Source organism: Terrabacter sp. NPDC080008 (genome assembly GCF_040702505.1).
GTDB lineage: Bacteria > Actinomycetota > Actinomycetes > Actinomycetales > Dermatophilaceae > Terrabacter.
The window spans coordinates 57,672-115,342 of sequence record NZ_JBFBLC010000005.1 but is presented as its reverse complement, the minus strand read 5'-3'; the positions used below and the strand labels follow the sequence as shown (position 1 = coordinate 115,342).

General features: G+C 71.9%; 41 protein-coding genes and 1 tRNA gene (2 of these 42 cut by a window edge). 10 read left to right on the top strand and 32 right to left on the bottom strand.

Going from position 1 to position 57,671, the window contains the following annotated elements; all coding sequences use genetic code 11:
• A protein-coding gene (locus tag AB0316_RS15105) for a sugar transferase (RefSeq protein ID WP_366273857.1) crosses the window boundary here: on the top strand, positions 1-1,081 show its 3' portion. Its footprint begins 401 nt before the window's first position; 1,081 of the gene's 1,482 nt are visible here — the last part of the coding sequence; its start codon lies off the left edge, out of view; the stop codon is at positions 1,079-1,081.
• A 43-nt stretch (positions 1,082-1,124) separates the two neighbouring features.
• On the opposite strand, the gene AB0316_RS15100 is transcribed toward AB0316_RS15105, so the two are convergent.
• From AB0316_RS15100 to mfd, 3 genes are read right to left on the bottom strand one after another with little or no spacing between them, the layout of a single operon-like run.
• Positions 1,125-2,114, bottom strand: coding sequence for a MazG family protein (locus AB0316_RS15100; RefSeq protein WP_366273856.1), 990 nt, complete (start codon positions 2,112-2,114; stop codon positions 1,125-1,127).
• A gap of 13 nt (positions 2,115-2,127) precedes the next feature.
• Positions 2,128-2,679, bottom strand: coding sequence for a hypothetical protein (locus AB0316_RS15095; RefSeq protein WP_366273855.1), 552 nt, complete (start codon positions 2,677-2,679; stop codon positions 2,128-2,130).
• A gap of 32 nt (positions 2,680-2,711) precedes the next feature.
• On the bottom strand, positions 2,712-6,398 hold the full coding sequence (mfd, locus tag AB0316_RS15090) for a transcription-repair coupling factor (protein WP_366273854.1): 3,687 nt from the start codon (positions 6,396-6,398) through the stop codon (positions 2,712-2,714).
• A 118-nt stretch (positions 6,399-6,516) separates the two neighbouring features.
• On the opposite strand from mfd, the gene AB0316_RS15085 reads away from it, so the two are divergent.
• A complete protein-coding gene (locus tag AB0316_RS15085; RefSeq protein WP_366273853.1) occupies positions 6,517-7,284 on the top strand; it encodes a phosphatase PAP2 family protein in 768 nt (255 codons plus the stop codon).
• Here the strand turns inward: AB0316_RS15085 and AB0316_RS15080 are convergent.
• The 19 genes from AB0316_RS15080 to AB0316_RS14990 all read right to left on the bottom strand — a co-directional run bounded on the left by AB0316_RS15080 (position 7,166) and on the right by AB0316_RS14990 (position 32,554).
• Positions 7,166-8,320 (bottom strand): glycosyltransferase family 4 protein, encoded by a 1,155-nt coding sequence (locus AB0316_RS15080; RefSeq protein ID WP_366273852.1) that lies wholly within the window; start codon positions 8,318-8,320, stop codon positions 7,166-7,168. The genes AB0316_RS15085 and AB0316_RS15080 overlap by 119 nt on opposite strands.
• 155 nt (positions 8,321-8,475) lie before the next feature.
• On the bottom strand, positions 8,476-9,708 hold the full coding sequence (locus AB0316_RS15075; RefSeq protein WP_366273851.1) for a hypothetical protein: 1,233 nt from the start codon (positions 9,706-9,708) through the stop codon (positions 8,476-8,478).
• A 2-nt stretch (positions 9,709-9,710) separates the two neighbouring features.
• Complete coding sequence (locus tag AB0316_RS15070; RefSeq protein ID WP_366273849.1) at positions 9,711-11,417, bottom strand: hypothetical protein; 1,707 nt, start codon at positions 11,415-11,417, stop codon at positions 9,711-9,713.
• Positions 11,414-13,048 (bottom strand): hypothetical protein, encoded by a 1,635-nt coding sequence (locus tag AB0316_RS15065; protein WP_366273848.1) that lies wholly within the window; start codon positions 13,046-13,048, stop codon positions 11,414-11,416. Before AB0316_RS15065 ends, AB0316_RS15070 begins: the two co-directional genes overlap by 4 nt.
• Positions 13,045-15,162: an alginate lyase family protein gene (locus AB0316_RS15060; protein WP_366273847.1), complete on the bottom strand. Its 2,118-nt coding sequence runs from the start codon at positions 15,160-15,162 to the stop codon at positions 13,045-13,047. The genes AB0316_RS15065 and AB0316_RS15060 overlap by 4 nt, the downstream gene beginning before the upstream one ends.
• Positions 15,159-17,363: a bi-domain-containing oxidoreductase gene (locus tag AB0316_RS15055; RefSeq protein WP_366273846.1), complete on the bottom strand. Its 2,205-nt coding sequence runs from the start codon at positions 17,361-17,363 to the stop codon at positions 15,159-15,161. The genes AB0316_RS15060 and AB0316_RS15055 overlap by 4 nt, the downstream gene beginning before the upstream one ends.
• Positions 17,364-17,402: 39 nt before the next feature.
• Complete coding sequence (asnB, locus tag AB0316_RS15050; protein ID WP_366273845.1) at positions 17,403-19,316, bottom strand: asparagine synthase (glutamine-hydrolyzing); 1,914 nt, start codon at positions 19,314-19,316, stop codon at positions 17,403-17,405.
• Positions 19,317-19,320: 4 nt separating this feature from the next.
• The gene (locus tag AB0316_RS15045; protein WP_366273844.1) at positions 19,321-20,640 is read right to left on the bottom strand and encodes a glycosyltransferase family 4 protein; all 1,320 of its coding nucleotides are present in this window, start codon (positions 20,638-20,640) and stop codon (positions 19,321-19,323) included.
• Positions 20,637-21,959 carry a nucleotide sugar dehydrogenase gene (locus tag AB0316_RS15040; protein ID WP_366273843.1) on the bottom strand — a complete coding sequence of 441 codons (1,323 nt, stop codon included), beginning with the start codon at positions 21,957-21,959 and terminating at the stop codon, positions 20,637-20,639. The genes AB0316_RS15045 and AB0316_RS15040 overlap by 4 nt, the downstream gene beginning before the upstream one ends.
• 221 nt (positions 21,960-22,180) lie before the next feature.
• Positions 22,181-23,776, bottom strand: coding sequence for a lipopolysaccharide biosynthesis protein (locus tag AB0316_RS15035; protein WP_366273842.1), 1,596 nt, complete (start codon positions 23,774-23,776; stop codon positions 22,181-22,183).
• A complete protein-coding gene (locus tag AB0316_RS15030; protein WP_366273841.1) occupies positions 23,748-24,863 on the bottom strand; it encodes a DegT/DnrJ/EryC1/StrS family aminotransferase in 1,116 nt (371 codons plus the stop codon). Before AB0316_RS15030 ends, AB0316_RS15035 begins: the two co-directional genes overlap by 29 nt.
• Positions 24,860-25,822, bottom strand: a complete 963-nt coding sequence (locus AB0316_RS15025; protein WP_366273840.1) for an NAD-dependent epimerase/dehydratase family protein — start codon at positions 25,820-25,822, stop codon at positions 24,860-24,862. Before AB0316_RS15025 ends, AB0316_RS15030 begins: the two co-directional genes overlap by 4 nt.
• Entirely contained in the window at positions 25,819-26,859 is a 1,041-nt protein-coding gene (locus tag AB0316_RS15020) for a Gfo/Idh/MocA family oxidoreductase (RefSeq protein WP_366274070.1), read from the bottom strand. Before AB0316_RS15020 ends, AB0316_RS15025 begins: the two co-directional genes overlap by 4 nt.
• Before the next feature lie 169 nt (positions 26,860-27,028).
• Positions 27,029-27,706 carry a NeuD/PglB/VioB family sugar acetyltransferase gene (locus tag AB0316_RS15015; RefSeq protein WP_366273839.1) on the bottom strand — a complete coding sequence of 226 codons (678 nt, stop codon included), beginning with the start codon at positions 27,704-27,706 and terminating at the stop codon, positions 27,029-27,031.
• Complete coding sequence (locus AB0316_RS15010; RefSeq protein ID WP_366273838.1) at positions 27,703-28,443, bottom strand: acyl-ACP--UDP-N- acetylglucosamine O-acyltransferase; 741 nt, start codon at positions 28,441-28,443, stop codon at positions 27,703-27,705. Before AB0316_RS15010 ends, AB0316_RS15015 begins: the two co-directional genes overlap by 4 nt.
• Positions 28,440-29,630 (bottom strand): DegT/DnrJ/EryC1/StrS family aminotransferase, encoded by a 1,191-nt coding sequence (locus AB0316_RS15005; protein ID WP_366273837.1) that lies wholly within the window; start codon positions 29,628-29,630, stop codon positions 28,440-28,442. Before AB0316_RS15005 ends, AB0316_RS15010 begins: the two co-directional genes overlap by 4 nt.
• 184 nt (positions 29,631-29,814) lie before the next feature.
• Positions 29,815-30,408, bottom strand: coding sequence for an aminoacyl-tRNA hydrolase (gene pth, locus AB0316_RS15000; RefSeq protein ID WP_366273836.1), 594 nt, complete (start codon positions 30,406-30,408; stop codon positions 29,815-29,817).
• Positions 30,409-30,541: 133 nt separating this feature from the next.
• The gene (locus AB0316_RS14995; RefSeq protein ID WP_366273835.1) at positions 30,542-31,210 is read right to left on the bottom strand and encodes a 50S ribosomal protein L25/general stress protein Ctc; all 669 of its coding nucleotides are present in this window, start codon (positions 31,208-31,210) and stop codon (positions 30,542-30,544) included.
• Between the two features lie 309 nt (positions 31,211-31,519).
• Positions 31,520-32,554, bottom strand: a complete 1,035-nt coding sequence (locus tag AB0316_RS14990) for a DMT family transporter (protein ID WP_366273834.1) — start codon at positions 32,552-32,554, stop codon at positions 31,520-31,522.
• A 32-nt stretch (positions 32,555-32,586) separates the two neighbouring features.
• On the opposite strand from AB0316_RS14990, the gene AB0316_RS14985 reads away from it, so the two are divergent.
• Both AB0316_RS14985 and AB0316_RS14980 read left to right on the top strand, forming a co-directional pair.
• On the top strand, positions 32,587-33,159 hold the full coding sequence (locus tag AB0316_RS14985; RefSeq protein ID WP_366273833.1) for a CGNR zinc finger domain-containing protein: 573 nt from the start codon (positions 32,587-32,589) through the stop codon (positions 33,157-33,159).
• A gap of 63 nt (positions 33,160-33,222) precedes the next feature.
• Positions 33,223-34,434: a glycosyltransferase family 4 protein gene (locus tag AB0316_RS14980; protein WP_366273832.1), complete on the top strand. Its 1,212-nt coding sequence runs from the start codon at positions 33,223-33,225 to the stop codon at positions 34,432-34,434.
• Between the two features lie 6 nt (positions 34,435-34,440).
• On the opposite strand, the gene AB0316_RS14975 is transcribed toward AB0316_RS14980, so the two are convergent.
• From AB0316_RS14975 to glmU, 3 genes are all read right to left on the bottom strand, one after another.
• Positions 34,441-35,547: a glycosyltransferase gene (locus AB0316_RS14975; protein WP_366273831.1), complete on the bottom strand. Its 1,107-nt coding sequence runs from the start codon at positions 35,545-35,547 to the stop codon at positions 34,441-34,443.
• A 161-nt stretch (positions 35,548-35,708) separates the two neighbouring features.
• A complete protein-coding gene (locus AB0316_RS14970; protein WP_142220449.1) occupies positions 35,709-36,689 on the bottom strand; it encodes a ribose-phosphate diphosphokinase in 981 nt (326 codons plus the stop codon).
• A complete protein-coding gene (gene glmU / locus AB0316_RS14965) occupies positions 36,686-38,182 on the bottom strand; it encodes a bifunctional UDP-N-acetylglucosamine diphosphorylase/glucosamine-1-phosphate N-acetyltransferase GlmU (protein ID WP_366273830.1) in 1,497 nt (498 codons plus the stop codon). Before glmU ends, AB0316_RS14970 begins: the two co-directional genes overlap by 4 nt.
• 329 nt (positions 38,183-38,511) lie before the next feature.
• Between glmU and AB0316_RS14960 the strand changes: the two genes are divergently transcribed.
• The 4 genes from AB0316_RS14960 (at position 38,512) to AB0316_RS14945 (ending at position 46,909) form a co-directional block, all read left to right on the top strand.
• Positions 38,512-44,220 carry a DUF4082 domain-containing protein gene (locus tag AB0316_RS14960; RefSeq protein WP_366273829.1) on the top strand — a complete coding sequence of 1,903 codons (5,709 nt, stop codon included), beginning with the start codon at positions 38,512-38,514 and terminating at the stop codon, positions 44,218-44,220.
• A 101-nt stretch (positions 44,221-44,321) separates the two neighbouring features.
• Positions 44,322-44,400, top strand: a tRNA-Gln gene (locus tag AB0316_RS14955).
• A gap of 58 nt (positions 44,401-44,458) precedes the next feature.
• Complete coding sequence (locus AB0316_RS14950) at positions 44,459-45,064, top strand: TetR/AcrR family transcriptional regulator (protein WP_366273828.1); 606 nt, start codon at positions 44,459-44,461, stop codon at positions 45,062-45,064.
• 363 nt (positions 45,065-45,427) lie between these two features.
• Positions 45,428-46,909 (top strand): cryptochrome/photolyase family protein, encoded by a 1,482-nt coding sequence (locus AB0316_RS14945; protein WP_366273827.1) that lies wholly within the window; start codon positions 45,428-45,430, stop codon positions 46,907-46,909.
• A gap of 21 nt (positions 46,910-46,930) precedes the next feature.
• Here the strand turns inward: AB0316_RS14945 and AB0316_RS14940 are convergent, their stop codons facing one another.
• Positions 46,931-47,737, bottom strand: coding sequence for a methyltransferase domain-containing protein (locus AB0316_RS14940; RefSeq protein WP_366273826.1), 807 nt, complete (start codon positions 47,735-47,737; stop codon positions 46,931-46,933).
• A 56-nt stretch (positions 47,738-47,793) separates the two neighbouring features.
• On the opposite strand from AB0316_RS14940, the gene AB0316_RS14935 reads away from it, so the two are divergent.
• The gene (locus AB0316_RS14935) at positions 47,794-48,324 is read left to right on the top strand and encodes a MarR family transcriptional regulator (protein ID WP_366273825.1); all 531 of its coding nucleotides are present in this window, start codon (positions 47,794-47,796) and stop codon (positions 48,322-48,324) included.
• Positions 48,325-48,329: 5 nt separating this feature from the next.
• Here the strand turns inward: AB0316_RS14935 and AB0316_RS14930 are convergent, their stop codons facing one another.
• Positions 48,330-48,719 (bottom strand): VOC family protein, encoded by a 390-nt coding sequence (locus tag AB0316_RS14930; RefSeq protein WP_366273824.1) that lies wholly within the window; start codon positions 48,717-48,719, stop codon positions 48,330-48,332.
• 129 nt (positions 48,720-48,848) lie between these two features.
• Here AB0316_RS14930 and AB0316_RS14925 point away from each other — a divergent pair, with 129 nt between their 5' ends.
• Positions 48,849-52,088, top strand: coding sequence for a M36 family metallopeptidase (locus AB0316_RS14925; RefSeq protein WP_366273823.1), 3,240 nt, complete (start codon positions 48,849-48,851; stop codon positions 52,086-52,088).
• 61 nt (positions 52,089-52,149) lie between these two features.
• On the opposite strand, the gene AB0316_RS14920 is transcribed toward AB0316_RS14925, so the two are convergent.
• The 5 genes from AB0316_RS14920 to AB0316_RS14900 all read right to left on the bottom strand — a co-directional run.
• Positions 52,150-54,045 carry an ABC-F family ATP-binding cassette domain-containing protein gene (locus AB0316_RS14920; RefSeq protein WP_366273822.1) on the bottom strand — a complete coding sequence of 632 codons (1,896 nt, stop codon included), beginning with the start codon at positions 54,043-54,045 and terminating at the stop codon, positions 52,150-52,152.
• A gap of 44 nt (positions 54,046-54,089) precedes the next feature.
• Complete coding sequence (locus tag AB0316_RS14915) at positions 54,090-55,034, bottom strand: 4-(cytidine 5'-diphospho)-2-C-methyl-D-erythritol kinase (protein WP_366273821.1); 945 nt, start codon at positions 55,032-55,034, stop codon at positions 54,090-54,092.
• Positions 55,035-55,062: 28 nt separating this feature from the next.
• Complete coding sequence (gene rsmA / locus AB0316_RS14910; RefSeq protein WP_366273820.1) at positions 55,063-56,001, bottom strand: 16S rRNA (adenine(1518)-N(6)/adenine(1519)-N(6))-dimethyltransferase RsmA; 939 nt, start codon at positions 55,999-56,001, stop codon at positions 55,063-55,065.
• 129 nt (positions 56,002-56,130) lie between these two features.
• Positions 56,131-57,279: a transglycosylase family protein gene (locus AB0316_RS14905; RefSeq protein WP_366273819.1), complete on the bottom strand. Its 1,149-nt coding sequence runs from the start codon at positions 57,277-57,279 to the stop codon at positions 56,131-56,133.
• A gap of 195 nt (positions 57,280-57,474) precedes the next feature.
• Positions 57,475-57,671, bottom strand: partial view of a TatD family hydrolase gene (locus AB0316_RS14900; protein ID WP_366273818.1) — the 3' portion only. The gene runs 685 nt beyond the window's last position; the window shows 197 of its 882 coding nt (coding positions 686-882); the start codon falls outside the window, past its right edge — the gene reads right to left on this strand; the stop codon is at positions 57,475-57,477.

Genomic DNA, 57,671 nt, shown 5'->3' with positions numbered 1-57,671 from the left:
CGTCTTCGGCCTGGGCCTGCCCGGCCTGCTGCTCTGGCGGTGGGCGTGCCGCCGCTACGTGCACCACCTGCACCTGCAGGGCCACCTGCTGACCCGCGTCGTCATCGCCGGTGAGAGCTCGCACGTGGACGACGTCGCCTCGGTGCTCAACAGGGAAGCGTGGCTCGGCTACCGCATCGTCGGCGCACTGCTGCCACCGTCGCAGCGCCTGACCGCCACGTCGTCGGGCGTCCCCGTCATCGGCACCACCGACGAGGCCGTCGGGTCGGTGTTCGAGTCGCGGGCGGACCTCATGGTGCTCACCGAGGGGGCGCTGCCCTCGTCGGCGGACTTCCGGCGGATCGCCTGGGACCTCGAGGGCCACCACGTGCAGATGGCTGTGGTGCCGAGCCTCTCGGACATCTCCTCCGGCCGGGTCACGATGCAGCCGGTCGGGGGCCTGCCGCTGGTGCACGTCGGCCAGCCGCAGAGCCTCGGCGCCTCACGCATCCCCAAGCGCCTCTTCGACCTCGTCGGCGCCACGGTGCTGCTGCTGCTCGGCCTGCCGCTCATGATCGTCACGGCGATCGCCATCACGCTCGAGGACCGGGGCCCCGTGCTCTTCCGGCAGACCCGGGTCGGGCGCGACGGCGTGCTCTTCGAGTGCCTCAAGTTCCGGAGCATGGTGACCGACGCGGAGGCACAGCTCTCCGGCGTCAGCCACCTCAACGCGAACGCCGACGGCGTGCTCTTCAAGGCCCAGCACGACCCGCGAATCACCCGCGTCGGCAGGCTGATCCGCCGGTTCTCCCTCGACGAGCTGCCGCAGCTGGTCAATGTCATCAACGGCGACATGAGCCTCGTCGGCCCCCGCCCGGCGCTGCCGTCCGAGGTGAGCCGCTACGCGCCCGAGGTGGAGCGCCGGCTGCACGTGCGCCCGGGCCTGACCGGCCTCTGGCAGGTCTCCGGCCGCAGCGACCTCTCGTGGGACGACACCGTGCGCCTCGACCTCTACTACGTCGACAACTGGTCGATCGTGCAGGACCTGTCGATTCTGGCCAAGACCTTCCACGCCGTCGTGCGACCGCGCGGCGCCTACTGACCTGCCCGCTCCGGCAGGCGCCCGAGGGCGTATGCCGTCCGGCTCAGTCCTGCTGCTGCGCGAGGCCGGTGCCCGCGGCGGACTCGAGCCGCCGCAACGTCTCGCGCAGTGCCGCCTCGGCGTCGACCCCCTCGGCGCGCGCCTGACGGACGAGGTCGAGCAGCTGCGCGCCGAGTCCATCCGCGGCGACGGCGTCGTCGAGCAGGTCCTCGCGCCCCGCCCGGCTGAGGCGCGAGACGAACTTCTCGGCGCGGGCCAGGGCCGGCAGCGAGCCGGGAACCCCCTCGAGCGGGTGCGTGCGGTGCTGCTTCTCCTCGGCCTTGATCGAGTCCCAGTTCGCGGCCACGGCCTCGGCGGTATCGGCCTCGACGTCGGCGAAGACGTGCGGGTGCCGGCGCACGAGCTTGTCGACGAGCCCGCCCGCGACGTCGTCGATCCCGAACGGCTCGGTCGGGTGCTCCTGGGCGACGCGCGACTGGAAGGCCACCTGCAGGAGCAGGTCGCCGAGCTCCTCCTGCATGTGTGCGGGGTCGCCGCTCTCGATGGCCTCGATGGCCTCGTGCGCCTCCTCGAGCAGGTAGGGCACGAGCGAGCTGTGGGTCTGCTCGGCGTCCCACGGGCAGCCGCCCGGAGAGCGGAGCCGGTCCATGACGGCGACGACGTCGAGCAGCCGTGCGCCCGGCACGTCGAAGGAGCCGATGAGCAGCTCGACGTCGGGCGGCTCGGGCAGCCTCGAGACCTCGACGGCGATGGCGTCGCTCAGCCCCGGGTCGCCGTCGGAGGAGCCGACCCAGACGACGTCACCGGTGGCGGCGGCCGCGACCAGGTCGCGGGCCAGCTCGGCCGGGTGACCGGCCTCGCGGGCCAGCACCTCGACGCCCGCCTCCACCAGCGCGGCGACCTGCGGCTCGTCGGGACGCCCCCACGCGGCATACGCCCCATCGAGGACGTTCCACGCCTCGCGGGTCAGCAGGCCCGGCGCGACCCGAGGGGTCGAGACGAGCAGGACGACGCGGGAGGCGCGTGACGACACGAGGGAGCGGTGCCTACTGCGCGGTGGCCGGTGCGGCGTTGGCCGCCGGCTTGACCCAGTTGGGGGTCGTCTGGCCGATCGTGAAGTAGACCGGGCCCTCGTTCGACGGCACGACGGACCCGTACTTCGGGTTGATGCTGATGTCGGCCTTCTTGAGGTCGGCACGGTAGGCGTCGACGTCGGCCGGAGTCATCTTCTGCGACTGGATGAGGGCGACCGCCTCCACGAACTCCTTCGTGGTGTCGGTGGCGCCGGGGATGGAGGCGATCACCGAGGCGTAGGTCTCGTCGGGCTGCCAGCTGCCCGACTTGCTCACGGCGTCCTTGAGCAGCGGCGCGGCGACCAGGGCCGTCACGACGATGTTCTCGGCGAAGTCGAGCTTGGCCGCCTTGAGCTGGTCGTAGGTCTGCTGCACGTCGGACTCGCTGATGACCTGGCCGTTGACGACGGCGGCAGCCTGCTGGCGCGTCTCGAAGCCACACCCGCCGAGCAGCGACGCGGCGCCGATCGCGGCGATGCCGAGCACGGCCACGCGCCTGGCGGGTTGAGCGGACCTAGCCTTCACGAACTTCCTCCTCTGGCGGATGCGTGAACATCCTACGGTGCGCCGACGGCCGTTCTCGCCGCCCCCGGGGCGGCGGCGCCCGCGGCCGCCGAGATGTCGTCGAGGAGCACGGCGGTGATGAGCTGGCGGGCCCAGGTGAGCACCTCGACGTCACGCAGCGGCTTGCCCCCGACCCGTGCCGTCATCGGCGCCGGGACGAGGATCGTGCCGAGCGCCTCCTTGACGATCGTGCCGGGATAGAGGCGCATGAGGCGCAGGTGCTGACTCTCGCGCAGCTCCTTGACGGGGCCGAAGCGCACGACCTTGCCTTGGATGCCGATGTCGCCGATGCGGGCCGCCCTGGCCACCACCCGCAGTCGGGCGACCTCGAGGAGGTTCTCGACCGGCTTGGGCGGCGCGCCGTAGCGGTCGCGCAGCTCGGCCTCGATCTCGTCGACAGCCTCGAACGTCTCGACGGTCGCGAGCTTCTTGTACGCCTCGAGCCGCAGCCGCTCCCCCGGCACGTAGTCGTGGGGCAGGTGCGCGTCGACGGGCAGCTCGATCTTGATCTCGGCGGGCACGTCGGTGGTCTCGCCCTTGAAGTCGGCGACGGCCTCGCCGATGAGCCGCACGTAGAGGTCGAAGCCGACGCCCTCGATGTGGCCGGACTGCTCGCCGCCGAGGAGGTTGCCGGCGCCGCGGATCTCGAGGTCCTTCATGGCCACGGCCATGCCCGAGCCGAGGTCGGTGTTGCTGGCGATGGTGCGCAGGCGGTCGTGCGCCGTCTCGGTCATCGGCTTCTCGGGCGGGTAGAGGAAGTACGCGTAGGCCCGCTCGCGCCCGCGACCGACGCGGCCGCGCAGCTGGTGCAGCTGGCTGAGGCCGAGGACGTCGGAGCGCTCGACGATGAGGGTGTTGGCGTTGGAGATGTCGAGCCCGGTCTCGACGATGGTGGTGCAGACGAGCACGTCGAAGCGCTTCTCCCAGAAGTCCTCGACGACCTGCTCGAGCTTGTGCTCGCCCATCTGGCCGTGAGCCGTCGCGATGCGCGCCTCGGGCACGAGCTCGCGCAGGCGGGCGGCCGCCTTCTCGATGCTGCTCACCTTGTTGTGCACGAAGAACACCTGGCCCTCGCGCAGCAGCTCGCGGCGGATCGCGGCGGTGATCTGCTTCTCGTCGTAGGCGCCGACGAACGTGAGGACCGGGTGGCGCTCCTCGGGCGGCGTTGCGAGAGTGGACATCTCGCGGATGCCGGTGACGGCCATCTCGAGGGTGCGCGGGATGGGGGTCGCCGACATCGAGAGGACGTCGACGGCCGTGCGCATCGTCTTGAGCAGCTCCTTGTGCTCGACGCCGAAGCGCTGCTCCTCGTCGACGATGACCAGACCGAGGTCCTTGAACTTGACGTCCTTGGCGAGCAGGCGGTGGGTGCCGATGACGAGGTCGATGCTGCCGTCGGCGAGCCCCGCCATGACCTCCTTGGACTCCCTGTCGCCCTGGAACCGTGACAGGGAGGCGACCTTGACCGGGAACTGCGCGTAGCGCTCGGAGAAGGTCTGCTGGTGCTGGCTGACGAGCAGCGTCGTGGGGACGAGCACCGCGACCTGCTTGCCGTCCTGGATGGCCTTGAACGCGGCGCGAACCGCGATCTCGGTCTTGCCGTAGCCGACGTCGCCGCAGATCAGGCGGTCCATCGGGACCTCCTTCTCCATGTCGGCCTTGACCTCGTCGATGCTGACGAGCTGGTCGGGCGTCTCGACGTAGCCGAAGGCATCCTCGAGCTCGCGCTGCCAGGGCGTGTCGGGGCCGAAGGCGTGGCCCTTCGTGGCCTGGCGTGCGCTGTAGAGGCGGATCAGGTCGGCCGCGATCTGCTTGACGTAGCGCTTGGCCCGCGACTTCGTCTTGCTCCAGTCGGATCCGCCCATCTTGTTGAGGCTCGGCTCCTCGCCACCGACGTACTTGGTGACCTGGTCGAGCTGGTCGGTGGGCACGAAGAGCCGGTCGCCCGGCTGGCCGCGCTTGCTCGGGGCGTACTCGATGACGAGGTACTCGCGGGTGGCGCCGGCGACGGTGCGCTGCATCATCTCGACGAAGCGGCCGACGCCGTGCTGCTCGTGGACGACGTGGTCGCCGGGTCGCAGCTGCAGGGGGTCGACCTGGTTGCGGCGGCGCGACGGCATGCGGCGCATGTCCTTGGTGGACGTGCCGCTGCCCGGCTGGCCGGTCAGGTCGGTCTCGGTGAGCACCTCGATGCGACCGCCCTCGTGGACGAAGCCGCGGCCGAGCGGCGCGCACGCCACGTGGACCCAGCCGGGCTCGAGGGAGTCCTCGCGCGAAGTGTCGAGGGGCCGCACGGCCACCTCGTGCTCGCGGAGCACCTCGCCGACGCGCTTGGCGAGGCCAGGCCCCTCGGTGACGACGGCGACGGCCCAGCCGTCACGGACGCGGTCGCGCAGGTGCGCGACGGCCCGGTCGGTGTCGCCGCGGAAGGCCTCGGCGTCGACGGTGTGCAGGGCGATGCGCTCGTCGACGTCGTCGTCCTCGATGACGAGGTCGGCGTCGGCGACGAACGGCGTCAGGGTCCACCAGGCCAGCCCGAGCCGCGAGGCGAGCGCGCGCACGTCGGCCAGCGACCAGTACGACGCGCTGCCGAGCAGCGACTGCAGGTCGACCGGCACGTGGTTGCCGGCGGCCGCGTTGGCCCAGCTCGCCTCGAGGAACTCCTCGCTCGTGGCGACGAGGTCGTGCGCGCGGCGGCGGATGCGCTCGGGGTCGGCGAGCAGCACGAGCGAGCGCTCGGGCAGCACGTCGAGCACCGACTCCATGCCGTCGACGAGGGCCGGCGCCAGTGACTCCATGCCCTCGACGGCGATGCCCTCGGCCACCTTCGACAGCATCTCGGCCACGCCGGGGAGCTGGTCGGCGAGCGCTCGGGCGCGGGCGCGTACGTCGTCGGTGAGCAGCAGCTCACGGCACGGCGGGGCCCACAGGCCGTGCTCGGCGATCTCGAGGGAGCGCTGGTCGGCGACCTTGAACCAGCGCACCTCCTCGACGGTGTCGCCCCAGAACTCGATGCGGACCGGGTGCTCCTCGGTGGGCGGGAAGACGTCGAGGATGCCGCCGCGCACGGCGAACTCGCCGCGTCGCTCGACGAGGTCGGTGCGGGTGTAGGCGGCGGCCACGAGCGCGTCGACGACCTCCTCCGGCGGGCGCTCGTCGCCGGCCCGGAGCGCGACGGGGACGAGGTCGCCGAGGCCCTTGGTCAGCGGCTGCAGGACCGCGCGCACGGGCGCGACGACCACCGAGAGGGGGCCGTATGCCGGGTCGTCGGGCTCGGGGTGCGCGAGCCGTCGCAGCACGGCGAGGCGCCGACCCACGGTGTCGCTGCGCGGCGAGAGCCGCTCGTGCGGCAGCGTCTCCCACGACGGGAAGACGGCGATGCGGTCGCTCGGCAGGAAGGCGCCGAGCGCGGTGGAGAGGTCCTCGGCCTCACGCGTCGTGGCCGTGACGACGAGCAGCGGCGCGGAGGCAGCGGCTGCGTCGGGCGTCGACCCGACGGCATACCCCTGTGGGCCGTCGTCACCGGCGAGGCCGCTGAGCCGTCGGGCGAGCGCGGCGACGAGGAAGGGACGGGTGCCTTCGCTGGCGGACACGTCGACGAGGCGGGACCGACCGATCTGGTCGAGGACGCGGCGGACATCGGGAAGCGCCGAGACGGCACTGAGCAGAGGGTGCGACATCAGGGTCACAGTGTAGGCGGCGCCGCCGACGGTGCCGTGCCCGTGGTAGTCCGCACGGCTGTGCCGCGATTGCCTGGAAACGGTACGGGCCGCCCACCCCCCGATGCAGCATGGTGAGGTGAGCGACTGGGAGCTGGTCGGTGGCGTGGATCGCGGCAGGGCCGGCGAGCCGACTCTCGCCGAGGACCGCCCCAGGTCGGTCGCGAGACGCGCCTCACTCTGGGTCGCGTGCGGACTCCTCGTCGCCTTTCTCGTGTTGACGTTGCTCGTCCACCGCGGCGCGACTCAGTCGCTGGACGCGGCCGTCCTGCAGCGGCTGCGCCCGGACGGCCTCTGGGGTCCCACGCAGCTGCGCTACACCCCGTGGATGAGTCGGCTGCGCCCCCAGCACGTGTACATCGTGCTCGTCGTCACGACCCTCCTGGTGTCCCTGTGGCGCCACTCGTGGTGGCCGCTGGCCTTCTCGCTCGCGCTCGCCGGGGTGTCCGGGGCCGTCACGCTGCTCGTCAAGGTCGCCCTGCACCGGCCGGACTCCGGTGGCTGGGTCACCGACACCGGCGGCGCCTACCCGTCAGGGCACACGGTCGCCCTGGTCACCTGCCTGGGCGCCTGTCTGCTCGTGGTCTGGCCGCGGGTGCGCTGGTGGCTGTGGGCACCCGTCGTGGTCGCCACCTTGCTCCTGGCGAGCGGCCTGCTCGTGTCGGGGGCCCACTGGCTCACCGACGTGCTCGGCGGGCTGCTCCTCGCCCTGGCTGCCGTCACCGCCGCTAGCCGGTCGCGACTGCGTCGCCTGGCGCATCCCTCTCTAGCGCATCACTCCTGGTCGCATCTCCGTCGAGGAAGCGCAACAGCCGGGGCGCGACGGATTCCGAGGCGAAGGCCCTGACGAACCTGAGGCGGGCGTCCCTCCCGGCCGCATCGAGCGCAGCAGGGTCGTCGAGGAGTTCCACCAGGATGCGGGCGGCGACCTCCGGGTCGTCCAGCGGCCACAACCGGCCCTCGACGCCGTCGTCGAACAGCTCGCGCACGCCACCGGCATCCGCTGCCAGCACCGGCAGACCTGCTGCCATCGCCTCGATGATGGACAGGGGCAGCGACTCGGAGTACGAGGCGTGGACGTAGGCGCGATACGACGGCAGCCTCTGCTGCACATCCCCGCGGAAGCCGCGGAAACGGACCTGGCGCGCGAGCCCCAGCTCCTGCGCCAACGCCTCGAGCTCAGTGGCGTCGGGGCCCTCCCCGAACACGTCCAGGGAGTAGGCCCGACCGGCCTTCGTTGCGGCAGCGAGCACGTGCAGGAGGAACCGGTGGTTCTTCACCGGCTCCAGGCTGCCGACAGTCACCAGGTCGACCTGACCCTTGCTCCGGCCACCGGCTGGAGGCGCGTCGATGAAGTTCGGGATCACGACGGCGGGGACGGCGTCGACCTCGGGGAGCCACTCCCTCAAGACGTTCCGGCTCCATTCGGAGACGAACACCACGCCGTCGACCTGAGGGATGACCTCGCGCTCCGCCGTCCGGATGGACCGGAACACAAGCCGGTCCCGGGCGATCTGGCCCTTGTCGGCCCACTCGTCCGCCTGTGATCTGCGGAAGTGGACGGCAAGGACGACTCGCTGGTGCGGTCCGGAACGTGCTTCGAGCGCGGCCCGCGCAGCAAGTGGGCACTGGGCGTAGACGGTGCACCGTCCCAGACCCGCGAGCCGCTGGCGCAACGCCCTCCGGAGGACGAGCTCGTGCGAGGTCCGGTACCACCAGACGTGGGCTGGTCCCCACACGCGTTCGAGCACGACCCGCGGGGCGAACAGAGGCACGAGCGCAAGACGTCGTAGAGTAGCCGCGCGACCCCTGGCCCAGCCGTGCGGGGTGACCAGCTCCGCGGATCTGCCGGAGCCCTCGAGGAACTGGAGGAGCTGGCGCACGTGGGTGTGGACTCCGGTGGTGCCCTGCTCACGGGCGATCGTCGCGATGACCAGTGACCCCGCAGCCGCGCCTTCGCATCCCGTGCGTGTGCGTGCACCACTCGAGCCCCCGACGGTGGCGGGCGCCGGACCGGCGTCCCCGCCGGGTGTGCCCTTCACGCTGGGAGCCTGGGCGGAGTGACGAGCAGAGATGCAGCCACCACGAGGTCGAGCAGATAGGCGGATGCGTCGCCGAGGCCGGTCTCGGTGAACGACGAGACCACGCAGTAGGCGAGGAGGAAGAGGGCCAGTGCCCGGCGTGGGCCCCGCGCACGGGTGACCACCATGAGGACCAGCACCAGCAGGAAGCTGACCTCGAGGGCGATGCCGAACCAGCCCAGGTCGAGGAACGTCGAGACCCAGCTGCTGTCGATGGAGGCGCCGTTGAACGACTTGTTGGACAGGCCGTCCCCGAAGACGTCCTTGACCAGGGGGCGCGTCAACTGGGAGACGGAGGACCACACCTCCGCCCGGCCGGTGAGGGCGGACGCCTGCTGCGCCGACTGCCCCCTCATCAGCCACGACAGGACCTGCGGAGCCACCGAGACGCCGACGCCCAGTCCCACGACGACCGCGGTGACGGACGCCCGGCGCACCCTCGCGTGTCCCACGAAGAGGCTGGCACTGGCCAGCACGAGGCCGACCACGAGCGCGAGCAGCGCGGTGCGTGTGTGCGTCTCGAGGAGGACGGCCGCCGTCACCAGCGCGGCCAGCAGCGCGTGCCGCCCGGTGATGACCCGGCACATCCACAGGATCGCGGTCAGGCCCAGCAGGACCGCGCTGTAGTGGGCGACCTGCGTGGGCCAGATCGGCCACAGCGTGCCCCCGAGCCTGCCGTCGTTGGCGAACGCCTTGCCGGGGCCCAGCGCGGCACCCACGACCACCGAGGCGATGATCGCCCACAGGCAGGCCCAGTGGCAGCGCAGCAGGAGCAGGTCATCACGGCCCCACCACGGCGTCAGCAGCCACAGGCAGGCGATGAAGCCGAGCAGCCGCGCCCCGCGGAAGGTCGAGCCCGCGATGAAGTCGCTGTGGAGGCTCACGACGAACGCGACGACCGCCATGACGGTGAGCAACACGAGGAAGAGCGTCGGCCTCATCACCAGGCGCGGGTTGGCCAGCAGCGCGAAGAGGAGCGCGACGAGCAACGAGCCCTGCGCCATCGCGGACGAGATGGCGGGCGGGATGGGGATGATGGTCCCGTCTCCCGCGCGCGTGAGGACGTTGAAGAGCAGTGCCGCCCACGCGATGAGGACCAGCTTCGGCAGGCGCCCGGCGCGCGTGCGCACCTTGTCACGACCCCGCGCGACCTCGGCGCCTCGGCGCGTGGCTGGCAGAGCGACGGTCACCATCAGCTCCTTGCCACCGGCTGCGCGTCGTCCACCGCGACGATGCCGAGGCTCTGGTCGGTGGCGTCGCAGCCGACCATCATGGCGAACGGCAGGTCGAGGCCGGCCTCACGGACCAGGGTGCCCGTGGTGCTCAGCAGCTCGGCAGTCACCGCACCGGCCGTCACGAGCGGCACGACCTGCTCCACCCAGGTGGCGAGGGGCTGCACCTCGATCCCTGGGTCGACCTCCACGAGCGCGAGGACGACGTCGGCGCGGTCCCAGCCGACGGTCCGGGGGTCTTCGGGCAGCTCGCCGGACAGCCCCTCGGCCGCGCCTCTCGGACCCCGTGACAACCCGGGTATGCCGTCGGGCCGCCGCACGTCGAGGCCGCCGGCTTCTGCCGTGGCAGCCAGCGCTCCCTGTCGGCTCAGGTCCACGAGCAGCACGGACACCCCACGGTCCCGGAGCGCGCCGGCCGCAGCCGTGACGACGTCCGCCCCGGCGCGGGGGTTGCCCATCGCGGCCAGCGCCACCGCACGCCCCGGACGTGCGGCTCGTGCGATCGTGGCCGTGGGTGACAGGAGCCCGTTGTGCAGCCGGAAACCAGCGGCATGGCCGTTCGTGACGGCAGCCGGCGCGACCCCCTCCCCGGACGTCTTGAGGTCCAGGTCGAGCTGTCCTGGCGAGCTGTCCGGCGACGTGGCGGCATACGACTCCACGGCCTGCTCGAGTCCGTGCGCCAGCGTGGCCAGGTCGTCCCCGCTCCAGCCCGTCCTACGCGGCACGAACCGTCGCCAGCCGGAGTCCCGGCTGACAGGACCGGGCGAGCGCACGCTGAATCGCACCGACGTGCCCAGGGCGATGCCGACGTCCTGGCGGCGACGCAGCCGTTCGGAGACGAGCGCCCGGAAGAGCACGACTCCCCCGGCGAGCGCCACTCCGAGGAGCAGGCCGGTCAACCCGGCCAGGACAGCGGCGCGCTTCACCGAGGACCGGTCCGCGTGCACGGGGTCGATGACGTGCGTGGACTCGATGGCCGCCCCCGTCTGGAGCGTGGCGGTGTCGACGGTCTCCTGCCACGCCGCGATCTTCGTGTTGAGGTCGCTGCGGCGCGCCAGCACGTCGAAGGCCTGGTTGGCGCCCTGGGAACCCTGCGCGCTCAGCTGCTCGAACTGCTTCGTCAGGTCGGCGACCTGCTGCTGCGCGGCGGCGATCTTCGGCGAGTACTCGGACCGGACCCCGCTGGACCGCGCCCTCAGCTGCTCGGCACGGAAGGAGAGGTACTGGCGCACCAGCTCCTTGCCCCTCGCGACGGCATCGGCGTCGTCGGGACCGGTGACCGTGATGGTGAGGATCTCGGGGGTGACCGTCTCGGCCGTGACTGTGGACCGGAAGGCCTCGGGCGTGAGGTCCAGCCCCAGCGCTCGGACGGTGCGGTCCGAGACGGTGCGCGTGTTCAGCAGGCTCACGTCCGTGGCGCTGCCGGCGGTCGCGTCCATGTCGGCCGGGTGGGCCATGAGCAGCGTGGTCGTGGCGACGCTGCCCGGAGGCTTCACCGCAACGAGGGCCAGGCCCAGCAGCAGCCCGAGGCAGCTCACGGCCGCGATCGTCCGCCACCGGCGTCGCAACGCGGTGCGCAGGTGGTGCCAGGTGCTGAGCAGCGGCCGGGGGGACTCCTCCGGGTCGAGCTCGCGCTCCTCCTCGATGCGCCAGCCGAGGTCGATCACCGCTTGCGTCCTGTCGCCGTCGGCACCGTCGGGTCGCCGTGATCAGTCGCCCCGGTCATCAGGGAGGGAAGGGGGGCCAGGACGGCGCGCTCCGCGGGCTGGAGGCGTCCCGTGGTGCGGTCGAGTGGGTCGGGGTTGGTCACGACGAGCCCGACGAGCGGCACGCCGGCTGCGTCGGCCGCCAGGGCGACGCGCGCCAGGTCCTCGGCGGTGGCGCCACCTGAGGAGACGGCGAGCAGCGTGACGACACCCTCGAGACGGGGAAGGTCTCGGGCGGGGTCCTGCCGGGACACCGTCACGGGGTGCACCTCGAGCTCCGCCTGCACGGTGCCGTCGTGCTGGCTGTCCACCGTGAGGCCTGCACGGAGCTGCTCGTGACCTCCCACCCGGGCGCACGCGGCACGGAGCGAGTTCGTGGACTCGTCGCGCTGCGACGTGGTGACCAGCCGGGTCTGCTTCCCGGTGGCCGCCGCGAACGAGGCCAGCTGCGGGCCGAGGGCGAGCGCCGGCTGGTCGCCAGCGAGCGACAGGACCAGAAGCTGCCTGGTGCGGCGGTCGTCCGCCCGGCGCCCGACGGTCCGGCGCGCGGCGGACGGTGGGCCGACTGCGCCGCCGGCACCGGAGCCAAGGGGGGCGTCTGAGCCGAACCGTTGCACGATCTGGTGCAGCGCCCACGCGTCCGAGCTGCCCGGGGAGTAGCCCCGCAGCAGGCTCACCCACCCGGCCACCGACCGTGGAGTGCGGCTCTGGACCGAGGCCACCACGGTGACGCCGATGCTGTCGGCGATCTGGTCGCGCGAGCGAAGGACCTTCTCCCGTCGCCCGCGCAGGACGACGAGGGCGGCATACGCCAGCAGCGCGACAGCGGCTCCGAGTCCGACGTAGAGGGCGCCACGCACCACGGCCGGCTGGGATTGCGCGGGAGACGCCGTGCCCACCAGCTGTGGCACGGCTGCCGCCTCCGTGCTGGTGGACTGCCCGGTGAGCTGTCGCTCGAGGGCATCGACCTGCAGCACCAGGTCGGCCTGCCGGGCGGTGAGCTGCGAGAGCGTCGCGGCGTCGGTCTTGGCGGCCGCCGAGTTCGGCACCTCCGACCGCAGGCGGTTGTTCGTCTTGGTCAGCTCACCTCGCACCGCGCTCAGGCTCTCGGTCAGTGCCGTCTTGCGGTCCTCCAGAGCCGAGCGCTCGTCGTTCGTCAGGCCGCTCGCCGTGGTCTGGAGGTAGGCGATGTCGGCGTCCGCCACTGCGGTGGCGAGCTGCTCGGCCTGTGCCGGGGTCTCACCTCGCGCGGTGATGGTGAGGACCTCGTCGGTCGGGGACTCGACCACGACCCGGTCCGCGACCTGGGTCGCGCTGAGCGGCTTCTGGAGTGCCTGACCCGCCTTGGCGAGCACCGCATCACTCAGTGCGATCTGGACCTGCGTGTCGATGGCGTGCGCGTTCGCCGGTGGCGGTGTGCCGGTCGGGGTCGCCTGGAAGACCATCAGCGTGCTGCTGGTGTACTCGGGCGCCACCATGGTCAGCGCCGCGCCGCCTGCTGCGGCACCGACGACGGCGGCGACGGCGAGGCCACGCGTATGTCTGCGGAGGATGGCCCATACCGACCGCAGGTCGATGATCTGTTCGCTCACGGCAGTTCCCGGACACGCGGTGGGACGTTGCCGCCCAAGGCTAACTCCGGCGTCAGGGCCACCTGGGCCGTTTCGGGGGTTTCCCCGGCCGCCTCCAGCCGACTGTCCAGGGACAGGGCGGTCCGCAGCTCGACGACGCCCGTCCAGTCCCCCACTCCCACCAGCGTCGTCGTCGGGACACGCTCCCCGAACCACGGCGAGTACCACCCTGCGACGGGGTCGGTCCGCCCGCGGTGGACCGTCCACTCGAGCTGTTCCGGGAGCTGCAGCCACGCCTGGCGCCGCCCCTCGGTGCCGGGCCACGAGAGATGCGCCACGCTCTCCTGCAGCGCCACCGTCACCTCCGGGCCCAGGTGCCAGCTCAGGCGGGCCGAGTGCCGGGTGCCGCCGGTCAGCGTGTCCACGACGACGAGCTCGCCGGTGCAGGTCTCCACCGTGACGTGCCGGGTGTGCCGCAGCTGGGCATCGAGGCGGGCGTATGCCGTGTGGTGCGCGACCCAGACCTGCCGCCGCCGGCCGTCGGCCTCACGTTCCTCGCCCGCCCGGTCGACCTCGGCGTCGGCGTGCGTGGTCCAGAGGAACGGGCCTCCTTCCACCGCTTGGCTGACCCCGTCCACCTCGACGGTGTTGTGCGCCCGCGTCGATCGGAAGTAGCTGCGCCACTGCGGTTCCCCGTGGTAGCAGTACGTCCCCGGGTCGACGAGCAGGTCGACCCCCGCCGACCTCACCTCGAGCGCCAGGGCGTCGGCGTGGCCGTGGGCGGCGATGGACAGGAACCCCTGCGGGCCACCGTCGCACCGGCACCACAGCAGCGGCTCCCCCTCCGGCGAGACGGCCCTCAGCAGGTGGATCCCGGCGTCGGGGAACGCGGCCGGGGCGACCGCTGGGCGGTCCGGGGCGACGCACGGATCGGCGAGCGCGCCGACGAGCACGCTCGTGACACCGGCGTCGGCCCGCGGCCACCATTCGAGGGCACCGAACACCGCCGCGCCCGTGGCGAGCAGCGTCAGCCACGGGTCCGCCGCGACACCGTCGGCCACGAGCCCGCGACCCTCGTCGCCGTCCCCCTGGCGGGGCGGCCGGCCCCACGGGTCGAGGAGTGCAGCGGCCGCATCGACGGAGCCTGCGACGAGGCGCTTGGTCGCGGCGGACAGCGGGCGCCCGGAACGGTCGGCTTCGGCCAGCCCCAGCAGGGCGAGCTCCGTGACGAACCGGTGGTAGTCGGAAGCCTGCTCGCGGTTCACCCCGCTCGGGAAGGTGTTGGCCTCGAGAGAGGCCTCCAGCTCGCGGGCGGCGTCGGTGCGCCAGCGGGCGCTCTCGGCGAACCAGGGAAAGGCGCAGGCCGCCGCCAACCGACCGCACGCCTCCGCGACGAGGTGGTTGTTGGCCGACGAGCCGGTGCTGCGGAACGCCGCGAGATGCTCCTGGTGCCAACGGATCTGGTGCAGGGCGACCGCGTTGTCCTCGAAGAGTGCCGGCGCACCGGGCCAGCCTTCGAGGAGCCGTCGCACCCACACCCAGCTGAGCAGCCGGATGCCGAGCTCGATGCCACTCGTCCAGTGCACGCCGGACAGGAACGGGTTCGCGGCCCACCAGGAGCGCAGCTGGGCGGCGGTCGCGACGGCGTACCGCTCGTCCCCGGTCAGCCACCAGGCCGCCGCCAGCACCGTCAGGTGGTGGTGGCGGGACAGCTCCCAGACGAGCTTGACGTTGCCGGTGACCGCCTCGTCCCGGTGGTCGATCGAGAACGCGTACGCCGACTGGGGCGCCCGCCGTCCGCTCGCGGGGTCGAGGAACCAGTCCGGGTCGGCGAGGTCGGGGCGTGGGTGGCCGAGCACGAGGACGTCGCCGGCGAGCACGCCGTCGGCCGCGGCGACGAGCGCCTCCCGGGCCGAGGCCGGGACCAGGTCCCGCGCCGAGGCCGGAACCGTCGAGTCGAACGAGCGGTGCGGCAGCACCCCGGGCACGGGGCCGCTCGCCCAGCCCGTCGCCTCGGGACGCACCCAGCGGCGCCGCCACGTCAGCTGACGTCGGCGGTCACCGACGCGAGCGGCGACCTCGTGCGGAGGCATGCGGCGCAGCCGGTCGGCGTACCAGCCCAGGGATCGGCTCACAGGGCCACCGGCCCACCCGAGGCGAGGCTGCGCCCGACCGCGATCGTCGCCCGAGTGGTCGAGACCAGCGAGTCGAGGGGGATCGGCATCGGCCCACCGGAGCGGACCGCGCCGAGGAAGGCTGCGAGCTCGGCACGCTGGCCCTTGTCCTGGCCGCTGAACGATCGCCGGACGCTCCTGCCGGTACGCGTCCACACGGTGGCGCGCCGGAAGTTGTCCAGCCGTGCGTTGCGGCCGCTGCCCGTGATGTCGAGCGTCTCCTTGGGGAAGCGGTTGTCGCCGTCGGTCACGTAGTCGACGGTGGCGAGGGAGCCGTCGGCGTAGCGCAGGGTCGCCTGCAGGTTGAGCTCGTTGGAGGTCTGCCGCGCGCTCACCTCCACCGGCGGGTGCCCGATGAGCGCGAGCAGGGTGTCGAGAAAGTGGCCGCCCTCCCCGAGGAAGCGCGAGCCCTCGAGCTCCTCGTCGAGATACCAGCTCGAGGCATCGAGCCGGCCGGCGTTGACGAGGTACCGGGCAGTGACCGGCCCGCCCGCACCGAAGCGCCGGCGCAGCTCGACGAAGAGCGGCGCGAACCGCCTGTTGAAGCCGACCATCACCCGGTCGTTCCCGGTCCTCGTCACCGCGTCGAGCACCCGGTCGACGTCGGCGTCGTTCAGCGCCAGAGGTTTCTCGACGAAGACGGCCTTGCCGGCCTCGAGCGCGCGGCACACGAGGTCGGCGTGCGAGTGGTGGCGCGTGACGACGAAGACCGCATCGATGTCCTCGTCGGCGAGCAGGGACTCGGTGTCGGTCGTGGCCTGGGCGAAGCCGAACTTGCGCTGGGCGTTGACGGCCGAGAGGGACCGGGTGGTCGCCACCGTCGCCAGGGTCGCCGTCGGGTCCTTCGCGAGGTGCGGGAGCAGCATCGAGGAGGCGTAGCTGCCGGCGCCGATGAACCCGATCCGCACCGTGTCTTGACCCGCCGTGCCCGACCGAGGCCGCCCCCGCTCGGCGAGCGGCGCCACGGTGACGGGCGGGACGGCATACGCCCTTGGAAAGTCGTCCGGCGCCGCGGTGTCGTCGGGCTCGGGCTGGGGGTACTCGAAGAGGAAGCCCACGCCGCGCAGCCCGCCGTCGCGGAGGGCGGAGTAGACGTCCGCAGCGTCCTCGACGGCGTGGACGCCCGAGACGAGCGGCGCGACGTCGACGGAGTGGTCGGCGAGCAGGTCGAGGAAGCAGGAGAGGTTGCGCCGCTCGGTCCAGCGGACGTAGCCGGCGGGGTAGTCGCGGCCGTGCAGCTCGTAGCTGTCGTCATAGCGGCCCGGACCGTAGGAGCGCGAGAAGCGGACGTCGATCTCCTTCTCGTAGAAGGCGTTCCAAGGCAGGTCGAGACGCGTCTTGCCGATGTCGACGACGCGGGCCCGGTCCCGGGCCAGTCGCACCGCGAGCTCCACCGGGCCGTTCGTGTCCCCGCCGGCGGCCAGGTAGACCTGGTCGGCTCCGAGGCCGTCGGTCGTCGCGCGCAGCACCTGCTCGACGTATGCCGTCCCCTCGGCATCGGGGCCTGCGCAGGCGAGGGCGCCCGCCTGCTCCGCCAGCCGGCACCGCTCGGGCACGGTGTCGACGCCGACGACGCGCACGCCGGCGGCCACGAGGAGCCTGACCACGAGCTGTCCGACGAGGCCGAGCCCGATGACGCAGGCGGTCTCCCCGAGCTGGGGCTCACCACGCCGCACGCCGTGCATGGCGATCGCACCCACCGTCGCGAAGGCGGCGTGCTGCGGCGAGACCCCCTCCGGCACAGGCACGCACAGGTTCCGCGGCACCCAGTTCACCTCTGCGTGCAGGGCGAACTCGTTGCCGGCGGCAGCCACGACGTCGCCGACGGAGAAGTCCTCCGCGCCGGCACCGACCGCGACCACGACACCGCAGAGCGAGTAGCCGAGCGGGGTGTAGCTGTCGAGGGTGGAGGTGACCTTCTTGTAGGTCGCCACGGGCCCCTGCTGCGCGACGGAGTCGAGCACCTTGCGCACCTGGTCCGGCCGGGCGCGGGCCTTGCCGAGCATCGACAGCCGCGCCTCGCTCACCTTCATCAGCTCGGTCCCGGTGGAGATCAGGGAGTAGAGCGTGCGCACGAGCACTCCCCCGGACTTGCACGCCGGCTCGGGGGCGTCGAGCACGACGAGCTCCCCCGACCGGTAGTTCTGGGCCACCTGCTTCATCTCACGTCCTGTCGATGGTCACGTCGTCATGTCGGTTCGTCACGCAGCCCGCACCCCGGCTGATCGGGCGTTGCGGTACCACAGCTCGAGGCTGAGCAGCTGCCACACCTGCTTGGACTCGTCCCGTCGGCCGGTGCGCTGGTCGTCGACGATCCGCTGCAGCGGCTCGCGCCGGAGGAAGCCGGAGCGCACGAGCTCGCCGTCGAGCAGGACGTCGTCCACCAGCTCGCGCAGGTCGTTCGACACCCAGGCCCGCAAGGGCGCCCCGAAGCTGGCCTTCGGCCGGTCGACGATCTCGCGCGGCAGCCACTCGCGGGCCACCTCCCGCAGGGCCGCCTTCTGCACCCGCCCGCGGATCCGGTCGGAGTCCTTCAGCGAGAAGGCGGCGTCGAAGACGACCGGGTCGACGAACGGGACCCGGACCTCCGTCGAGGCCGCCATGCTCGCCCGGTCGGTGTAGGTGAGGTTGAGGCCGGCCATGAACATCCGGCTGTCGGCCAGGCACATCCGCGCGACCGCCTCGTCGAGGTCGTTGTCCTCGTAGACCGCCCGGTGCCGGCCGATCACCTCGTCCACGGCGCCCGCGAGGTCGGGGTCGAGCAGTCCCACGAGCTCGTCCCTGTCGTAGAGCGTGTAGCTGCGCCGGAAGGCCTCCTCCTCGGGCAGCCCGGCGAAGCTGACGAAGCGCTGCGCCCACCGGGTCGTGCGCACGCCGCGACCGCCGACGGTGACGGGCATCGCCCGCACCACCGGACCGACGACGCCTTCGCGGACGGCGGCCGGCACCCGGCGGTAGCGGGAGCCGAGGAGCATCGCGTAGTGCTTGCGGTAGCCGCCGAACAGCTCGTCGGCGCCCATGCCGGACAGCAGCACCTTCACCCCGGCCTCGCGCGCCGCCTCGCACATGAGCAGCGTGTTGATGGCCGCGGGGTCGCCGATCGGCTCGTCGAGCACGTCGACCATGCGCGGAAGCAGGGACGCGACGTCCGGGTGCAGCTCGATCTCGTGCAACCGCATGCCCAGTCGCCCGGCGAGCAGCCGCGCGTAGGGCGCGTCGTCCGGCATCGCCTCGAGCCGCTGGTCCTCGGGCCGGAAGGCGATGGTGTACGCCTCGAGCGACGGGTCGCGCCGATGGGCCAGGGCCGCGATGAGGCTCGAGTCGAGCCCACCGCTCAGGAAGCACGCGACGGGGACGTCTGCCACCAGGTGCGCCTCCACCGAGGCCGTCAGCACGTCGCGGAGGTCCGACCTGGGCGAGCGTGACGCGCGGAAGGCCTCCTCGGCCGCGTCCCAGTAGGTGCCCGAGGAGACGGCGCCGTCCCGGTCGTAGCGCACCCAGGAGCCCGGGGCGAGCTTGCGCACCTGCGTGACCGCGTCGATGTCCTGCGGCAGCCAGTAGTAGAGCGCGGAGGCGACCATGGCCGCCGGGTTGACGCTCAGCTCCGCGCCGACCGCGCTGAGGAGCGCCTTGAGCTCGGAGGCGAACAGCATGCCGTCGCCCCGGTCCATGACGTAGAGCGGCTTGATCCCGAGCGGGTCGCGGGCGAGGGTGAGGCTGCCGGTGCGCTCGTCGTGCACGGCGAACGCGAACATGCCCCGGAGCCGGCGCAGCGAGTCGGTGCCCCAGACCCGCCACGCCTCGAGCACGACCTCGGTGTCCGACCGGGTGGCGAAGCGGACGCCGAGCCCCTCGAGCTGCCGGCGCAGCTGCGCGTGGTTGTAGATCTCCCCGTTGTAGGTGAGGGTCAGGCCGTCCTTGGCGAAGGGCTGGTCCGCGGCCGCCGACAGGTCGATGATCGACAGGCGACGGTGCCCGAGCACGACCGCGCTCTCGGGGGCGACGAGCTCGACGACGCCGCCCGCGTCCGGTCCCCGGTGCCCGAGACGGTCGGTCATGGTGGTGACGACGAGCTTGCCGTCGGGCTGCTGGAACGCCCCCGCGATGCCGCACATCCGCTCAGGCCTCCGATCCCGCGACGGGCGAGCCCGCCCCGACCTCGGCGACCCCGGTGACGGCCGGCGTCTGTGTCGGCGCCGACACCGGTGCAGCGCCGACGAGCTCGTCGAAGACGCGCCGGTACGCGGCGCTCTGGTACGGCCACGCGAGCTGCTCCTCCACGCGCCGACGGCCGAGGCTGCCCATCCGGGCCCGCGCCTGGGGGTCGTCGACGAGCTCGACGATCGCTGCGGCATACTCCTCGACCGAGTTGGGCGTGACGTAGCGGGCGGCGTCCTGTGCCGAGACCCTCGTCTCGCGCAGGTCGAAGGCGACGACGGGCAGCTCGAACGCCATGTACTCCATGGTCTTGTTCATCGTCGAGACGTCGTTGAGCGGGTTGAGCGGGTCGGGGCACAGCCCGAGGTCGGCGGTCGAGAGCACCTGCGCCATCACCTCGTCGGACACCCGCCCCGGCATCTCGACGTGGTCGGCGAGCCCGCGCCGGTCCCGCTCGGCGAGCAGCCGCTCGCGCTCGTCGCCCGCGCCCATCAGGCAGAAGCCGATGTCGTCGCGACCCATCCCGTGGACGACCACGTCGGCGGCCGCGATCGCGAGGTCGACGCCGTCCTGCGGACCCATGACCCCGACGTAGGCCACGAGGTGCTCACGCCCGCGGCGCAGCGCGGGCACCGGCTCGCCGCGCCGCAGCCGCGTCGGGTCGGGGCCGGTGCGCACGACCGTCACGTGCTCGTGCGCCTTGCCGCCGCGACGGACCGCGATCTCGGCGTACGACCCGTTCGTCGAGGTGACGCGGTCGGCGGCACGGAAGGTCTGCCGCTCCAGGAAGAGCAGCCCGCGGTGCAGCGCCCGTCGCCCGTCGGGGAAGCGCGACTGGAACAGCTCCGGGCACAGGTCGTGGTGGTCGAAGACGAAGCGGCTGCCGTCGCGCAGACGCAACCACCGCGCGAGCGGCCAGAAGATGTCGGGCGGGTTGCACGCCTGGACGACGTCGAAGCGCCCCCTCCGCCGCTCACGCAGCGCCAGGCGCGCGGTCGCGAGGAAGGAGTACGCGTACTCCCCGAGGTAGCCGAGGGCCGAGCCCCCGGGGGCGTATGCCGGGTAGGCCACGATGCGCACGCCGTCGACCACCTGCTCCGCCCCCGTCCCCTCGCCGGTGGGGCAGACGACGGTGACGTCGTAGCCCGCGTCCCGCAGCGTCCGGGACTCGAGCCACACCCGGCGGTCGAAGGGCACCGGGAGGTTCTGCACGATGATCAGCACGCGCGGCCGGTCGCCGGCCGCGCCGGCCGCGGCGTCTGCGCCGTCCTGCGACGTCACCAGCTGACCCCTTCGTAGCCGGGAAGGCGCTCGAGGTCGTCGCCGAGGCGCCCGCTCATGTCGAGCACGAACTGTGGCGGGTGGGCTCGCAGCGCGGCCAGCACCGCCGGTTCGGTGGAGGTGACGATCGCGATGTCGGCGTCCCGCAGGGCCTCCTCGGGAGACGGCGCGAGCAGCCGGTTGACGTGCGTGAGCCGGCTCTGGAGGTGGCGCAGGTTGGCGCCGACCAGGCGGTCCGGGTTGACGATGGGGTCGTAGACGCGCACGTCGAGGCCCTTGCCGATGAAGCGCTCGGCCAGCTCGAGGCTCGGGCTCTCGCGCACGTCGTCGGTGTGCATCTTGAAGCTCAGCCCGAGCAGGGCCACCCGCTCCAGGCGCGTCGCGAGGACTCGGTCCACGACGTGGCGCACGACGAGCTCGTTGCTCGTGGTCGTGGCGCTGATGAGCGGCAGGTCGACCGCCGCGACGCGGGCGAGGTCCTGCAGCGCGCGCAGGTCCTTGGGAAGGCAGGACCCGCCGAAGGCGAATCCCGGCCGCAGGTAGGCGGACGAGAGGTTGAGCTTGTCGTCCTCGCAGAAGATCTGCATGACCCGGCGCGCGTCGACGCCGTACTGCGAGAAGAGCCGGCCCATCTCGTTGGCGAAGGTGATCTTGACGGCGTGGAAGGCGTTGCACGCGTACTTCAGGGCCTCGGCGGTCGGCACGTCCACGTCGTGGACACCCTGACCCACGAAGGCGAACAGCTCGGCGAGCGCCCGGCGCGTGGCGTCGTCGGCAGTGCCCACCACGACGAACGGCGGGTCGTAGAAGTCGGCGACCCCCGAGCCCTCGCGCAGGAACTCGGGGCACATCGCCGTGCCCACGCTCCATCCCGCCGGCAGCGGCGACGCGTCGAAGACGGGCGCGACGACAGTGGCTCCCGTGCCGGGCGGGACCGTGGAGCGGATGACGACGCTGTGGTGCCCGGAGTCGGGCGGGCGCACCGAGTCCATCGCCTCGCGCAGGTCGGCAAGCACCCGACGCATGAACGTCAGGTCGGTGCTCCCCCGGGCCGTGGACGGCGTGCCCACGCACACGAGGGAGACGTCGGAGCGGTCCAGCGCCGCCCGAATGTCCGTGGTGGCGTCGAGCCGACCGGTGGCGATGCCCTCCGCCACCAGCTCGTCGATCCCCGGCTCGACGACCGGGCTGGCGCCCCGCCGCAGACTCTCGACCTTGGACTCGTCCACGTCGACGCCGACGACGTGGTGGCCCTTGGAGGCCAGCCCTGCCGCGGTGATGGTGCCGACGTAGCCGAGTCCGAGCACAGTGATTCGCATGGGCCCCAAACCCTCCCTTGACCAAAAAAAGCAACCCCCCCGGGTGGCACTCTCAAGTGTTAGTCGCTCAGAGGAATGCGCGCGGAAGAATCGCAAATGTCATTCCGCCGGACGCCTTTTCAGCACTTCACGAAATAGGCGCTTGCTTTTTTTGCGGGCTTTTCGCGCAGGTGCACCGAAAAGCGCACAGTCGCCACCAACACCGAGCAAAAGGGATGGCCTCAGAGTGGGTCGGTGGCCGTCACGCGCCCGACGCCCAGCAGCCGCCCGATGCGCGCGGCATACCGCTGCGGCACCGGGAGGACGCCGAGGGCCGTGCGGATCACGTGGCTCGCCATCAGGCGCAGCAGGCACACGTAGACGACCAGCGTCACTGCGGCGGCCACCAGCGACGCGGCCCATGGTCGGCCGGGAAGGAACGCGAGGGTGGCGGCGCCGACGAGCGACGACAGGACCGTGACCGGGGCGATGCGCAGGAAGGGGCGCGCGGACTCGGCGACCGTCCACCCGTGCAGCCTGGAGATCAGCAACCAGCGGGCGATGGTGGCGAGCAGTGCCACGGCGACGAAGCCCACGGTGACGCCCGTGAGCCCCCAGTGCACGGCAACGGCCGTCGTAGCCACCGTCACGACGTCAACGGCCACGGAGTAGGCCAGCCACGTGCCCGGCCGTCCCAGTCCGTAGAAGAGTCCGTGGTCGAGCATGGCGCCCAGGGTGATGATCCCGGCGACCGCCAGTGCCTGGGTCGGCCCCACGCTCGCGCCCCACTGCTGCCCGAACAGCAGCGGCACGAGCGTCGGGGCCGTGACGACGATGACGACCATGACCGGTGACACGACGGCGTACACGAGGCCCAGGGCCCGGAGGTAGGCGCTGCGCAGCCGCACGCTCGACTCGCGCACCTTCGCGAACACGGTCGTCGAGACCGGGACCATCGAGGCCGCGACGAGCTCCTGCGCCACGAGCACCAGCCGTTGCGCGACGTTGAGCAGTCCCAGCGCGGACGGGCCGAGTGCGACGCTGACGATCCAGCTCTCGACGACCGTCCGGACCGTCGCCACCACGTCGTAGCCGGTGACCCACACCCCGAAGACCACCATGCGCCGCAGGCGCACGCGCGAGAGCACGAAGGATGGTCGCCAGGCAGCCCCTCGCCAGGCCAGGACCGCCATCACCGACTGGGTGACGATGACCTGGCACACCAGCGCCCACACGCCGCCGCCGCGCAGCGCCAACACCACCGCGACGACCTGGCCCAGCAGGGCAGCGGCCAGGCTCTGCAGTGCCACCGAGCGGAAGGCGAGCCGCCTGCGCAGCAGCGCGAGGGGCACACCGGCCAGCACGGTGGGCACGGCGGCGAGGACCAGCACCCGCAGGACCGGAGCCAGCTCCGGGTTCTGGAAGGCGGTCGCGAACAGGGGCGCGAGGGAGACCAGACAGGTGGTGAGCGCCGCGGCGGCTCCGACCGAAGTCCAGAACGCCGTGCTCAGGCTCTCCTGGTCGACGTCGTCCGCCTGCAGCAGGTAGGTCGAGAAGCCGAGGTCCGAAAGCAGGTAGACCATGGGGATCACGGTCATCGCCGCCGCCACCACACCGAACTCGCGCGGGGACAGCTGGTGGGTGAGCACCAGGAGGGTCACGAATCCGCTGGCGCGCACCACCCACTTGTGGGCCGCCAGCCACAGGACGCCCGACGCGGCGCGCCTGCCGAGCGCCTCGTCCTCCGGCTCGAGCCGCTCCACCGCGCCCTTGGCGCCCCCCTCCGCCCGCGCGTCCGTGGTGCGGTCGTCAGGCGTCACCGGGGCCCAGGGCCTCACGGAGCACCTGCGCGACGCGCTCCTGCTGCGACTGCGTGATGCCCGGGTAGATGGGCAGCGAGACCAGCCCGGCCGCTGCACGCTCGCTGACCGGGAGGCTTCCCGGGCCGTGCCCGAAGTGCGCCATGGCCGGCGTGAGGTGGAGGGGGACGGGGTAGTGCACGCCCGCGCCCACGCCCTGCTCACGCATACGACGCACGACCTCGTCCCTCTGGGCGTGCACGCGCACGACGTAGAGGTGCCACACGGGCTCGTTTCCAGGGAGCACGACCGGCAGGCGGAGCCCGGGTATGCCGTCCAGCAGCTGCCCGTAGTAGGCCGCGGCCTCGCGTCGCTCGGCGTTCCAGCGGCGCAGCTGCCGCAGCTTCGCGCGCAGCACGACCGCCTGGAGCGTGTCCAGCCGGGAGTTGAACCCGACGTGGGTGTGCTCGTACTTCGCGGCGCTGCCGTGGGCGCCGAGCAGGCGTACGCGTGTGGCCAGCTCCTCGTCGTCCGTGGTCACGGCGCCTCCGTCGCCGTACGCGCCGAGGTTCTTGCCGGGATAGAAGCTCGTGCCCGCTGCCGCACCGAAGGACCCCGCGCACCGGCCGTTGCGGCTGGCCCCCTGGGACTGCGCCGCGTCCTCGATGACGGCCACGCCGCGCTCGGCCAGCGAGGCGGGCAGCCGGTCGAAGGGCGCGACCTGGCCGTAGAGGTCGACGGGGATGACGGCCCGGGTGCGCTCGGTGAGCGCGGCCTCCACGGCGTCGGGGTCGACGAGCAGCGCGGCGTCGTCGACGTCGACGAGCACGGGTCGGGCCCCGGCCCGCACGACGGCCTCCGCGGTGGCGATGAAGGTGTTCGCCGGCAGCACGACCTCGTCGCCGGGGGCCACCCCCACGGCCCGCAGCGCCATCTCGAGCGCGTCCGTGCCGTTGCCGACGCCGACGCAGTCGCGCACGCCGACGAACTGGGCGTACTCCTGCTCGAAGGCGGCGACCGCCTTGCCGCCGACGAAGTCACCGGTCGTGAGCACGTCGGCGAAGCCCTCCGTCACCTCCTCGGCGATCTGCTGGTGCTGCAGGGAGAGGTCGACGAGCGGGATCATGAGCCTGCTCGCTCTGCCCGCCACCAGTCGACGAGCCGGGCGAGCCCCTCTGACAACGGCACCGCGGGCTCCCAGCCCAGCTGACGGCGAGCCGCGTCGATGGAGGCGAGCCGTCGCGTGACACCGTTGACCGCTCGAGCGGGACCGAACTCGACGGAGAGGTCGGAACCCATGCTCTCGAGCAGAGCCTCGGCCAGGCCCGACAGGCTCGTCTCGACGCTGCACCCGATGTTGAAGACCGCGTCCGTGACGTCCGCCTCGGCGGCCAGCAGGTTCGCGCGGGCGATGTCGGTGGTGAAGACGAAGTCCATGGTCTGCCGGCCGTCACCGAGGATGATCGGCGGCTCACCGGCGTCGATGCGCTCCATCCACCGGATCAGCACCTCGGTGTAGAGCCCGTGCGCGTCCATGCGCGGCCCGTAGACGTTGAAGTAGCGCAGGGCCACGTAGTCGAGCCCGTACATCGCATGGAAGCTGCGCAGCATGCCCTCGTTGAAGACCTTGGCCGCACCGTAGAACGTGTCGTTGTCCCACGGGGCGGCCGACTCCGTGGTCGGGAACTCGGCGGCCAGCCCGTAGACCGAGGCCGACGAGGCGGCGACCACCTTGCGCACCTTCGCGGCTGCCGCCGCCTCCAGCACGTTGAAGGTGCCGTCGGCGAGGACCTCGAGCGCCAGGCGCGGCTCCTGGGCGCACTGGGTGATGCGGATGGCCGCCTGGTGGAAGACGACGTCGACCCCCTCCGTCGCCTCGCCGACCACCCCGACGTCCCGGATGTCGCCCTCGATCACCTGAACGGGACCCGACGCCAGGGCCTCGGCGAGGTTCTCCTTGCGGCCCCGCACGAAGTTGTCGAGGACCCGCACCTCGGCGGCACCTGCCGCCACGAGCTGGTCGACGATCGTCGAGCCGATGGTGCCGGCGCCGCCGGTCACCAGACAGACGCTGTCCTTGATCACGCGTTCTCCCCCACGTTCTCCCCCACGGACACGAAGGCACCGTCGCGCCGCAGGCTCTTCGCTGCCGCCTCGAGCACACGCATGACGCGCAGCCCCGACCAGCCGTCGGTGACTGGCGCTCGGCGTTCGGTGATGCTGGCCACGAACTCCCCCACCATCGACCGCAGCGCCTCCTGCTCACGCAGGGCCGGCGCCACCATGTCGCCGGTCCGGTAGGAGATCCGCATCTGCTTGCGGTCGTCGGCCGCGAGCTGCTCGAGGGCCTCGCGCTCGACGCCGCGGTCGTAGACGGCGAGCCGCTGGCTCGGGTTCAGGTCGTCCCACACGACGGTGCGGTGCGTACCACCGATGACCATCGTGCGGATCTTCACCGGGCTCAGCCAGTTGACGTGCACGTGGGCCATGGCGCCTGTCGAGAGCCTCAGCGTCAGGTAGGCGACACACGCCATCCCGTGTCCGATCGGGTCGGCGCCGTGGGAGGCGACCGCCTCCACCCGGACCCCTTCGGGCAGCAGGTGGTCGAGGATCGAGACGTCGTGCGGTGCGAGGTCCCACAGCACGTCGACGTCGGGCTGGACCAGTCCCAGGTTGATCCGGACGGAGTCGATGAACTGCACCTCCCCCACCTCGCCGCTGGTCACCATCCGCTTCAGCTCCTGGACCGCGGAGGTGTAGCAGTAGGTGTGGTCGCACATCAGGACCAGCCCGCGCTCCTCAGCTGCATGGACGAGCTTCTCGCCGTCCGCCAGTGACGAGGTCAGCGGCTTCTCCACGAGGACGTGCTTGCCTGCGTCGAGCGCCGCCATCGCGAGCGGGAAGTGCGTGCCCGCGGGCGTCGCGATCGCCACCGCGTGCACCTGCGGGTCGCTCAGGATCGTGTCGAACGAGTCCGTGGTCGCAACGGTCGAATAGGGACCGAGTACGCGCCTCGCGCGGTCCTCGTCGAGGTCGCAGAGCCAGCGAAGATTGAGCGATGGCGTGGCCATCGCATTCCGAACGAGGTTCGGCCCCCAATATCCTGCCCCCACGACCGCCATTCCAATTGGTGCGGTCATGTCAAGCAGGTTAGGCAGGTGTGCAGCGCGGGCAGGTTCTTTTCGGGAAAACTACGAAGACTTTCCCGGGCCATTTCCGGACGACCGGTGCAAACTCTCCGAAAGGCAATTCTGACCGCGAAAAAGGACTTTCTCCGCAGCCTGCACTTCGTCAGGAGAGTGCGTCGGTGGCGGGACGGCGCAGGGGCACTGCCGGGACACCGACCCACGTCTCGTCCGCCCCGACATCACGGAGCACGACGGCGCCCATGCCGATGCGGGCCCGCGCCCCCACCGTCGTCCCCTCGCGCAGTGACGCTGCCATGCCGACGTAGGCAGCCCTGCCGATCGTGACGTTCCCGCCGAGCACGACGCCGGCACATACGGTCGCGTAGGACTCGAGGTGGTCGTCGTGGGTCAGCACGACGTTGGGCATGCAGACGACGTGCTCCTCCAGCACGACGTCGGCCGTGGCGACGACGCCAGCGAGGAGAAGAGTGCCCGCGCCCAGGACCGTGTCGGGCGCCAGGGAGGCCCTCGGGTGGACGAGGGTCAGGTACCGCTCGGGACACACGCCGAGTGCATCGAGCCTCGCCACCAGCCCCTCGCGCACGACGCCGCTGCCGGCGCAGACCAGGAAACGAGCATCCGGGCGCTCCGTGGCGACGGAGAGCCCACCGAGCACCGGCAGCCCGGGAGCCACCTCCCGACCCCACAGCGCCTGGTTGTCGTCGAGGCAGCCGAGGACCGCGACGTCGGCGGCACGAGCTGCGGCCGCCGCTTCACGCGCCAGGCCTCCGGCCGCCACGAGCACGAGTCCCGCTCCGCCTGCGCGGCCGGACGTGCTCATCGCGCGTCGGCCATGGCGAGCCGACCCGGCAGCGCCGACCACCACTCGAGCTCCGCCCGCACGCGGGCCGAGAGTCCGACGCATGCACCGGGGCCGGCTCCGTCGGTGAGCAGGGCCTCGACGGCGTCGATCTCCCCGGCGTCGATCCCCGCTCTTTCCATGCCGAAGCGGTTGGTCCCCCGGACACGCGCCGGCACGCCGTACACGGTGGCGAAGGGCGGCACGTCCCGCGCCACGGGTGTCCCCATGCCGACCATGGCAAGCGCCCCGACCACGCGTCGCTGGTGGACACTCACGTTCAGCCCGAGGTTCGCGCCCGGTCGCACGGTGACGTGGCCGCCGAGGCTCACGCCTGCCGAGAGGGTCACGCCGTCCCCCACGTGGACGTCGTGCGCCACGTAGGTGCGGCTGAAGAGCTGACAGCCTGACCCGATGATCGTCGGGCGCACGCTCCCGTGGTGGATGACGACGTGGTCGCGCAGCACGGTGTGGTCGCCGACCACCACCTCGAAGTGGTCGAGGTCGCCGTCCCACGCGTCGTTCTGGCGGACCGTCGCGATCTCCGGGGCACCACCGACGTGCGCGCCGGGTCCGATGCGGACGTGGTCGCCGATGCGGGCCGGTCCGACGAGCACCGCGAACGGAGCCACCGACACTCCCACCCCGAGCTCCACACCCGGGCCGACGAAGGCCGACGCGGACACCCTCGTCGACGCGGGCGCCGGGACGGCGCTCATTCCAGGTAGCTGCGCGGGTCGGACCAGACGCCCCACAGGACGTCGGCGACCCGCTGCTGGTCGTCGTCGCTCAGCGTGTGGTGCATCGGCAGCAGTACCGAGCGCCGGGCGATGTGCTCCGAGACGGGGAGCGAGACCGGGTCGAGGTCGCTGAAGGCGGGCTCCTGGTGGGCGCACGGTATGCCGTGTCGGGCGTTGATGCCGTAGCGCTTGAGGACCAGCAGCAGCGCGTCCCGCGACACCGGGTAGTCCTCCGGCAGCATGACCCAGAAGGTCTGGTAGTTCGTCTCACCGTGCAACGGGTCGGTGACCGTCGTCAGGCCGGGGATGCCGGCGAGCAGCTCGTGGTAGCGGGCGGCGAGCTCGCGGCGCCGGCGCACCATGGCCGCCAGCTTGGACGCCTGGACCACGCCGATGGCGGCCTGGATGTCGGTGAGGCGGTAGTTCCAGCCGGTCTCGAGGTACTGCTCGTTGACCGGGCGGTGCTCGTGGTGGCGGTCGAAGGTGCTGACGCTCATCCCGTGCTGGCGCAGTCGTCGCAGCCGCTCGGCCAGGGCGGCATCGTCCGTCGTGACCATCCCACCCTCGCCGGTGACGAGGATCTTGCGCGGGTGGAAGGAGAACGCCGCGACGTGGCTGTCGGCGCCGACCGGACGGCCGCGGTAGGCGCTGCCGATGGCGCACGCTGCGTCCTCGACGACGTCCAGGCCCCGCTCACGCGCCAGCGCGCGGATCGGCTCCATGTCGGCCGGCGTGCCGTACTGGTCGACGGCGATGATCGCCCTCGTGGCGGGCGTCAGGGCGGACTCGATGGTCGCCGCCGTGACGTTGTGGTGGCGCGGCTCCACGTCGGCGAAGACAGGGCGAGCCCCGACGTAGCGCACCGCGTTGGCAGTCGCGACGAAGGAGAGGGAGGGCACGACGACGTCGTCGCCGGGACCGATCCCGTAGGCGACCATGCCGAGGTGCAGGGCCGCGGTGCAGCTGGAGACCGCGACGGCATACGGCGCCTGCATGATCGCCGCCACCGCGGACTCGAACTCCATGACCCGGGCGCCCTGGCTCACCCACCCCGACTGCACGGCCGCAGCCGCCGCGACGACCTCGCGCTCGTCGAACCACGGCAGCGCCATGGCGATCTCGTGCCCACCCCGCGTCGGACGTCGGACAGAACCTGTCGTGGTCATGCGCCACCCCTTCGATCCACCGGAACGGGCCGCGGCCCTCCCCCGACCGGTGCGCCGTCGCTGTCGCGACCCAGACTGGCACGGGCGGGGTCCGCCTCAGGTGCGATTTGGTCGATCCGGTGGCCGGCGACATCCAGCTCGGGACGGTTCGTCCGCAGACGTCTCGTTCGTCCTGGACGGGTGGTCAGCGCGGGGCGTGGAAGCGCTGCTGCGCGTCGAGCAGACCGACCTCGATGAGGGCCTCGACGGCGTCGGCGCCCTCGTCGACGAGGAAGGGCAGCACCTCGGTTCGCTCGGCCTTGGAGAAGTCCTTGAGGACGAAGTCGGCCGGGTCCTGCCGTCCGGGCGGCCGGCCGATGCCGAGGCGCACGCGAAGGTAGTCGCGCGTGCCGATGGAGCGGGTCACAGACCGCAGGCCGTTGTGGCCGCCCTCACCGCCACCCTTCTTGAGCCGGACGAGGCCGGCGTCGATGTCGAGCTCGTCATGGAGCACGATGACGCGGTCGGCGGGCACGTCGTAGTACTTGGCCAGGCCGGCGACGGCGGAGCCCGACTCGTTCATGAACAGCGAGGGCACCGCGAGCACGACCTTGGGGCCCCCGACGCGCAGGCGGACCTCCGCGACACGGGCGCGCGCAGCCTTGTGGGCCTTCAGGCTCGCCCGGCCGCCGACGGCTCGACCGGCGATCTCCTCGACGGCCATGGCGCCGACGTTGTGCCGGTTGCCGGCATACCCGGGGCCCGGGTTTCCGAGCCCGACGACGAGCCAGGTGTCCATGCGGTCCTCGATCGGTGGTCGGTGCACTGGGTGCGGAGGGGGCGGGTGCGGGCGCGGGCCCCGTCGAGCCGGAGCTCGGACGGGACCCGCGTACGCGTGGAGTGGCGCGAGGCGCCACAGGAAGCCGGGTGGCTCAGGCCTGCTCGCCCTCGGCAGCAGCGGCGTCGCCCTCGGCGGGGGCCTCGGCGGCCTCCTCGGACTCCTCGCGCTCGATGCCGGCCTCGGCCTCGGCCTCGGAGAGCTCGGCCTCGAGGGCCTCGGCGGAGATGGCGGCGGTGACGTTGACGACGAGCGCCTCGGCGTCGGTGACGAGGGTGGCGCCCTCGGGCAGCGCGACGGCGCCGGCGAGCACCTGCGTGCCGGCCTCGAAGCCCTCGACGGAGACGACGACGTTCTCCGGGATGTCGGTGGCCGGGACCTCGAGCTGCAGGGTGTTGTGGTCGAGCGTCACGACGGTCTCGGGGGCGGCGTCACCCTCGACGTGGACCGGGACGTCGACGGTGACCTTCTCGCCCTTGCGGACGACGACGAGGTCGACGTGGTCGATGACCGGCTTGATCGGGTCGCGCTGGACGTCCTTGGCGAGGGCGAGCTGCTCGGCGCCGTCGATGACGATGGTGAGCAGGGCATTGGCCTGCTTGAGCGCCATCATCGTGTCGTGGCCCGGGAGGGAGATGTGCACCGGCTCGGTGCCGTGGCCGTACATCACGGCGGGGATGTTGCCGGCGCGGCGGATCTTGCGGGCGGCGCCCTTGCCGAAGTCGGTGCGCTTCTCGGCGACGAGCTTGCTGTTGTCAGACACGGGAGTCTCCTGGGTATCTCGGATGAGGCGGTCTCGGGTGGTCGGCCTCGACGCGGGACGACGCGCGGTGGTTCAGCAGTGACGGAGCGGGAAGGCCATGGGGTCCGCGCGCAGAGGCGAACCCGGCCGTGGAGAGCTCCACGTCAGGCCACCGCGTCGATCACGGACCTCGTCACGACCAGCCGAAGCAGCCGTGCACCGTCCCTCGCCGAGGCAACTTCTCGATCTTAGGGGACGCGGCGCCGGGGGCGAAATCTCACCGACCCGCGACGAGCCAGGCGTGGCCGGGCACCGTCGACGACGCCGGACTCACGGTGCGGGGACGGGGCGAGCCAGCACCGGGTCCAGGTGGGGCACCGGCCGGCGGCTCTCGTCGACACGCACCGCGACGAGCCCCGCGACGATGAGCACCCCGCCGACCAGCTGCACGAGGGTCGGCAGCTCCGAGAGGAGGAGCCAGGCGAAGACCACCGCGAAGAGCACCTCGGTGAGCGCCACGAACGACGCGACCTTGGCACCGAGCAGGCCGACAGCGGCTATGCCCGCGACGTATGCGAAGGCGGCAGCCACCAGCGCGATGACGAGCACCGGCATCCACCAGGGCACGACTGCGCCCCCGACGGACACGCGGCCGGCCCCGCGAGTCATCTGGAGCACGCCGAGCCACCCGGCCAGCCCGAGCGACAGGGCACCGACGAGCAGACCCCCGCCGGCCAACGCCAGGGGCGGCAGGTCGTCGCCGACGTGGTCGGCCAGCAGGAAGTAGAGCACCAGGCAGGCCGCGGCACCGAGACCCCACATGACCCCGACCGCGCTGACGCTGCCCGCGTGCATCACGTCGAGGACGAGCAGCAGCCCGGCGACCGCGAGGCCCACCCCCACGGTGGTGAGCCGGCGCGGCCGCTGCCCGTGCCGGGCCCAGAGCCAGCCGACGATCAGCACCGGCGCGAGGTACTCGAGCAGCAGCGCCACACCGACCGACAGGTGCGTGACCGCGTTGAAGTAGGCCAGCTGGCAGCCGGCGACCCCGGCCAGCCCGTAGCCCACGACGAGCCACCCGTTGCGTCGCAACGCCGGCCACCGACCACGCAGCGACCACAGGGCCGGCCCCAGCAGGACCAGCGCGGCGAGCGAGATCCTCATCATGACGACCGCACCGGGCGACCAGCCACCGATCAGGAGCGACTTGCCGAAGGCGCCCGAGGTGGCGAAGGCCGCGGCCGACGCGAGCGCGGTCGCGACCCCGGTGAGGGGGTGGCGCACCGGGCCGGGGGTCTGCTGCGCCATGAGGGTCCCCATCCGCTCCAGCTGAGAGGTGTCAGCACCGAAAAGCTTTACGATCATGACGCTAGCCAACGACCGCGTCAGGAGTCAACATGGTCTTCACTCATGACACCGAGGAGGCGCTCGCCGCCGCGGCCGCGCTGGTCAACACCCTGCCGGGATCTGTGCCCGGCGACGCCGACCCTGACCGGCTCAGCTCCCTCGAGGAGCTCGAGTCGCTCTACCACGAGCAGGGCTGGACCGGCCGCATCGACCGCGATGCCGACGAGCTCGAGGCCGTCCGGGCGTTGCGCCCGCGGCTGCGCGGCTTCTGGGAGCTCGACGAGGCCGGGGTCGTGGCACTGGTCAATGCCCTCCTCAGCGAGGCCCGCGCCGTGCCGCAGCTCGTCGACCACGACGGCTACGGATGGCACGTGCACGCCACGCCCCCCGACGCCCCGCTCGCCCAGCGGATGGCCGTCGAGGCCGCCATCGCGGTCATCGACGTCGTGCGGGCGGGCGAGCTCGCGCGCCTGCGCGTGTGCGACGCCGCCGACTGCGACGACGTGGTGGTCGACCTCAGCCGCAACCGCTCCCGCCGCTTCTGCGAGGGCGGCTGCGCGGCCCGCGCGCACACCGCCGCCTACCGGGCTCGCCTCGCGCAGCGGGCCACGGCCCGTGGTTGAGCGCGGCCGACCGACGTTCCCGATACCGCCTCGGGGCCCCGCATCAGGTGGAACCATCGGCCCATGGCTGTCGACGCTCGCAGCACGCCCGGCAACACCTCGCCGAGGGTCGCCCTCGTGCACAGCTTCTACTCCTCACGCCAGCCCAGCGGCGAGAACCAGGTCGTCGAGCAGCAGCTGGCCGCGTTGGGTCGGGCGGGCATCGAGACCCTTCTCGTCGACCAGCGCACCGACGATCGCGAGCACCGTCGCCTCTACCCGCTAGGCGCGGCCGTCACGGTCGCGACCGGCCGCGGCCCCGACCCGCTGCGTGAGCTGCGGCGGTTCGAGCCCGACGTCGTGCACGTGCACAACCTCTTCCCGAACTTCGGCCGCTCGTGGGTCAGCCGGTGGGAGGGCGCGCTGGTGGCGCACACGCACAACTTCCGTCCGCTCTGCCCCGGCGGCAGCCTGTCCCGCGACGGGTATATCTGCACCGAGTGCCTCGACCGGGGAAGCGCGCTGCCGAGCCTGCAGCACGGCTGCTACCGCGGCAGCCGGGTGCGCACTCTGCCTCTGGCGGTCTCCACGCGCTTCGCTGCCGACCCCGTCCTGGCGAGGGCCGACCGGGTCATCGCGCTGACCGAGGACATGCGGGACCTCTACGCGAGGGCAGGCGTCCCCGCCGCGCGCATCGACGTGGTGCCGAACTTCATCCCCGCCCCCGAGACCCCCGAGCCCGGCCCCGGAGGCGACTACTGGCTCTACGTCGGCCGACTCTCTCCCGAGAAGGGCATCCTCGAGCTCGTCCGGCAGTGGCCGCGGGGCCGCCGCCTCGTCGTCGCGGGCTCCGGAGCACAGGCCGATGCCGTCCGGGAGGCCGCGCACGGCGACGTCGAGCTGCTGGGCCACCAGTCCCGCAGCCAGGTCCGCGAGCTGATGGCCGGGGCGCTGGGGCTCGTGTTCCCCTCCCGCTGCATGGAGGGCCTGGGGCTCGTGGCCCTTGAAGCGCTCGCCGCGGGCACTCCCGTGCTCGCCTGGCCACCGGCCCCGGCGGCGGCCCTGGTGGAAGGTCTCGGCGTCGGTGCGGCGGGCCGGGACGACGTGGAGGCCTCCCTGGACGAGGCGCAGGACCGGTTCCCGCACCTGAGGGCCAAGTGCCGTCAGGTCTTCGAGACCCACTTCACCGAGCAGGTCTGGGTGGAGTCCGTCCTGGGGGTCTACGACCGGGCGCGTGGGCTCGCGCCCGCCGCAGGCCCCTCGCGCCCCGGACACCCGGCGACGCCCACGGGGTGACGGGTCTCAGCGCGAGCGGGCCCAGGTCGCCGCGGACAGGAGCGGGCGCATGGCCGGCAGGCCGAGCCACCACGACTCCGCCTTGCGCGCGACGACGGCAGGCAGCAGCAACGGCCGCAGGTAGGGCATCGCCCGGGCGCCGATCGCCCGGCGCAGCTGCAGGGTCCGGTAGATCGGCAGCGAGCGCGCCCGCGGCCAGCAGTCGACGGCGAAGGCCATCAGCTCCTCCACGGGGGTGTCCTCGGTGCGCCCGTGGTCGTAGGCCCGCGCGGCCGTCAGCAGCGCCTCCCACGCGACCTTGCGCCGGATGAGGTCCGAGAGGTGCGCGGGGTCCTCGAGTCGGTCCCCGCACTCCTCGAGCACCGACTCGAAGGCCAGCACGTCGTCCTGCAGGGTCATCAGGGGCGTGTACGCCGCCGACATGTTGTGCGGATGCCTCCGGTAGTAGGCCTGGTCCACACCGCGCAGGTAGCCCACGTCGGCCCGCGCAGCCATCCGGAGCCACATCTGGGTGTCCCCCAGGTGCGGAAGACGCGGGTCGTAGCCCCCGACGGCCTTCTGGAGCGAGGTGCGCACCACAACTTCGGGAGAGTTGATCCCGCTGCGTCCATGCCGGAATCGGCGTTCCAACCACACTCGGCCGTCCCAGATGGACCACTGTGCCCTGCGAGTACGCGGCCGCGGGAGCGACTCACCGTCCTGGAACCACAGCACGTTGCCGTAGGCGAAGCCCACTTCGGGATGGGCGTCGAGCAGCTCGCTGGAACGCTTGAGGGCACCGGGCGTGACCCGGTCGTCGGCCGAGAGCAGGACCGAGTAGTCGCCCTCCGCCCACCCCAGCAGGCCCTCGTTGTACGTGGCCAGGTGACCGATATTCGTCGTGTGCACGATCGCCTCGACCCGTGCCTCCCGGGCCGCGATCGCCCTCGCCACCTCGCCGCTGCCGTCGGGGGACGCGTCGTCGATGATGAGGACGCGCACGTCGAGGTCGCCCTGGTCGTCCAGGACGCTCGCGACGGCCTGCTCGAGGAAGTGACCGTAGTTGTAGCAGGGGATGACGACGCTGACCGAGCTCATCTTGCTGATCTCCCTGACGGCCGAGGGCGAGGTCACGCGGGCGCGGACGCCCCGCGAGCCCCCGACCAGGCGACGCCTGCGCGGGGTGTGCCCATTGTGCGCGAGGCGCACCCCTGCCGTCCGGGACATCGCACGCGCCGAGGACGTATGCCGCGGGGCCGCGCCCGACGGCATACGCCCTGACGCGTCGGGGGGCGTCAGGCCTTGCCGTCGAAGAGGCTCGTGACCGAGCCGTCCTCGAAGACCTCGCGGATAGCCATCGAGACGAGCGGGGCGATCGAGAGCACCTCGAGCTTGTCGAAGCGGCGGTCGTCGGGGATCGGCAGCGTGTTGGTCACGATGACCTCCTCGACCCGGCAGGCCTTGAGGCGGTCGACGGCCGGCCCCGAGAGGATCGCGTGGGTCGCGGCGATGATGACCGAGGCCGCACCCTGCTCCATCAGCGCGTCGGCTGCCTTGGTGATCGTGCCGGCGGTGTCGATCATGTCGTCGACGAGCACGCAGGTGCGGCCCTTGATCTCGCCGACGACCCGGTTGGCGACGACCTCGTTGGGCCGGTTGATGTCGCGGGTCTTGTGGATGAAGGCGAGCGGTGCGCCGCCGAGGCGGGAGCTCCAGTCCTCGGCGACCTTGATGCGGCCGGCGTCGGGCGAGACGACGGCGAGGTCGAGGTGGCCGTACTTGCGCCCGACGTAGTCGGCGAGGATCGGCATCGCCATGAGGTGGTCGACCGGACCGTCGAAGAAGCCCTGGATCTGCGCCGTGTGCAGGTCGATGGCCATGAGTCGGTTGGCGCCGGCCGTCTTGAACAGGTCGGCCATCAGACGAGCCGAGATCGGCTCGCGGCCGCGGTGCTTCTTGTCCTGGCGGGCGTAGCCGTAGAAGGGCAGGACGACCGTGATTCGCTTGGCCGACGCACGCTTGAGCGCGTCGATCATGATGAGCTGCTCCATGATCCACTCGTTGATCGGAGCGGTGTGGCTCTGGATGACGAAGGCGTCCGAGCCGCGCACCGACTCCTCGTAGCGCACGTAGATCTCGCCGTTGGCGAAGTCGTAGGCCGAGGTGGGCACGAGGTCGGTACCGAGCTCCTTGGCGACCTCCTGGGCCAGCTGGGGATGAGCTCGCCCGGAGAAGACCATGAGGTGCTTCTCGGTGGTCTTGTTGATGCCGCTCATCCTCGCGCGTCCTTCGTCTCGGTGTTCGTCTGTGTGTTCGGCCCGCTGTCGGCCGAGGCGTCCCGGGCAGCGACCGCTGCCTGCGCGGCCTCCTCCGTCTTCGTGCCGGCGCGGCGACGGGCGACCCAGCCGTCGACGTTGCGCTGCTGGGCGCGGGTGACGGCCAGCTGGCCGGGGGCGACGTCACTGACGACGGCGGAGCCGGCCGCGACGTAGGCGCCGTCCGCGATCGTGCGCGGCGCGACGATGACGGAGTTGCTGCCGACGAAGCTGTGCGCGCCGACGTTGGTGCGGCCCTTGGTGACGCCGTCGTAGTTGGCGAAGATCGTGCCGGCGCCGATGTTGGCACCGGCCCCGATGGTCGCGTCGCCGCAGTAGGTCAGGTGGGGGACCTTGGCGCCCTCGCCGATGTCGGCGTTCTTCGTCTCGACGAAGCCACCGATCTTGCCGTGGGCGCCGAGGCGGGTGCCGGGTCGCAGGTAGGAGAAGGGTCCGACCGTGGCGCCGGTGCCGATCTCGGCGAGCTCGGCCTGGGTGCGCACGACGCTGGCGCCGTCGCCGACCTCCACGTCGGTCAGCGTGGTGTCCGGGCCGATGACGCAGTCCCGGCCGATGGTGCTGGCCCCGTGGATCTGCGTGCCCGGGTGCACGACCGTGTCGGGGCCGATGGTGACGTCGGCATCGAGCCACGTCGTCGCCGGGTCGACGACGATGGCGCCATCGCGCATGGCCTGCTCGACGATGCGACGGTTGAGCTCGGCGCCGAGGCGAGCCAGCTGCACCTTGTCGTTGACGCCCTCGGTCTGCCACAGGTCGGCGACGAGATGGGCGTGCACCGACAGCCCGCGTCCGCGGGCGATGGCGACGACGTCGGTGAGGTACTTCTCGCCCTGGGCGTTGTCGGTGCCCACCTCGGCGAGCGCCTCCCGCAGGATGGCCGCGTCGAACGCGTACAACCCGCTGTTGACCTCGCGGATCGCACGCTGGGACTCGTCGGCGTCCTTCTGCTCGACGATCGCCGCGACGGCCCCGTCGGCGTCGCGGATGACGCGGCCGTAGCCGGTGGGGTCCTGAACCGTCGCAGTGATGAGGGTGACGGCGTTGCCCGATGCATGGTGCTCGGCGACGAGCCCCTGCAGGGTCTCGCTCGTCAGGAGCGGCACGTCTCCGTAGGTGACCACGACGGTGCCGGACAGGTCGGGGGGCAGCACCTCGAGGGCGCACTCGACCGCACGCCCGGTCCCCTTCACCTCGTCCTGGTCGGCGACGAGGACCTCGGGGTCGAGCTGCGTCACGTGCTCGGCCACCCGGTCGCGCTCGTGGCGCACGACGACGGCGAGGTGCTGCGGGCTCGTGCCCCGGGCCGCCCTGATCGCGTGGGCCACGAGGGTGCGGCCACCGATCGTGTGCAGGACCTTCGGGGTCGTGGACTTCATGCGTGTGCCCTCACCGGCGGCGAGGACGATCACGGCGGTCGGCCGAAGATCGCTCACAGGGCGCAGCTCCTCGTTGTCGGACGGGCCCCCGGGGAGTGGGCCGGGCGCGCAGCCATGCTACCGGCGCGGCAGACGTGTCCAACTTCACGCGTTTGCCTCCGGCTTGCCCAGCCGGGATCTAGGCTCGCAGACAGGCGTTGCCGGGAGCAGGGGTGGGGGCCCCGACCGGGGTCAAAGGCGCCAGACAACTGGGTGGGGCCGGCGCTCGCGTGCGCCGGGTGTTGAAGGCGGTAGCTATGCGCTCATCAGCCATGTACGACCGGGTCCGTCTGCTGCCGGGGGGCAGGCAGAGGGACGAACGGCAGCGCGCCGGGGCCAGATGGCGGATGCGCACGGCCGTCCTCGCCGTGGCCTCCGTCGTGCTGGGTCTCGGGCTGGTGGCAGGTGTCGTCGGGGGCTCCGCCGAGGCGGCGAACCCCTGCGGGCCTCCCGTGGTCAGCGTCATCGCCTGCGAGAACACGCAGCCCGGGACGGCGCCGAGCAAGTGGCAGGTCAGTGGCGCCGGCGACTCGACGATCCAGGGCTTCGCGACATCGATGAGCGTCAACGTCGGCGAGACGGTGACGTTCAAGGTCAGCACACCGGCAACCTCGTACCACATCGACATCCTGCGAATGGGCTACTACCAGGGCAACGGCGCACGCACCGTTGCCTCCAACGTGCTGCCCTCGGCGACGCTCCCGCAGACTCAGCCCGCGTGCCTGAAGCAGGCCAACACCGGCCTCATCGACTGCGGCAACTGGGCTGTCTCGGCCTCCTGGTCCGTCCCCAGCACTGCCGTGTCAGGCGTCTACCTCGCGCGGCTCGTGCGCAACGACACGGGAGGCGCCAGCCTCATCCCGTTCGTCGTGCGCAACGACGCCAGCCACTCCGACCTCGTGGTGCAGACCTCTGACGAGACCTGGCAGGCCTACAACTCCTACGGCGGCAACAGCCTGTACTCGTGCACCGTCAACTGCCCGACCGGCAACCCCGACGCCTACAAGGGCGCATCCAGCGTCTCGTACAACCGACCTTGGCACTCCGCTGCGGACGACAGCGGCCACAGCTGGCTGATGTGGGCCGAGTACCCCATGATCCGCTTCCTCGAGGCCAACGGCTACGACGTGGCCTACACCAGCGGGCTCGACGTCGGCACCTCGGCGGGGGGCGCCTTGCTGAAGAACCACAAGACCTTCCTGTCCGTCGGGCACGACGAGTACTGGTCCGGAACCCAACGAGCCAACGTCGAGGCCGCGCGTGATGCGGGGGTGAACCTCGCCTTCTTCAGCGGGAACGAGGTGTTCTGGAAGACCCGCTTCGACCCGAGCATCGACGGCACGAACACGGCCAACCGAACTCTGGTCTGCTACAAGGAGACGCACTACAACGCGACGGTCGACCCGCAGGACCCGCCCATCTGGACCGGCACCTGGCAGGACCCCCGTTTCAGCCCTCCGGCCGACGGAGGACGACCGCAGAATGCGTTGACCGGCCAGCAGTTCATCGTCAACTCCGGGACGACCGACATCCGGGTGCCGGCGCAGTACTCCAAGCTCCGGCTCTGGCGCAACACGGCCGTGGCCAAGCTGACCTCCGGCCAGACCCAGACGCTGGGCGCCGGCAACGGCACGCTCGGCTACGAGTGGGACATGGACGCCGACAACGGCTTCCGTCCGGCCGGTCTGTTCCGGCTCTCCTCAACCACCTCCACGAGTGCGGAGATCTTCACCGACTACGGAGGGACCACGCAGAGCAACCAGACGGCGACGCACAACCTGACCATGTACCGGGCGTCGAGCGGCGCGCTCGTGTTCGGCGCCGGGACCGTGCAGTGGGCGTTCGGCCTGGACAGCACGGCTGGCACCCCTGACCCCGTGATGCAGCAGGCGACGGTCAACCTCCTCGCCGACATGGGGGCCCAGCCCTACTCGCTGATCAGCGGCCTCTCGGTCGCCTCGGCCTCGACCGACACGACGGCGCCGACGTCGACCATCACCTCGCCGACGAGCGGCACAGCCGTCGGTGACGGCGGGAAGGTCACGATCTCCGGCACTGCCTCGGACACCGGAGGCGTCGTGGCCGGGGTGGAGATCTCAACCGACAACGGCACCACGTGGCACCCGGCCACCGGCACGACGAGCTGGAGCTACACCTGGATCGCACACGGGAACCCGAGCGCCACGATCCGCTCCCGTGCCGTCGATGACAGCGGCAATCTCGAGACCCCTTCGCCAGGCGTCCAGGTCAATGTCGCCTGCACCTGCTCGATCTGGGGAGCTGGTGCGACGCCGGGCACCATCGACTCGGGCAGCGCCACGGCAACAGAGGTCGGCATCAAGTTCCGCTCGGATGCGTCCGGTTTCGTGACGGGGATCCGCTTCTACAAGTCGACCGCGAACACCGGCACCCACGTCGGCAACCTGTGGAGTGCGAGTGGCACCAAGCTGGCGACGGCGACCTTCAGCAACGAGAGCGCGTCGGGCTGGCAGCAGGTGACCTTCTCGACCCCCGTGGCCGTGAACGCGAACACCACCTACGTCGCGTCCTACTTCGCGCCCAAGGGCCACACGGCGGCCGACAGCTCGTACCTCTACCCGCTGCCGTCACCGACCCCCTACGTCAGCGGCACAGTGGACAGCCCGCCGCTCCATGCGCTGCGGAACGTCAGCGGCACGACCAACGGCCTGTTCGTCAACAGCACCACGAGCAAGTTCCCGACCTCGAGCGACAGCGCCACGAACTACTGGGTCGACGTCATGTTCGCCAGCAGCACGGCCGCCGCGACGGTCCCCGGCACTCCCTCAGGAGTCACTGCCACTGCCAGTGACTCCGCCGCGAAGGTGAACTGGACCATGCCCCCCGACGGCGGTAGCCCGATCACGAGCTACACGGTCACGCCATACGTCGGGACGAGCGCCCAGACGCCGATCACCGTCTCGGGGAACCCGCCGTCCACCACGGCCACTGTCTCCGGCTTGGCGAACGGCACGTCCTACACCTTCAAGGTCTCGGCCACCAACGCAGTGGGCGCGGGTCCGGACTCGGCGTCGTCCAACGCCGTGACGCCCAAGGCCATCTCGTGCGCTCCCTGCACCATCTGGCCGGCGTCGACCGTGCCACAGACACCCGACGAGTCCGATCCCCAGTCCACGGAGCTGGGCGTCAAGTTCACGTCAGACGTCGGTGGCCAGGTGACCGGAATCCGCTTCTACAAGGCTTCGACCAACACCGGCACCCACATCGGCAACCTGTGGACCGCCGGCGGCACGAAGCTCGCCTCAGCGACCTTCACCAACGAGACGTCCTCGGGATGGCAGCAAGTCAATTTCGCCACGCCGGTGACGATCACCGCAGGGACCGTCTACGTCGCGTCCTACTTCGCTCCGGTCGGCCACTACGCCGGGGACGGGGGCTACTTCGCCCCCGGCGGCGTGGACAGCCCGCCGCTCCATGCCCTGCAGGACGGCGCAAGCGGAGGCAACGGCGTCTACCGCTACAGCAGCACGAGCAGCTTCCCGAACCTCACCTACCAGTCCGAGAACTACTACGTGGACGTCGTGTTCGCGACTCCGACCGGCCCGACGGCGCCGGCCGCGCCCACGAACGTGAGCGCGACCGCGGGCGACAAGCAGGCAACAGTGTCCTGGACCGCGCCCTCCAACGGCGGCAGCGCCATCACCAGCTACACCGTCACGCCGTACGCCGGAACGACCGCCCTGACACCGACCACGGTGACCGGCAGTCCACCCGCGACCACCACCACCGTGACCGGCCTGACCAACGGCACCGCCTACACCTTCAAGGTCTCGGCCACCAACGCCGTCGGCACCGGTCCGGCATCGGCCGCTTCCAGCGCTGTGACCCCGTCCGGGCCGACAGCCCCGGCCGCGCCCACCAACGTGAGCGCCACCGCCGGCGACAAGCAGGCCACCGTCACCTGGACCGCGCCCTCGAGCGGCGGTAGCGCGATCACCAGCTACACCGTCACGCCCTACGCCGGCACGACTGCGCTGACACCCACGACCGTGAGCGGCAGCCCACCCGGCACCACCACCACCGTGACCGGCCTGACCAACGGCACCGCGTACACCTTCAAGGTGTCCGCCACCAACGCCATCGGCACCGGACCGGACTCCGCCGCGTCCAACAGCGTCACCCCCAGCGGACCCAGCGCCCCGGCTGCGCCCACGAACGTGACGGCGACGGCCGGTGACAAGCAGGCCACCGTCACGTGGACCGCGCCCTCCGACGGCGGAAGCGCCATCACCAGCTACACCGTCACGCCGTACGCCGGCGCCACCGCCCTGACACCGACGACCGTCAGCGGCAGCCCGCCCGCGACCACCACCACCGTGACCGGCCTGACCAACGGCACCGCCTACACCTTCAAGGTCTCGGCCACCAACGCCATCGGCACCGGACCGGACTCCGCCGCCTCGAGCGCTGTGACCCCGTCCGGGCCGACAGCCCCGGCCGCGCCCACCAACGTGAGCGCCACCGCCGGCGACAAGCAGGCCACCGTCACCTGGACCGCGCCCTCCGACGGCGGAAGCGCGATCACCAGCTACACCGTGACGCCCTACGTCGGCACGAGCGCGCAGCCGGCCACCACGGTCAGCGGGAGCCCGCCGGGCACTACGGCGACGGTGACCGGTCTGACCAACGGCACCGCCTACACCTTCAAGGTCTCGGCCACCAATGCCATCGGCACCTCGCTCGACTCGGCTCCCTCCAACAGCGTGACCCCCGCGTCGAGCAACGGCTGCACGGCCTGCACGATCTGGCCCGTCAACGCGACCCCGGCGAACCCGAGTGCCAACGACGGCTCCAGCGTCGAGCTCGGCGTGAAGTTCACCTCGGACATCGACGGGCAGATCACCGGCATCCGCTTCTACAAGGGCAGCGGCAACACCGGAACCCACGTCGGCAACCTGTGGACCAGCAGCGGCACGAAGCTGGCATCGGTGACGTTCTCGAACGAGAGCTCCATCGGCTGGCAGCAGGCGAACTTCTCGACGCCGGTGTCCATCACGGCGGGTACGGTCTACGTCGCCTCCTACTACGCCCCCCTGGGGCACTACGCCGGCGACAACAACGCCTTCGGGACCGCGGGCGTCGACAACCCACCGCTGCACGCCCTGAAGGACGGCGTCAGCGGCGGCAACGGCACCTACGCCTACGGGGGCACCAGCACCTTCCCGAACAACAGCTACGCCTCCAGCAACTACTGGGTCGACGTGGTCTTCTCCGGGAGCACCACGGCGCCTGGCGCGCCGACAGGCGTCAGCGCCACCGCCGGTGACGCGAAGGCGACCGTGTCGTGGACGGCACCGCCCAGCGGGGGGAGCCCCATCACGAGCTACACGGTGACCCCGTACGTCGGCACGACGGCCCAGACCGCCACGACGGTGACCGGCAGCCCGCCGGCCACGACGGCCACGGTGACGGGCCTGACGAACGGGACCGCATACTCCTTCAAGGTCTCGGCGACGAACGCGGTGGGGACGGGCCCCGACTCCGCGGCCTCCAACACCGTGACCCCGTCCGCCACGCCCAGCTGCACGGCCTGCACGATCTGGTCTGCGACGGCGAGCCCTGCCAACCCCAGCATCGCCGACGGGTCGGCCGTGGAGCTCGGCGTGCGCTTCAAGTCCGACATAGCGGGGCAGGTCACCGGCATCCGGTTCTACAAGGGCAGCGGCAACACCGGGACCCACACGGGCACTCTGTGGACGAGCGACGGCACGAAGCTCGCCTCGGCGACGTTCACGAACGAGAGCGCCTCCGGCTGGCAGCAGGTGAACTTCGCCACCCCGGTCGCCATCACCGCCGGCACGGTCTACGTCGCCTCGTACTACGCGCCGGCGGGACACTACGCCGGTGACAACGGCAGCTTCGCCACAGCCGGGGTGGACAACCCGCCGCTGCACGCCCTGCAGGACGGCATCAGCGGGGGTAACGGGCTCTACGCCTACAACTCCGTGAGCACCTTCCCGAACAACAGCTACCAGAGCAGCAACTACTGGGTCGACGTCGTGTTCGCCGGTGGGTGACCCCTCGCGACCCACACTCACCCCGCCCCGCGTCGCACACCACGGGACGGGGTGAGCCCGTGCCTGCACTAGCCTGTGGTCGTCCCGGACGACCGGGACCTTCCCCGGTTGGTCTGTCGGCAGGGCCCGCCTGACTTTGAATCAGGACAAGCGACGCAGGTTCGACTCCTGCCCGGGGAGCGTGAGCGCCGACCGAGCCGACCGAGCCGCACGAGGCACCCGGCCGACCCGTGCCCGCATGACGGGGCCCGAGCGCCGCGAGCAGCTCATCGCCGTAGGTCGGAAGCTCTTCTCCGACAAGGGTTTCGAGGCGACGACGGTCGAGGAGGTCGCCGCCAGGGCCAACGTGTCGAAGCCCGTCGTCTACGAGCACTTCGGCGGCAAGGAGGGCCTCTACGCCGTCGTCGTGGACCGCGAGATCCAGGCCCTCATGGGTGCCATCAGCACTGCCCTCGAGGAGCCGGAGAGCGCGCGGGTCCTGCTCGAGCGCGCGACCCTCGCGCTGCTCGACTACATCGAGAGCGACCCGGAAGGCTTCCGCATCCTCGTGCGCGACTCGCCGCCCGGCCAGTCCACCGGCTCCTTCGCGAGCGTGCTCGACGACGTCGTCGTGCACGTGGAGCACCTGCTGGCAGCGGAGTTCAAGCAGCGCGGCCTGGACGCCAAGGCCGCGCCGATCCACGCGCACATGCTCGTCGGAATGGTCGCCCTGACCGGGCCGTGGTGGCTGGACCGGCGCAAGTTCAAGAAGGACGAGGTGGCCGCGCACCTGGTCAACCTCGCGTGGAACGGCCTGTCGGGCCTGGACCGCAGCCCGCGCCTCGTCACTCCGCGTCGGCACTGACGCCGCGCCCTGAGCCGGAGCCAGAAGCTGCAGGTTTCGCCCTTCCGGACGATCCCCTCCACGAAACCGCCGGAAGGACGAAACCTGGCGGCCCCACCGAGATCGACCAGAGGGACCACTCCCTCCCCTGACCAAGCGGGAGATCCCCGTGGACCGGCCTCCGCGAGAGCCGCCAGCACCTATTCCATGACACCTTCCGGCGAAATGGGCGGAAACGCCGGAAACTCCTGGAAGTTTTTTCCGGCTCCTTCCGGCCACCCGTCAAGGACACCCGACCGCCTCGACGGCCCGCGACGCCGCCCGTGTCCAACCTTGGTCCGCGCAGGTGCGTGATGATGGGCGCGTGCCCGGGGCGACGACGAGATGACGAGACGCTGGCTCTTCGCCGACCAGCTCGGCCCGCACTTCCGCGTGGGTCGCGACGGCGTGCTGCTCGTCGAGAGCCGCCGGGCGCTGTCCCGGCGCCCCTTCCACCGGCAGAAGCTGCACCTCGTGCTGTCGGCGCTGCGCCACCGCGCGGCCGAACTGGGGGACGCAGCGGTCCTGCTGCGTACCAAGACCTACACCGAGGCGCTCGAGCAGCTCGGCGAGCCGGTGACCGTCTACGAGCCGACGTCGTATGCCGCCGAGTCCCTCGTGCGCCGGCTGCTCGCCTCGGGCGTGGTCGAGTCCGTGGACCCCACACCCGGCTACACCCTGCCCCGGGCCGAGTTCGCGCAGTGGGCCGGCGACCGGCGGCGGGTGCGCATGGAGGACTTCTACCGGTTCCAGCGCCAGCGGCTCGACCTGCTCGTCGAAGGCAGCCACCCCGTCGGGGGTCGTTGGTCCTTCGACGAGGAGAACCGTGAGGGGCCGCCGAAGGGCGCCACCCGGCTCGACGTGCCTGCGCCCTACCGGCCCCGCGAGGACGACATCGACGCCGAGGTGCGTGAGGACCTCGACCGCTGGACGCGCGAGGGGGTCCTCTCCCCCGTCGGCGAGGACGGCCCGCGCCTGTTCGCCGTCACGCGTCGTGAGGCGCTGGCCGCCCTCGAGCGGTTCGTCACCCATCGGCTCGGCTCGTTCGGCCCGCACGAGGACGCGATGCTCCGCGGTGACTGGGCGATGGCGCACAGCCTGCTGTCCGTGCCGCTCAACCTGGGCCTGCTGGACCCGCTCGAGGTGGTGGACCGGGCGGTGCAGGCCTACCGCGACGGCAGCGCCCCGCTCGCCTCGGTCGAGGGCTTCGTGCGCCAGGTCATCGGGTGGCGCGAGTACGTCTGGCACGTCTACTGGCACTTCGGACCCACCTACCGGCGCCGCAACGCGCTGCAGGCCCGATCTGCACTGCCCGCATGGTTCGCGGAGCTCGACGCCGACGCGGTGGAGGCCGCCTGCCTGCACGACGTGCTCTCGGGCGTCCGCGAGCGCGGCTGGGTCCACCACATACCGCGCCTCATGGTCCTCGGCAACTGGGCGGCGCAGCGCGGCTACGACCCCGATGCGCTGACCGAGTGGTTCCAGACCCGGTTCGTCGACGGCTACGACTGGGTGATGCCGGCCAACGTCGTCGGCATGAGCCAGCACGCCGACGGCGGCGCCATGGCGACGAAGCCCTACGTTGCGGGCGGCGCCTACATCAACCGCATGAGCGACTACTGCGGCGGCTGCCGCTACGACCCGAGGAAGCGGGTGGGCGAGGACGCCTGCCCCTTCACCGCCGGCTACTGGGCCTACCTCGACCGCAACGCGGCCCGGCTCGAGGGCAACCAGCGGATGGCCCGCCCGCTGCAGCAGCGCGGTCGCCTCGCCGACCTTCCGGACGTCGTCGCCCAGGAGCGCGACCGCGGCAGCGCCGCACCCTGAGCCGCCGCCCCACCAGGGACGTCACGACCGGGTGCGAGCCACCGCGAACGTGCGGGTGAAGGGAAACAGCACCCCGAAGGGCCTGCGGGGGTATGCCGTCTCGAGCTCGCGCTCGTAGTCGGCCGTGAACGCCTCCTGCTCGTCGGCGTCGAGCACCCCGAGCACCGGGCGCAGCCCGGTCCCGCGCACCCACTCCAGCACGGGGTGGGTGCCGTCGACGGGCGCGGGCAGGACGTGCTCGTAGGTGGTCTGCCACACGTCGACGTCCGGCGTGAGGTCGAGGAGCAGGGCGGCATACGTCTGCGGGTCGGCGACGGACCGGGCGCGCTCGAGCCCGGGGCGCAGGTCGTCGGCCCGCGGATGGCGGGCCGCGACCTCGCGCATGAGGCGGTGCGAGGGCGCGTCGAAGTTCGACGGCACCTGCATCGCGAACGTGCCGCCGGGGGCCAGCGCCCCGACCCAGGCCGGGATGAGGCGCAGGTGGGTGGGCACCCACTGCAGGGTCGCGTTCGTGACGAGCACGTCGACGGCGGCGCCGGCCCCCGTCGGGTCCCACTCCTCGGCACGACCCTCGACCCACTCGACGCGCCCGTCGGGGTCCAGCTCGCGCGCCCGCTCGAGCATCTGCGGCGAGTTGTCGACCCCCACGACCCGGGCGTCGGGCCAGCGACGGGCGAGGGCGAGCGTCAGCTCGCCGGGACCGCAACCCAGGTCGACCACGAGCCGTGGGGCGCGGGCGTCGACGCGGCCGAGCAGGTCGGTGAAGGGACGGCCGCGGTGGTCGGCGAAGACGGCGTACTGCCGCGGGTCCCAGGCGGAGTCGGTCATGTCAATCCTCACTTCCTTCGATGTCAAGAGTCTTGACGGCCACTAGGATCTGGTCCATGAGCGCCGACCGCAGGCCCGCCGACGACGTCGACGAGATCGTCGCGGCCTGGCGGCGGGAGCGCCCCGACCTCGACGTGTCGCCGCTGGAGGTACTCTCGCGGGTCTCGCGCCTCGCGCGGCGGCTGGACCTCGCGCGTGGCTCGGCCTTCTCCGAGCACCTGCTCGACGGCTGGGCCTTCGACGTGCTGTCGGCGCTGCGTCGCGCGGGCGAGCCCTATGAGCTCTCCCCCGGCCAGCTCGTGCAGCAGACGCTCGTCACCTCGGGCACCATGACCAACCGCGTCGACCGCCTCGAGCGCAGCGGCTTCGTCGAGCGCCGCCCCGACCCGGGCGACCGCCGTGGGGTGCTCGTGCGGCTGACGCCGGCCGGCCGCGACGTCGTGGACTCCGCTATGGCCGACCTCATCGAGCAGGAGAAGTCGCTGCTCTCCGAGCTGTCCGAGGACGACCGCGCACAGCTCGCGGGACTGCTGCGGCGAATGCTCGCGCCTCTCGAGAAGCGCGAGACCCGCGGCACGTCGGTCTGACGGGCTCACGCCGGCGGCGCTGCCTGCTGGAGCTCGAGCCGGTTGCCCACCGGGTCGGCGGTGTGGAAGCGGCCCAGGCCCGGGATGTTGTCGTCCCAGGTGACCGGCGCACCCGCCGCTTCGACGGCCCGCGCCACGGCATCCACGTCGGCAACGGCGATGCCCGGGTGGGCCTTGCGCGCCGGCACGATGCCCTCCTCGATGCCGACGTGCAGCTCGGCGGCCCCAGCGCGGAACCAGACGCCCCCGCGTGCCTGCAGCCGACCGGGCTTCGGCACCTCCGCCATGCCGAGGACGCCCACATAGAACGCCCGCATGGCGTCCTCGCAGCCGACGGGGCCCGAGATCTGGACGTGGTGCAGGAACATCTCCATGATCCGAAAGTATCTTGACATCAAGACACTTTCAAGATCCCAGAAACCTGAAGGCTACCTGCGCGTATCCTTTGTGCCTCACGCGTCGTTTCTCCTGCACCGGGCCGCCATCGCCGGCGAGGCCCGACGGAGCAACTCCTAGGAGAACGCGTGAACACCACTCGCAAGCACGTCCTGGCCATGGGACTGTGCCTCGTCTCGGCGGCGGCGGGGGCCCCGCTCGCGGCGGCGACGACGACGTCGACCGCCGCCCTTCCGGTGGGCACCTCGCTCACCAACACCATCACCGACACCGTCAGCGACCTGGTCGCGACGCTCGACACCCGCGCCGTCACCAAGGCGGTCGTCCCGACCGGGGCCACCAAGACGGCCGTCGCGGCGCTGTTGAAGACGGCGGGCGCAGGAGCCCGCGCCACGTGGGACGCACGGTTCGGCACGCTGCGCGCGCTGCGGGCCGACGGCTACCTCACTGCCGCCCGCACCGGCAGCGCCGTCGACGTCGCGCGGGGCTGGCTCGCCACGCAGCCGGCCGCCTTCGGCCTCACCGCTGCGCAGGTCCAGGGCCTGGCGGTCGCCCGCGACCACGCCCTCCCAGGCACCGGCACGCACGTGGTCAGCTTCGTGCAGACCTTCGCCGGGGCACCGGCCGCGCGCGGCGGCCGCGTCAACGTGGCGGTGGCCTCCGACGGGCGCGTCCTGTCGTATGCCGGCGAGACCGCCTCCGGGTCCGCCCTCGTCGGGGCCTGGGCCCTCGGCGAGGCCGGCGCCCTGCTCAAGGTCGCGGGCACGCTCGCTCCCGGGACGGCATACGCCCCCGTGGCGGACGGCACGCAGGCCGGGTTCACGACGTTCTCGCGCGGGCCGTTCGCCGGGCCCGGCTACGTGCGCAAGGTCGCCTTCCCGACCAAGGCGGGCCCCGTCGCCGCCTACAAGGTGTTCTTCATCAAGAGCCAGACCGAGGCCTGGGAGGTCATCGTCGACGGCACGACCGGCGCGGTGCTGCACCGGGCAAGCGTCGTCCAGTTCGACGAGGCCCACGGGACGGTCTATGACAACTACCCGGGCGCTGCCAACGGCGGCCAGCCGCGCCAGCAGTCGTTCGGTCCCACCGCGGAGTCCCCCAAGGGCTGGGTCGACCTCACCGGCGCCACCGGAACCGGGGTCACGACCCTCGGCAACAACGCCGACACCTACGCCAACTGGTCGAACTTCCTTGCGCCGGTGGACAACGCGCCCCGGCCGGTCGCACCGACCGGTGCCTTCGACTACGCGTACGCCAACCGCTGGGCGGCGACCAAGGGCCAGACGGTGCCCCCGTCCTACGCCGACGACCTCAACGCAGCGGCCACCAATCTCTTCTTCCAGCACAACCGGATCCACGACGAGTACTACGCGCTCGGCTTCACCGAGACGGCCGGCAACTTCCAGGCCGACAACGGCGGCAAGGGCGGCCAGGGTGGCGACGCGATCCGCGGGCTCGTCCAGGCCGGCGCCGCCTCGGGCGGGGCTCCCACCTACACCGGCCGGGACAACGCGTACATGCTGACCCTCGACGACGGCATCCCGCCGTGGAGCGGCATGTTCCTGTGGGAGCCGATCGACGACGCCTTCGAGGGGCCCTACCGTGACGGGTCGTTCGACATGTCGGTGATCCAGCACGAGTACACCCACGGCCTATCCAACCGCTACGTCGCAAGCGGTGCGGGTCTCGCCTCCCAGCAGGCCGGCTCGATGGGTGAGGGCTGGTCCGACTGGTACGCCCTCAACCACGGCTTCAAGACCGGCCTACTGACCAAGCCGATCGTCGGCGACTACGTCACCGGCAGCCCGACGCGCGGCATCCGCAACTGGAACTATGACCAGAACCCGACGACGTTCGGCGACGTCGGCTACGACTTGACCGGGCCGGAGGTGCACGCGGACGGCGAGATCTGGACCGCCACGCTGTGGGACCTGCGCAAGGCGCTCGTGGCCCGCTACGGCGCAGCCAAGGGCGCCGACGTCGCGGCCCGGCTCGTCACCGACGGCATGCCGCTGACGGCACCGAACCCGTCGTTCCTCGACGCGCGCGACGGCATCCTGAGCGCCGACCTCGACCGCTACCACGGTGACAACACGGCGCTCATCTGGTCGGTCTTCGCCAAGCGCGGCGCAGGCGTCTCGGCGAGCTCGCAGACGGGCGACGACACCGACCCCAAGCCGGCGTTCGACGTGCCGGCCGCGGCGTCCAACGGCACCGTGGCGCTGACGCTCGTCAACGCCACCACCGGCCAGCCCATCTCCAACGCCCGCGTCATCCTCGGCCGCTTCGAGGCCCGCGTCTCGCCGCTCGTGCGCACCGGCTCCACGGGTGGCGCGACGGTCAAGGCCGTCACCGGCACCTACCCGCTGACGATCCAGGCACCCGGGTTCGGCACGCAGACCATCGAGGGCTTCTCGGTGAGCGCCGGCAAGAACGTCGCGAAGAAGATCTCGCTGGCGCCCAACCTCGCCTCGACGGCGGCAGGCGCCCAGGTCGTCTCGGTGTCGAACCAGGACGACGGCGCACCGGCGAAGTTCGCCTTCGACGACACCGCCGCCTCGGTGTGGTCGACGAAGGCCGGCTCGACGGCGTACAACGCGGGCCCCGACGAGCGGGTCACCGTCAAGCTCGCCGCCCCGGCGACCGTGAGCTCGGTGCGGGTCAGCGCGTACAAGGCGACCAACGCCTCGCGCTTCGCCGCGCTCAAGGGGTTCACGGTGCAGACCTCGCTCGACGGAGTCACGTGGACGACGGCCCGCACCGGAGCCTTCGGCTACCAGGCTCCACGCCCGACCGCGCCCGACCTCAACTACACGACGTTCCCGCTGAGCACCCCCACGAAGGCCGCGTACCTGCGCTTCTTCATCGACTCCGTGCAGGGCGACACGACGACGTACGCCCAGGTCGCCGAGATCGAGGCGTTCGGCTCGGGCGCCACGGTCGCGAACGGCACCGTCCCGACTGACGCGCCGTACACGGACAAGGGCACCATCACGGCCAACAACCCGGCCGCGGGCGACCCGACCGGCCTGCAGAACGTCTTCGGAGTGACCGGCACGGAGATGAACACGGCGTGCACCTTCCCGCCGGCGTCGCAGGGCGTCGACGGCTGGGTGACGAAGCTCCCGGCCGGCTTCTCCGACGGGCTGCACTCGGTCTCGGTCAAGGGCACGAGCCCGCTCGACGACACCGTCGGGCACGACCTCGACCTCTACTTCCTCGACAGCTCGTGCGCGCTGACGGGGTCGGCGGCGACGTCCTCGGCGGACGAGTCGGCGCCCATCCCGCCCGGCACCGTCTACGTGCTGAGCCAGCTCTACACGGGAGCGAACGTCACCGTCGACGTCACGGCGGTCGACAACCGCTGACGCCGTCGACGCAGAACCGAACGGGAGGGCCGCTCGCGCACGCGAGCTGCCCTCCCGCTCGTCAGCCAACGACCTCCGCGGCCTCCAGCCACTCGAGCTCGAGCTCCTCGCGCTCGGCGACCACCGCCTGCAGCTTCGTGTTGAGGTCGGCCAGTGCCGCCGGGTCGGTCGCCTTCTCGGCCATATCGCCGTGCAGCCGCTCCTCCCGCTCCTGCAGGCGGGAGAGCTGCTTCTCGATGCGCGCCATCGACTTGCGCGCCTCCCGCACCTGCGCCGGGTTCGCGGTCGACGTGGGCTCCTGCCGTATGCCGTCCGCCGCGGGCGCCGTGCCGGGTGAGCCGCCGCTGGGGCCGCCGCTGGAGCCACCGCTCGAACCCGTCCGCGCCGACGCTCCCGCGACCTGCGCCGCGATCGCCGCGTGCCGAAGTCGCAGGTACTCCTCGACGCCTCCGGGCAGCTCGCGGACGCGGCCGTCGCCGAGCAGGGCCAGCTGCTTGTCGGCGACACGCTCGAGCAGGTAGCGGTCGTGCGAGACGACGACGAGCGTGCCGGCCCAGCCGTCGAGGACGTCCTCGAGCGAGGTCAGCGTCTCGATGTCGAGGTCGTTGGTCGGCTCGTCGAGGATGAGGACGTTGGGCTCGGTGAGGAGCAGCCGGGTCAGCTGGAGCCGGCGGCGCTCGCCACCGCTGAGGTCACCGACGCGCGACTGCTGGCGTCCGCCCGGGAAGCCCAGCCGGGTCGCGAGCTGGCTCGCGCTGATCTCCTTGTCGCCCAACGTCGTCCACTGCTTGACGTCCTCGATGGCCTCGATGACCCGCCACTGCTCGAAGCGCTCGAGCTCGCGCACCTCCTGCGTGAGGTGGGCGATGGCGACCGTCTTGCCGACCTTGCGCCGGCCGCTGTCGAGCGGGATCTCGCCCGTGAGGGCGCGCAGCAGCGTCGACTTGCCGGCGCCGTTGACGCCGATGATGCCGACGCGCTCCCCCGGCGCCAGCCGCCACGTGACATGGTCGAGCAGGCGGCGCTGGTGCGGCGGTTCGCCGACGGACACCGTGACGTCCTCGAGGTCGAGCACGTCCTTGCCGAGGCGCCGGCTGGCGAACGACGCGAGCTCCACACTGTTGCGCGGGGCCGGCTCGTCGGCGATGAGGGCGTTGGCCGCCTCGATGCGGAACTTCGGCTTGCTCGTGCGGGCCGGCGCTCCGCGGCGCAGCCAGGCCAGCTCCTTGCGCATGAGGTTGGAGCGCCGGTCGGCGACGACCCCGGCGAGGCGGTCCCGCTCGGCCTTCGCGAGGACGTAGGCGGCATACCCGCCCTCGAAGGCGCTCACCTTCCCGCCCTCGACCTCCCACGTCAGGGTGGCGTACGCGTCGAGGAACCAGCGGTCGTGCGTGATCGCGACGGTGGCGTTGCCGGGGCGCGGGCGCTTCGTGGCCAGGTGGTCGGCGAGCCAGGCGACGCCCTCGACGTCGAGGTGGTTGGTCGGCTCGTCGAGCAGCAGCAGCTCCGGGTCGGCGACGAGCAGGCGGGCCAGCGCCAAGCGGCGCCGCTCACCACCGGACTTGGGGCCGACCCGGCTGTCGAGGCCGCCGACGTTCTGCGCCTCGATGCCGCCGAGCAGGCCGGTCAGCACGTCGCGGATGCGGGGGTCACCCGCCCAGACGTGCTCGGGAAGGTCGCCGAGAACGGCCTCGCGAATCGTCCACTCGGGGTCGAGCGCGTCGTCCTGGCTCAGCATGCCGATGCGGATGCCGTCGGCGCCGCCCTGCTTGGTGATGCGGCCGGAGTCCGGCTCCTGCAGCCCGGCCATGACGCGCAGCAGGGTCGACTTGCCGCCGCCGTTGACGCCGACCACGCCGATCCGGTCGCCGGTGAGGACGCCGAGGCTGACGTCGTCGAGGACGTGGCTGGTGCCGAAGACGAGGGAGACGCGTTCGAGGGAGATCAGGTTTGCCATCGACCACTGACCCTATGCGCTGGCGGCCCGGGCGCCGAACCCGCTCAGTCGGCGGTGCGCGCGGCGGGCACGACCTGCGCGCCGTGCACCGGGCCCCGGGCGCGGCGCAGGTTGCGGCACAGGTCGGAGGCGGCGAGCGACACCGACAGGTCGAGGGCAGCCTCGTGGCTCTCGGTGAGGAACGCCACCGTGGGGCCGGACCCCGACACGATCCCGCCGAGGGCGCCGAACTCGACGCCGGCGTCGCGTAGCTCGCGCAGCTGGGGCCGCAGCGAGAACGCCGCCGGCTCGAGGTCGTTGTGCAGGGCGGCGCCCAGGGCAGCCGGGTCGCCCGAGCGCAGCGCGGCCATCAGCTCGGCGCTGACCTGTGGCTCACCCACCCGCTCACCGTCGCGCTCGCGCAGCCGGTCGCACTCGGCATACACCTCGGGCGTCGAGAGGCCGACGTCGCTGATGGCGAAGACCCAGTGGAACGACCCCCGTGCGAGCACCGGGGCCAGCTGCTCGCCGCGGCCCGAGCCCATCGCGTTGCCACCCGTGAGCAGGAACGGCACGTCGCTGCCGAGCGAGGCAGCCAGCTCGGCGAGCTCGTCGCGGTCGAGGCCGAGCCCCCACAGCTGGTCGCACGCCACAAGGGCACCGGCGGCGTCGGCCGAGCCGCCGGCCATGCCGCCGGCCACGGGGATGTCCTTGTCGATGCGGATCGAGAGTCGCTCGTCGACGTCCCAGCGGTCGGCCATGAGACGGGCGGCGCGCACGGCGAGATTGTCGCCGTCGGTCGGGATGCGGTCGGCATAGGGGCCGGCGGCGACGACCTGCCAGTCGTCCCAGCGGGCGACGGAGACGTCGTCGTGGAGCGACACCGCCTGGTAGACCGTCGCGAGCGAGTGGTAGCCGTCCGGACGCCGAGGGCCGACGCGCAGCTCGAGGTTGACCTTGGCGGGGACCCGAACGGTCACCGCACCGGGCAGCGTCGGAGCGACAGTCATGCGCCCACCCTAGGGGCCGAGGGCCGAGTCAGGAGGATTGTCCCCGGCGGCGCGGGCGCGGCTCGGCGGCCTCCACGCCCACCGGCCGCGCCTCGGCGATGCGGGCGAACGCCGTGATGTCGAGCTGCTCACCGCGGGTGCGCGGGTCGATGCCAGCGGCCACCAGCGCCTGCTCGGCCCCGTCGGCGGAGCCGGCCCAGGACGCGAGGGCGGCCCGCAGCGACTTGCGGCGCTGCAGGAACGCCGCGTCGATGCAGCGGAAGACGTCCTCGCGGCTGGCGGTCGTCTTCGGCGGCTTGCGGCGGCGCAGCGACACGAGGCCGGAGTCGACGTTGGGCGCGGGCCAGAAGACGTTGCGCCCGACGCGGCCCGCGAGCTCGACGTCGGCGTACCACGCCGCCTTGAGGCTCGGCACGCCGTAGACCTTGCTCCCCGGCCTGGCGGCGAGGCGCTCGGCGACCTCGAGCTGCACCATGACGAGCACGCGCTCGAGGCTGGGGAAGTGCTGCAGGAACGACAGCACGACGGGCACCGAGATGTTGTAGGGCAGGTTGGCCACGAGCGCCGTCGGGTCCGGCCCCGGCAGCTTGGTGACGGTGAGTGCGTCGGCGGCCACGAGCCGCAGCTTGTCGGCGTTCTCCGGCTGGAGGGTGCGCACCGTCTCCTCGAGCGCACCGGCCAGCCGAGGGTCGACCTCGACGGCCGTGACGTGCCTGACCACGGGCAGCAGGGCCAGGGTGAGCGAGCCGAGCCCGGGGCCGACCTCGACGACGACGTCCTTCGGGCCCACCCCCGCGACGCGGACGATCTTGCGCACGGTGTTGGCGTCGACGACGAAGTTCTGTCCCCACTGCTTGGTGGGCCGCACCTCGAGGCGCTCGGCGAGCTCGCGCACCTGCGCGGCCCCGAGGAGCGCCGCGTCGTCGACCTGGTCGAGGCGGGCGCCGGCTGCGTCCTTCTTCGTCATGCGCTCACCCTATGGCGCAGGACCGAGCACGTATGCCGTGTGCCGGGCTGCGGCGGGACCGCCCGAGGCCCCCGACCGGCTGGGTCGGGGGCCTCTGGCGTTCAGGCGGAGCGGCGACGATCCGTCAGCTCAGGCCTTGCACTGCCACTGCGAGGTGCCGTTGTCGGCGTACACGCGGTTGGCGACGGTGATCTGCTGCTCCCGGCTGGCGAGGTCGGCACGGCCGGCGAAGTCGCCGCCACCGTAGGCGAGCCACGTCGAGGTGAGGAACTGCAGGCCGCCGTAGTAGCCGTTGCCGGTGTTGATGTGCCAGTTCCCGCTCGACTCGCACTGGGCGATGCTGTCCCACATCGAGGCGCGGGAGAGGTCGAGACCTGCGCCGGAGCGCGAGCCGCTGGAGGTGGACCCGCCGGTGGCGGGGGCCGCCGCCGGCTTGGGGGCCGGGCGCTTCTTCGTGCCGACGAGGACGACGCGGTCGACGGGGGCCTTGGTGACGGTCGAGGCGATCTCCTTGGTCGAGGTCACCTTCCCGTCGACGACGCTGGTTCGGACGGTCACGGTGCGGACCCCGGCCACGCCGGCCTGAGCGACCTTGGTCTGGTCGGTGTAGAGGTCGCCGGTCGGCTTCTTGGTGGTGCCGAACGCGATCGGACGAGTGACCTTCTCGTCCTTGGTCTGCACGCGCTGGACCGTGATCTTCGCGCCGGCCGTCAGCGGCGTCGTGACGGGCGGGTTGACCTTGTCGGCCTTGCCCGGGCGCACGTCGAGCTGGGTCAGGGCCTCGCCGACGGTGGCGGCGGCGATCGTCTTGGTGATGGTCTTGCCGTCGACGGTGACCGACACCGACTTCGGGGTCACGACCGTCACGGCCAGCCCCTGGCGACCGATGGTCTGCGAGCGCGACACGGACAGCCGTGCCCCGTCGCCGCGGACGCCGAGGGCCAGGAGCGCCCCGTCGACCGTGGTCTCGGTGGTGCGCAGCTCCCGCGTCCTGCCGTCGACCGTCAGCTTGAGCATCCGGGCGTACTTCACGGTGATGGTGTCGCCGTCGTGGACGGCGGAGTCCGCCGCGGGGACCACCACGTCACCCGGCTTCACCGAGATCCCCTGGTCGTCGAGGACGTCACCGACGGTGCTGGCGAAGACGTGGGCCGAGCTGGCGGCGCCGTCGACCGAGAGGTTGACGGACTTGTCGAGCTGGGCCGCGCCGACCGCACCGGAGGTGAGGACGACGGCCGCACCGGTGGCGGCCAGGATCTTGGCGTTGCGAGAAATCAAAACACTCCGAACGTCGAACCATCCGGGTGCAACGCGCTCTCGAGCTCCATCACCTCACGGCCTCGGGAGGTGTGTCGATGCGGGGCAGCAACCGGCCAACAGTCGTCCACCCTGACCGACGAGTCATGGAAAGGTCAAATTTCGGTAACGGACCGCGAGTCCGTTGTGACGTCGGGGAATCCGTGCGCTAGGTGTTCAGGCGCCGGTGGTGGGACGGGTGGATCCCCATGGGCCGTAGACGCGTTCGCTGTTCTCGGAGACGGCGCGGCACAGCGTCGGGACGTCGAGGTTGAGCACGCCGGCCATCGCCCGGATCGTGACCGGGACGAGGTAGGAGGCGTTGGTCGCGCCACGGTGTGGTGTCGGCGCGAGGTAGGGGGCGTCCGTCTCGA

Coding starts and splice junctions, on each gene's coding strand:
- mfd (WP_366273854.1), bottom strand. CDS start 6,398: ATGTCGCACCCTCTGCTCAGTGCCGTCTCGGCGCTTCCCGATGTCCGC.
- AB0316_RS15055 (WP_366273846.1), bottom strand. CDS start 17,363: ATGAAGCAGGTGGCCCAGAACTACCGGTCGGGGGAGCTCGTCGTGCTC.
- asnB (WP_366273845.1), bottom strand. CDS start 19,316: ATGTGCGGCATCGCGGGGGCGTTCCAGCAGCCCGACGGCAAGCTCGTC.
- AB0316_RS15040 (WP_366273843.1), bottom strand. CDS start 21,959: ATGCGAATCACTGTGCTCGGACTCGGCTACGTCGGCACCATCACCGCG.
- AB0316_RS15030 (WP_366273841.1), bottom strand. CDS start 24,863: ATGATCCCGCTCGTCGACCTCTCCCTGCAGCACCAGCAGATCGCCGAG.
- AB0316_RS15020 (WP_366274070.1), bottom strand. CDS start 26,859: ATGGCGGTCGTGGGGGCAGGATATTGGGGGCCGAACCTCGTTCGGAAT.
- AB0316_RS15015 (WP_366273839.1), bottom strand. CDS start 27,706: ATGAGCACGTCCGGCCGCGCAGGCGGAGCGGGACTCGTGCTCGTGGCG.
- AB0316_RS15010 (WP_366273838.1), bottom strand. CDS start 28,443: ATGAGCGCCGTCCCGGCGCCCGCGTCGACGAGGGTGTCCGCGTCGGCC.
- AB0316_RS15005 (WP_366273837.1), bottom strand. CDS start 29,630: ATGACCACGACAGGTTCTGTCCGACGTCCGACGCGGGGTGGGCACGAG.
- pth (WP_366273836.1), bottom strand. CDS start 30,408: ATGGACACCTGGCTCGTCGTCGGGCTCGGAAACCCGGGCCCCGGGTAT.
- AB0316_RS14990 (WP_366273834.1), bottom strand. CDS start 32,554: ATGATCGTAAAGCTTTTCGGTGCTGACACCTCTCAGCTGGAGCGGATG.
- AB0316_RS14985 (WP_366273833.1), top strand. CDS start 32,587: ATGGTCTTCACTCATGACACCGAGGAGGCGCTCGCCGCCGCGGCCGCG.
- AB0316_RS14980 (WP_366273832.1), top strand. CDS start 33,223: ATGGCTGTCGACGCTCGCAGCACGCCCGGCAACACCTCGCCGAGGGTC.
- AB0316_RS14970 (WP_142220449.1), bottom strand. CDS start 36,689: ATGAGCGGCATCAACAAGACCACCGAGAAGCACCTCATGGTCTTCTCC.
- AB0316_RS14960 (WP_366273829.1), top strand. CDS start 38,512: ATGCGCACGGCCGTCCTCGCCGTGGCCTCCGTCGTGCTGGGTCTCGGG.
- AB0316_RS14950 (WP_366273828.1), top strand. CDS start 44,459: ATGACGGGGCCCGAGCGCCGCGAGCAGCTCATCGCCGTAGGTCGGAAG.
- AB0316_RS14945 (WP_366273827.1), top strand. CDS start 45,428: ATGACGAGACGCTGGCTCTTCGCCGACCAGCTCGGCCCGCACTTCCGC.
- AB0316_RS14940 (WP_366273826.1), bottom strand. CDS start 47,737: ATGACCGACTCCGCCTGGGACCCGCGGCAGTACGCCGTCTTCGCCGAC.
- AB0316_RS14935 (WP_366273825.1), top strand. CDS start 47,794: ATGAGCGCCGACCGCAGGCCCGCCGACGACGTCGACGAGATCGTCGCG.
- AB0316_RS14930 (WP_366273824.1), bottom strand. CDS start 48,719: ATGTCAAGATACTTTCGGATCATGGAGATGTTCCTGCACCACGTCCAG.
- AB0316_RS14920 (WP_366273822.1), bottom strand. CDS start 54,045: ATGGCAAACCTGATCTCCCTCGAACGCGTCTCCCTCGTCTTCGGCACC.
- AB0316_RS14915 (WP_366273821.1), bottom strand. CDS start 55,034: ATGACTGTCGCTCCGACGCTGCCCGGTGCGGTGACCGTTCGGGTCCCC.
- rsmA (WP_366273820.1), bottom strand. CDS start 56,001: ATGACGAAGAAGGACGCAGCCGGCGCCCGCCTCGACCAGGTCGACGAC.